Genomic DNA, 44,068 nt, shown 5'->3' with positions numbered 1-44,068 from the left:
CTTGGTGCTGGTGCTCGGTCCGGTCTCTGTCGCACTCGCGGTGCTGCCGACGGCTTTCGTCGCGTCCTGGATTGGCGGTTGGTTGTTCTTCGTCCAACATCAATTCGAGGACACGCACTGGGAGGAGTCGCCGGACTGGAGCCAACAACGCGCAGCCCTCAGTGGCAGCTCGTACTACGTGATGCCGAAGATGCTGCAGTGGTTCACCGGCAATATCGGTCTTCATCACATTCACCATCTGAACCCGCGGATCCCGAACTACCGGCTGCAGGCCTGCCTGAACGCGGAACCAGCGTTGAGTTCCCTATCGCGCCTGACGATCGGCGAAAGCCTTCAATGCGTTGGGCTGTCCTTGTGGGACCCCACGAGGCGAAAGCTCGTCGCCTTCTGAACGGGCAGTGGTACGACCGCCATCGAGTTCAAAGCCGAGCGCAGGAGATAAGTATGGGCGCTTTGGGCGATGCACCTTGCGTTCATCGGCGTCGTTGCGTCCGCGCTCCAGCCCTTGTCCAGCTACCATGTGGGGACGACTGGTTGCGTGGAAGCGTCCTGATGCAACGGACACATCAGAGCGATGTCCAACGCATCACCCGAGACCACCATGCGGTTCTTCTTCGCTATCCCAACCGGCGACACCGCGGTCGCCGACTCGGAGGGGGTGAGCTTACGTCGAGCGAGGAGGCTCAACACGAAGCCGTTCTCGCGGCGCGCGAGATGATGGCCGAACGGCTGCGGCGGGGGCAACCGTTGGGAGGCCACTGTCGTTTCGTCATCCGCGACGGCCGGGGCAGCGTTATTTCGGATCTGCAGTTCTGCGACGCCATCCCTATAGCGTGACAACCGCCCCGATGCTGTGTGATGACAACCATACTCTCCGGCCGGGGACCCAGCAGCTCCGCGAGATGACAGTGGATCTTGAACGGCTTCTCGCCGCGTTGTGGGAGGACGAGACTCCCGACGCGAGCGAGTTGTCGGAGGCCTTGCACAACGTCGCCAATATGGAGATGTCGGTCAACGGTCTGCAGCGACTGATGGACCGAAGAGACCAGTCGGCGGTCGCCTGATCCCATGACACCCCGCGGTGACCTGAGTTCGCTAGCGACGTTTGCGATCGCGTGCGGCCAAGCGTCGGGTCGTGGAGCACGCCCGTTATGTGCGCCCACTCACGAGCTTGTTTCGGATGTCGGCTTGGGTTTCCCGCACCAGGACCGCGACACCGCTATGGGCAGAGGATTCCGGCAGCGTCACATGCAACCGGCTACCATCGCCTTCCGTCGAGATCGTGACGACATGGTTCATATTCACCAGCGTCGGCTCGCCCTGCAGGGTCGTCAGTTCAAGCCACATCGCAGGCTCCTGTGCTCTACCTCTAGGATCGACGTCGCAGCACACGCGCTACGGCATCATCGCGAGTTGGACCAAGTCGTACTCGCGGCCGTTCCACCGCCGCCACATCTGCCCGCCATCGTCCCGGCTCATCCGTCCGTTGGTCAGATGCCGCGGCTCATCGAACGGGATACTCTCCCAGCGCCATCCCCGGCGCAGGGCGCGAAGTGAGCGTCGTACGGGGCGAAGAAGGCGCAGCAACGCAGATGCGATCATGGTCGGGCCTTGGGTTGGAGATGGTCGGGTGGCGCCGAACGGATCGGCACACACGTTGGCGAGGGGTGCGCGGGATGTGTCAATCCAAATCCCGCACGGCTTGGTCGCGGCTTTGCGCCTCGCCCGGCGCTTCGTAGAGGTTCCGCGGGTCAATACCGAACATGATGCCGATCACCCGGCGATGGCTGTTCGGCTTCCCGGTGTTGCGCCCTTCGATTGCGTCCTGACCAGCTTGGTCCGCATCGGCAGCGTGTTCGGGATGCTTCGCTTGCAGAGCCAAGGCGTCCTGCGCCGCGAGGCGCACGCCCGGATTGGGCATGGTCGGAACGGAGGATGCAGGTCGGGCACCCTCCCACGAAGAGCGGGGGATCAGCATGGCGGAACCTCGTGTGGGCTGTGTGGAAGGGAGGTCTGCTACGGGAGATCGTTCCCGGATGACCGGCTCATCGCTCCGAGCATCCGCACGGTTCACGCAGTCCAGCGTGATGGATCTGACGGGAGCAGCGCCTCGCACGAACGACGCCGAGACACCGAGATTGCCGGTTCCGAAGAAAGCAGGTCTGACGCCATGCGGAACAGCGCTACCCGAACCGCACGCGCGACGTTGAACGATGGTCAATGCGTGCTTCGCAGACGATGCGGAGTGGACCTCCCTTCGTCCTCGCGGGTGCGGGCCAGCGACGCCATCGCCTGCCAACGTTCCTCGGCATCGGCATACTTGCGCCGAACCTCCGCAAGAGATGCGCCGGCGGCCGCCAAACGGCACTCGGCCGCACGATCCAGATAGAACTGGCTGCTGATGGTCTTCATAGCGGTTTCCTTACGAAGGCATGGGAAGCAGGATGGCGTTGGCTTTGTCTTCCAGATCCATGCGAAGGCGGCGCAGACGCTTCTCGGCCAGCGTTGCGATGGCATCGCGCATCTCGAGGCTGTGAAGGCCGGGGAAGCGCTCGACGACGATCCGAAGATGGGGAACCCTCGTCGATTTGAAGGAGAGGGGCATGGGACACTCGCTGGCAGGAGGATGGGGGAAGGACGATCGAGCCGGTTCCTCCGGCGCAGCCATGGCTGACCGGATCAAACGCTGGGCTCCGCCGCGGCAATCGGCTTAGAAGCGCTTGCCTTCCGTCCAGCGATGGACGTCGGCGTCCGCTTGGTCCTTTCGCAGCCCCAGCCGGTCGCGCACCATCGTCGCGAGCTGCTGCTCGTTGTGGATCGTGGTCACGTCGAACCGGGTCAGGAACGGCCAGCGCTCGCGGGCCTCGGTTGCATAGCTGCGCTTGCGAGCGACGGTCTCGTCGCTTTCGCCACCTTGATAGCCGAACATGGAACAGGGCTCCGCAGGGTGGAAGCGCCAGAGGCATGGGCCCCGCCGAACGTCCCGGCAGCCCGTCTTCTTCAACACCCTCAGAAGAGAGATAGACCTATTCCAGCCGATAGCAAACGATATTCCCAAAATGCGATCGCTATGGCTGGTCTTGACCTGACAAAATCGCATTCAACTCGGCGCCCTCCAAGCTGTGATCGCCCGTGTCAATCGTATACCCCAAGGAAGTTCTCGTCCCGGCCGTCTGAGAACGGACAAAATCGATCGCTTCGTTCAAGCTCGGAAACGATCGAAACTGCATCTTTCCTTCGTGCATCCCGCCGCGGTTGCCGGACGACCAGAACACGTCGGCGCGTTTGGAGGGATCCGGGTGGGTCTGAACAGCTTGCGTGCGATCGGTCGGGGGCATGTCGGGGTCCTCGCCCCGCGATCGAGGCTCGGGGGAGGGAAGCGCTGATGCGAGCGAACGTTCCGTGAGACTGACTACCCGCCGTCGGCCGCCATGTCCGCCAGAACCGCTACGACCTCCGGTCCGTTGCCGCTTCGCTTCAAGAACTCGTCGATCGGCATGCGCGTCCGCGTTCCACCCGATGCCTGGTTTGCCTGATGAACGACCGCAGTAACCCCGCCATCAGCCCGACGCTCGACGAACCAGTCATCGCCGTTGGGTGGGCGGTAGACGGTCTGTAGATCCGACATGATCGACCTCGTTCGTATGGAGCTTATCGGATACGGCTCTCGGCAGGCGAGCAGCGCGCGCGTCGGCTTCAAAGTTCGTCCAGCGTCTCGCGCAGATCGACCAACTCCTTCAGAACGCCGGCCGGCAGGTTGTGCCGGCGTGCCATCGCCTCCGTCTGCTGCAACCGCCACAGGATCTCCGTGCTGTTGGGCAGCGCCTCGATCAGCGAGGCGATGATGAGGCGCAGACCATCGATCCGGTCGCTGAGTTCCTGACGTTCTTCGTCATCCATCAAGCGCCTCCGATCCGCGGACAGACGTCAGCCCTTCTTCTTGGCCGATGCGGCCTCGCCGCCCTTCAGGGTCGGTGCGGCGGCGATCGTCTTCTCGGCGGCCTTCTTCGGCTTTCGAACCTCCTTCGAACCCTTGCGCTTCTCGCCCATCGGCCCAACCTCGCATGGCTCACCCGACACCCTTGCACGGGAAAGCCCCCATCAATTCGATCAAACCCTCGGTCGAGGCACTTCGAGGTGCGATAGCGGGAACCCTGCCATCGACGACGACAAGCCGGGGAGGTTGCGTGCCGAGGTGACATCCTCCGACGTCCGCTTTGGGGTGGTTGCTTACAACGTTCGAACGACTTAGATGGGTCGAGAGTGGCCGGGAGCGTGACTTCGCCGGCCGTTTTCATCTAAGTGGCTGGCGAGGCGTGACCATCCATCTTCCGGACAACCTGTCGTAAACTTTCTCGTCGTCAGTCAGGCCAAGGAAGGCGATGAACGCCAGGCCTTTGGCCCGCTTCACTGCCATCGCATCCTCGATCGCCTACGTTGTCTCGCAGTCCTTCGTCGACAGCACGACGGTGTCGACCCACATGCGGAGCAGGCGAAGGATCTCTGTCGCCGCCTTCGCTCGGATATCGGCTGCACGCCGAGTTTGACGAAGGCCGACGGTGTATTCCAACGCTGCCTGTCGAGCACGCTTTACATATCCGGCAAGGATCTGACGCTCGTCGTCGGTTAGATACGTCACGTCGGTCTCATCGAGATCCGGAGCCGCATCAGACCTCCACGACGAGCCGGGGATCGAAGGCCGCGTTCTCGTGCTTCACGACGCCCTGACCGAAGACCATCTTTGACCTGACGTATCCCATCCGATTGCAGATCGCCCGCGTATCGAAGCAAGTGTAATCGCGATGGCAATGCACGTGCCCACGGATACGGATCGCCGGTCGACCGTCGTGCAGCACGTCCTGAGGTTGCTCGCGTGCGCCGCGTCAAGACGCTTCCGGACCTCTCCGTGCTTGATTCCGGACGTAGGGCGCGTGGTGCGTCACGACGACCGTGGGCCCGTCAATCGGCGTCGTGAGGGTGTCGACGATCGCTGCCTTGTGCCTGGCGTCGATGCCAGCGAGGTGCTGGGAGGGTAAGCCGGGACCGCACCACCCCGACGCCCAACCGAGTGTATCTGAAACCGTTCATCGACGCCTGAGCCTTGATCTGGCCTTGTGCGTGCCGTCACGGCAGATCGCGTAGTCGGTCCATAGGGTGCCGCCGACGAAGCGGACACCGCCGATCTTGACCGCGTCGCCGTCAAGTACGTGGATGCCGTCGACCTGAGGGCGCTCGCGGGCGCGGGGGATCGCGCGGTCGAGGCTGGCAGTCGAAAAATTGCGGTTTCCGGCGACGACAACGATCGGTATGTCGAGGCGGCGACGCTGGTCTTCCAGCCAGTCCTAGCCCATCATCGACAAGCAGCCGGCGATGTCGCCGGCGACGACCAGGATGTTGGCCTTGACGTCGATCGGGGGCTGCCAGACGCCATATCGCCGATCGAGAGAAGTCGTCGTAGATGTCCGACATGATCCAGATTTTCTCGTGTGACCTCCTTTGTATTGGCGTTCCATGACGATCCCCATGGCGACCTGACCGAGAGACCGGTGCTCCGGTCCGGTTAGTTGGGATCAGATCGACACAGCCCGGTGGGCGAGTTCGGTGAGCGGAACGCCTTCCGTACGTTCGATGTGGTCGAGGCGCTCGACGACGTCGGCCGGGGGAGCAAGGATCACCTCGGCCTCGCACGAAGCATGGTCTCGTGAGCCTCGATTGTCGCCTCGATGGCCACACGGAGGCGGCGTAGCGAACCGGCACGCCAGGTCTTCTGGACGATGCGGATCTCGTCGGCAGCCAGATAGAGCATCCAGCCGTCGTCCAGTCCTCGCTCGTTGCGGAGGTCGTCCACGATCTGCTTCGCTAGACCGCCGACATGCTGCGATTCGGGATCGGGCATCTCGAGGATCCTGAAGCGGTCTCGGAGAGGGGGCCGGATAGTCGACACCTCGTTGGCCGCCGCAAGGAACGAGACCGCGCTCAGGTTGACCGTCCTCGCGATGCCGACTTCGAATTAGTCCGGCGAAGTGTGTCGCTCTAGTATCGGCAAAAGAGAGTGGAGTGAGGAGCCGTTCGACGTAGAACTGCCCGTCTTTTCGATCTCGTCGAGGACGACGACGGGGTTAGCAACCTTCGACTGGCGGATCAGTTCAAACGGAGCGGAGACCCGCTTCGTCGCCCACTGAACGGGCATCCCGCCGAACGAACCATCAGCGACGGACGCGCAGGGGAAGACGACGTTCGGCATCTCGACGTGGTGATCGAGAAGACTATTGAGAAGCGACGTCTTGCCCTGTTCTAGGCGACCCGTTGAGGAGCGTCGGACGAATGTACAGGGGCTACCGGTCCGCACGCCCCGCAGCAGCCTTGCGATCGGGTCGCTGGCGTACAGATACTCGTCCCCAAGCACCTTTGACCATCTTGAACATGTCGACGTGCGCCAGCCTCACGGGAGCCGGACATTGACGATCGGCTGGAGAGGCTCCCAGAGATCCTCCGATCCACCCGAAACGTGCGTCTTCTCCGAGGACATCGCGTCGTTCGGTACCACGACGAGGCTCGGCACATTCGGCACGTGGCGGCCCAACGAATGACGAACCGTGGAAGGTGCCTCGTCGGCGGCCTGCGCGGGATGGACCTGCACGACTGCCGGTTCGGTAGTCCTCCTCGCTACGATGACGGCAAGCTCAGTGCGTTCCGCGGTCGTCTCCTCGGCCATAAGGTGCTCCGCGGCAAATCCACCCTTGATATCCTCCGATGCCTGCGCTGCCTCTGACTCCCTTGAGGCGTCCAGAATCTCACGCCTGCGCTCCTCACCTTCGTAGTCGCGCGTCCGGGCGATCGTGATCAGGTTCCGCAACTAGTCTCTCCTGGACGCCTCGATGGACTCGGACGGATCTGGTTTACCCGACACCTGCCGCCAGTCCATGACCGCCATTACGACGTCGTGTCGCCTCCTTGCGCGCTCCCAGCGCGTCGCGACACCGTCGGTTGAGATCGTGAACTCGACGCCGGCATGCCAACGCCAGTCCGAATACCGGAACATGGCGTAGGAATGGCTCCTGAGGCCTACGGCGAACGCCGCCCAGACGTCAGGCTTCTTATGGTCACTCTCGTAGAGCCGGCAGGCAGTATCGGTGTCGCCGTGGATGGCGAGCGAGTCGTCGAGCCACTTTCTCTCGTGAGGATGCATGACGGTGTGCAGGATTCGGAGACTCGCTAGGGTCGGCAGGCCGGTGCGGGCGATTAGCAAATGGATCTGAACGCCTTGGATAGATCGTGGACGCCCCGCAGGCTGTCGGACCATAGGCTGGAAATCGATCGTGATCGTGCCGTCCGTCGGCGGGCCGCCGCGCATCAAGATGTCAAGTAAGGCGTACTTGCGTCCGGCGAAGACCCGGCCGAGTTCGTCTTCATGGATCTGCGTCTGCAAGGTCAGGACGCCCTACAGGGTCTCGTCGGCGGTGATCGCGCGGGTCTCCGTATTCGATCGCGAGTCAGCATCGCCGTCTTAGCCTTTTCCGATCCGGTTCGGTGGCGGTTCGCGATGGGTGCTGCGGAGAAGCCATGCTGGTTGAAGTCTGTCCAGCAGGTGGCGCTTTCCGGGACGGTGAACGCCGATCCGAAGCATTCAACGGACCTACGTCTGTCCCCGATCGTGTACCCAAGACAGTCTCGAACGACCGACCGGATCAGTGGGAAACCACAAGGGCAGCGATTAGAATCGGCTGTCTTGGTGAGCGCGGTGGGACTCGAACCCACGACCACATGATTAAAAGTCACGTGCTCTACCAACTGAGCTACGCGCTCGCACGCGTGGAATGCGATGAACCATCCACCCGGCGCCGCGAGACTTAGTCACAGGGGCGCATGCGGTCAACCGTACGGAGCACCCCAACGTTTGCGTCGTGGTAGAACAGGGGGATATGACGCATCTCGGTACTGCGAATGAACGGGAATAGGCCCCCATGATCATGGATGTGAGTTATAGCGTTGCGGTCTTGGCCGGGGCGCTATCGTTCCTGTCGCCTTGCGTTCTCCCGCTGGTACCCCCCTATCTCTGCTACATGACCGGGGTCTCGAGCGAGACGCTGCAGTCGCGGGAAGCGATGACGCGAGGCGCTCAATATCGCCTGATCGCAGCCGCTCTCGTCTTCGTGCTTGGTTTTTCGACCGTCTTCGTCCTTTTGGGCGTTGGCGCGAGTTCGGTCGGGCTTCTCCTGAGGCAGAATCTGACTTGGCTCGGAATGCTGGCTGGGCTTGCCATCATCGCGATGGGATTGAATTTTCTCGGCGTCTTCCGCCTTGGCTTCCTGTCGCGGGAGGCGCGTCTTCAAGGGGGTAGCCCTCGCAGCTACAGCGGAGCCTATGTCATGGGATTGGCCTTCGCATTCGGATGGACGCCCTGTATCGGACCTGTATTAGGTACGATCTTGGGACTAGCCGGTGCGCGCCAGACGGCGCAGGAAGGCGCTGTGATGTTGGCCTTCTACTCGGCTGGGCTCGGCATCCCTTTCATCCTGACAGCAGCCTTCTCGGCCTTCATTCTGACCCAGATGGCCCGAATGCGCACTCACATGCGTCGCGTCGAGCAGGCAACCGGTGTCCTTTTGATCGTCACCGGTGTCCTGTTTCTGACCGGCGGCATGCAGTCGATCTCCTTCTGGCTTCTCGAAACGTTTCCTGCGCTGCAAACGATCGGCTAAACGGTCGGGCGAGGGGCTTTTCATGCCCGTACCAAGCCGAGGCCCGATTTCACGATGACCCGACGTAGTCTTTCGATCGTTCTGGCGGCCGGCGAGGGAAGCCGAATGCGATCGAGCAAGGCCAAGGTCCTACACGAGGTCGCGGGGCTGCCGCTGGTTCTCCATGCGGTTTCCGCAGCGCGCAGGGCCGGGTCCGAGCGGATTGCGGTCGTGGTCGGTCGTGACGCCGAGCCCGTCTCCAAGCTTGTCGAAGCGTCCGGTGCCGGCATATCCTGCTTCGTACAGGCGGAGCGGTTGGGAACGGCCCATGCCGTGCTTAGTGCGCGCGATGCGATCCGCGAAGGCTGGGACGACGTCCTCGTTCTCTTCGGGGACACGCCGCTTGTCAGGGCCGACACGCTCGACCGCGCTCGGCGGCACCTGGCGGACGGCGCCGCAATCTGCGTTGTCGGTTTTCAGACGTCCCAACCGACCGGTTATGGTCGGCTCGTCATGTCCGGCGACGAACTCGTCGCGATCCGCGAGGAGAAGGATGCGTCGGATGCCGAGCGGCGTATCGAGCTCTGCAATGCCGGTGTCATGGCGATCGCCGGGGAGCATGCGCTGGCCCTCTTGGAGGCTGTCGGCAATCGTAACGCGAAGGGCGAGTACTATCTCACGGACATCGTCGCGCTCGCGCGGGAGCGCGGATTGTCCGTTCGCGTCAGCGAAGCGCCCTTCGATGACGTGCTCGGCGTGAACACGCGCGTTGAGCTCGCGGCGGTCGAGGCGGTCTTTCAGGCAAGGCGCAGGACGGAACTGATGCTCGCCGGCGTCACACTTGTCGCGCCGGAGACCGTATTTGTCTCCTACGACACGCAGATCGCGCCGGACGTCGTCATCGAACCCCACGTCGTGATGGGCCCTGGCGTCCGGATAGCGGCCGGAAGCGTGATCCATGCTTTCAGCCATCTCGAAGGCGCGAATGTCGGGGAAGGGGCCTCGATTGGGCCCTACGCCCGGCTGCGGCCCGGCACGACGGTCGGCGCGAATGCGAAAGTCGGCAACTTCGTCGAAACCAAAAGTGCCGATATCGGTGCCGGGGCAAAGGTCAGCCACCTGACCTATCTTGGCGATGCCGAGATTGGCGAGCGAACGAACATCGGCGCCGGAACCATCACCTGCAACTACGATGGCTACAACAAGTACCGGACGGTGATAGGGGCCGACGCCTTCGTCGGCTCGAACTCCTCGCTGGTCGCGCCCGTCCGTATTGGGGACGGCGCCTATGTCGGGTCCGGCAGCGTTGTGACGGCGGACGTTCCCGGCGGCGCCCTAGCGCTCGGCCGCGCCCGCCAAGTGAACAAGGACGATCGGGGGCGGATCATCAACGAACGCAATGCCGCGCGAAAGGCCGAAAGCCGCAAGTGAGGGAGGGGGCGGGCGAACCGTAACCTTTTTCGACCAATCTACCCTTCGAGCGAGAAGCTGGAGCGAAGTTCATGTGCGGCATCATCGGCATCATCAGCCACGAATCCGTGGCGGGTCGTCTTGTCGACGCGTTGAAGCGGCTCGAGTACCGGGGCTACGATTCGGCTGGCGTCGCGACGCTCACGGCGGAAGGCGAGCTAGAACGCAGGCGCGCGGAAGGAAAGCTGCGCAATCTAGAAGCGCGCCTTGTCGAAGAGCCTCTCGGCGGCACGATCGGTATCGGCCATACGCGCTGGGCCACACACGGGGTGCCCAACGAGACGAACGCCCATCCGCACGCCACGGCCCGGCTCGCGGTCGTTCACAACGGCATCATCGAGAACTTCCGCGAATTGAAGGGCGAACTCGAGGCCGACGGCTACCGCTTCAGCAGCGAGACGGACAGCGAAGTCGTGGCGGCGCTCGTCACGCGGGAGATGGACCGCGGCGCCAGCGAGCGCGAGGCGGTATCCCGTTCGCTCCGTCAACTGGAAGGGGCCTACTCGCTGGCGTTTCTCTTCAAGGGCGCGAGCGATCTTTTGATCGGCGCACGCCGAGGCAGCCCGCTGGCGCTCGGCGAGGGCGAGGGCGAGATGTTCCTCGGCTCCGATGCGATCGCTCTCTCGCCCTTTACGGACGCGGTCCGCTATCTCGAGGACGGGGACTGGATCGTGGTTCGCCACAACGGCCACGAAATCTTCGATGCCGAGGACAGGCCTGTCGAGCGTCCCTTGCGCCGCTCAACCGGCAAGGCCTTCTATGTCGACAAGGGCAACCATCGGCATTTCATGCAGAAGGAGATCTACGAGCAGCCGGAGGTGCTGGGTCACACGCTCGGCGCCTTCGTCGACATGACAACGGGACGCACGCGTATCCCAGGCGGCCAAGCCTTCAGCTTCTCGTCGGTCCGCCGCATCGCCTTGTCCGCCTGCGGTACGGGATATTATGCGGCGCTGGTCGGACGATACTATTTCGAGCGCTATGCGCGGATTGCCTGCGATCTCGATGTCGCGTCCGAGTTTCGCTACCGAGAAAGTCCGCTTGATGATGTAGATCTCGCGCTCTTCGTCTCCCAGTCGGGCGAGACGGCGGATACGCTGGCCTCGCTTCGCCATGCACGCGACGCTGGCATCCGTACCGCCGTCGTCGTCAACGTGCCGGAGTCGACGATGGCGCGCGAGGCCGATCTCGTGTTTCCGACGCTGGCCGGGCCGGAGATCGGAGTCGCCTCGACGAAGGCTTTCACATGCCAGCTGACGGCGTTGGCGGCCCTGGCGGTGCGGGCCGGCGTCGATCGTGGCGTCATCTCGGGCGATGGTGAGCTGGAGCTGACGGGCGCATTGGCAGAGTTGCCCCGCCTCGTGAACGAGGCACTTCATCGTGAGCACGCGATCGAGAGTCTGGCCCGCGACATGGCGACCCATCGCCATGCGCTCTTCCTCGGACGCGGCTTCTCGTTCCCGCTGGCCATGGAGGGCGCGCTCAAGCTGAAGGAAATCAGCTATATCCATGCCGAGGGCTACGCCGCCGGCGAACTCAAGCACGGACCCATCGCGCTGATCGACGACACCATGCCTGTCGTCGTGATCGCACCTCACGACCGCGTTTTCGAGAAGACCGTTTCGAACATGCAGGAGGTGGCCGCGCGCGGGGGCAAGATCATTCTCGTCACGGACGAGACGGGCGCGAGGGCCGAGGCGATCCGGAACGCACAGGTTCTTACCCTGCCGGACATGCCGGAGATCCTGACGCCGATCGTCTACTCGGTTCCCCTTCAGCTGCTCGCCTATCATACGGCGGTGCAGATGGGCACGGATGTCGACCAGCCGCGAAACCTGGCGAAGTCCGTGACCGTGGAATAGCGCTTAGCCGGCGCGCAGCAGGCGGACGGCATCGTCCTTCCCGAAGAGATACATGAGGATCCGTACCGCCTCGCCGCGCGGCGAGACGAGTTCGGGGTCCTGGTGTAGCAGGAAGCGGGCGTCGTTGCGTGCGATCTCGAGAAGGTCGGCATGCTCGTCGAGGCGGGCGATGCGGAAGCTCTGCAGGCCCGACTGGCGCGTGCCCAGAAGATCCCCCTCGCCACGAAGCTTCAGGTCTTCCTCGGCGATACGGAACCCGTCCTCGCTCTCCCGCATCACGCCGATCCGTGCCTTGGCCGTCTCGCCGAGCGGCGCCTTGTAGAGAAGAACGCAGGACGACGCCTTGCTGCCGCGTCCAACGCGGCCGCGCAGCTGGTGGAGCTGGGAGAGGCCGAAGCGTTCGGCATGCTCAATGACGATGATCGACGCGTCCGGCACGTCGACACCGACCTCGATGACGGTCGTTGCGACGACGACCCGCGTGGCGCCGGACTTGAAGTCCGCCATTGCACGGTCCTTCTCATCGCCCGACATGCGGCCGTGCACGAGCCCGACCCGGTCGCCGAAGAATTGGCGCAGGACGTCAGCTCGTTCTTCCGCGGAGGTGAGCTCGCTCTTGTCGGACTCCTCGACCAGGGGGCAGACCCAGTAGACCTTATCGCCCTCGTCGATCGCGCGTCCGATGCGCCCCACGATCTCGTCGAGCCGGTCGAGCGGGACGGCGACCGTCGTGATCGGCTTGCGACCGGCGGGCTTCCCGTGAAGGCGGGAGACATCCATGTCACCGAATGCGGCGAGGACGAGCGTTCGCGGGATCGGAGTCGCGGTCATGACCAGAAGGTCCGGCGCGCGGCCCTTGCGGGTCAACGTGAGGCGCTGGTGGACGCCGAAGCGATGCTGCTCGTCCACGACCACGAGGCCGAGGTCATGATAGGCGACGTCGTCCTGGAAGAGCGCGTGCGTCCCGACGACGACGTCGATTTCACCGCTGGCGATCGCCTCCAGCTTGGTCGAGCGCGTCCGGCCGTTGTCGCGGCCCGTGAGGAGCGCAATGGAAAGGCCCGCAGCCTCGCACCAGCGCGTCAGGCCGGCGAAATGCTGGCGGGCGAGAATTTCCGTCGGGGCGAGAAGGACGGACTGGGCGTCCGACTCCTTGGCTGCCGACATGGCAAGAAGCGCAACCACCGTCTTGCCCGCTCCGACGTCTCCCTGCAGCAGGCGAAGCATCCGGTCGGGCTTCGCCATGTCCGCGTGGATCTCGAGGAGCGCTTCACGCTGGCCGTCGGTCAGCTGGAACGGCAAGGCAGCCTCCGCCTTTGCACGGATGGAGCCATCGCCGCCTAGCGCGCGCCCGCGCTGGCGGCGCATGCGCTGGCGCGACAGGGCGAGTGCCATCTGGCTGGCCAGGAACTCGTCGTAGGCGAGCCGCCGATAGTGCCGGTTCTGCGGCGCAAGGTCCGCCGGGTCCTCGGGATGATGAAGCGCCTCGATCGATGCGGCAAAGCCTGCAAAGGCCTCGCGTCCCACGACGCCAGGTTCGATCCATTCGGGAAGCACCGGCAACTGCGGCAGGGCATTGGCGATCGCCTTGCGCAGGACCTTGCCTGTCAGGCCCGCCGTCATCGCATAGACGGGCTCGACGAGCGGCAGGCTCGCGGCTTTTTCCGCGTCACCGACGAAGTCCGGATGGATCATCGAGGCGCGACCGTTGAACCATTCCACGCGGCCCGAGACGAGCAGCGTCGCGCCGACTGGCAGGAGGCTTTCCAGCCACTGCGGCTTCGCACGGAAGTAGGTGAGCGCGATCTCGCCCGTCGCATCGTGCGCCAGCACGCGCGCGGGTTGGTTGCGGGCTTCGCGCGAAGGCATCACATGCCGGTCGATCCGCAGCTCCAGCGTCACGAGCGTGCCTGCTGGAGCCGACATGATCTCCTCACGGCGTCGGCGGTCGATCAGTCCGGTCGGGAGATGGAACAGAAGGTCTCGCACGCGCGCTTCGCTCGCGCCCGGCGCGGCGACGAGTCCGTCGAGGAGCTTGGCCACCTTCGGTCCGATGCCAGGCAGCACCGAGACGGGGGCGAACAGGGGATCGAGGAGGGATGGTCGCATGAGCGTTGTTTATCGGCCGAGTAGGAGGCGGCCAAGGCTGACACTGCAGGAACCGCCGACTATATGCAGGACTTGGCTCTGCGCCGCCGCCCGGCGGCATCAAGAAACGGATCGTCGGACATGACGGGAATGACGCGCTCGTCGGAAGGCTTGGACCTTCGGCGCCGCAAGGCGCTCTACCATGCCTGGCATCGGGGTACGCGCGAGATGGACTTGGTCCTCGGGCGTTTTGCCGATGCGGAGATCCATAACTTGGATGACGGCGACCTGAGCGTGTTCGAGTTGCTCATGGAGGCGCAGGACCGCGACCTCTTCTCGTGGATGACCGGGTCGGTCGAGACGCCGGCAAACTACGACACACCGGTCTTCCGCCGAATCCGTAGCTTCTACGAATTGCAGGACAAGACGAACGCATGAGCACGACGGCAGTCCTCCAGAAGGCGCTGAAGAAGGGCGGCGGTCTGCGGATCGGCAACGTTCTGGACGGCTACGAGGCGTTCCTGCTGGCCGAGATCGCGCGACACCGCGGGCAGGGCGGTCCGATCGTCTTCGTCCTTCGGGACGGCAACCGCATGGCGGAGCTCGAGGACGCGCTGCGCTTCGTCGCGCCCGACCTTCCGGTCCTGACGCTGCCCGCGTGGGACTGCCTGCCCTACGACCGCGTCGGCCCCTCTTCGGAGGCGGCCGCGCGGCGTCTATCCGCCATGTCTGCGATCGGCGCGCTGCGACGCGAGCCGCACCGCGCCCTGATCCTGACCAGTGCCAACGCGCTTCTCCAGCGCATGCCGCCGCTCCGTGTTCTCGAGGAGGAGACGATTGCGGCGAAGGCAGGCGGCCGCATCTCGATGGATCATATCGTGCGCGTACTTCAGCGCGGCGGTTTCGAGCGCACGACGACCGTCCGTGAGCGCGGCGAGTTCGCCGTGCGAGGCGGCATCCTCGATCTCTTCGCGCCAGGCGACGAGGAGCCGGTCCGCCTCGACTTCTTCGGCGACACGCTGGAGTCCATCCGCGCCTTCGACCCTTCGACCCAGCGCACCAGCGGTCAGCGCAAAAGCTTCGAGCTCGCGCCGGTCTCGGAGGTAACGCTGAAGGACGAGACGATCTCGCGCTTCCGCTCGAACTACGTGAGGCGCTTCGGTGCACCCTCGCGTGACGATGCGCTCTACACCTCGATAAGCGATGGCCGGCGCTTCTCCGGCATGGAGCACTGGCTGCCGCTCTTCTACGAGAGCGTCGACACGTTGTTCGACTATGTCGCGGGATTCCCGCTGGTGCTCGATCACCTCGTGGTGGAGTCGGTCGCCGAGCGACGTAAGCTCGTGCTGGACTACTACGACGCCCGTCGGCGCGGAGTGGCAGAGGGCAGTGCCGAGGCCGTGCCCTACAATCCGCTGCCGCCGCAGGAACTCTACCTGACGGACGAGGAGTTGAACGAGCGGCTGGCTGCGGCCGAGCCGATCCGGCTCTCCTCCTACGCCGTGACCGACGCCGGCTTCCAGACCGACGTCGTGAACCTCGACATCCAACGCGGGCGCAACTTCGCCAGCGAGCGGCAGGCCGGCGACGTGAACGTCTTCGGTGCGGCGGTCGATCATATCTCGAACCTGCGTGCCGGCGGCAAGCAGGTGATCCTTGCCGCCTGGTCCGAGGGGTCGCGGGAACGGCTGACGCAGGTCGTGGAAGAGCACGGCCTCGGCAACATCAAAGCCGTCGATACGCTGAAACAGGCGCTGGAGGTCGGCCGCAACATCGTCGCGACCGCCGTGCTCGGAATAGAGGCCGGCTTCGAGACGGACCGGATCGCGGTCGTCGGCGAGCAGGATATCCTGGGAGACCGTCTTGTCCGCCGTGGCCGGCGCAAGAAGCGCGGTTCCGATTTCATCTCCGAGGTGACCGGCCTCGACGAGGGCGACATCGTCGTCCACGTCGATCACGGTATCGCGCGCTTCGTCGGCCTTCGTTCGATCGAGGCGGCGGGCGCGCCCCACGACTGCCTGGAGCTGTCCTATGCGGGCGGTGACCGGCTCTTTCTGCCGGTCGAGAACATCGAGCTCTTGTCGCGCTACGGCGGCGAGGGCTCGGAGGCTGTGCTCGACAAGCTGGGAGGCGGCGCCTGGCAGGCCCGAAAGGCCAAGCTCAAGAAGCGCCTGCTCGACATGGCCGGCGGCCTCATCCGCATCGCCGCCGAGCGCCAGATGCGCGGCGCGCCGAAGCTTGTCCCGCCAGAGGGTCTTTGGGGCGAGTTCCAGGCGCGCTTTCCCTACGAGGAGACGGAAGACCAGCTCAACGCCATCGAGGCGGTGGCCGACGACCTTTCGGCCGGCAAACCGATGGATCGCCTCGTCTGCGGCGACGTCGGATTCGGCAAGACGGAAGTCGCCCTGCGCGCGGCGTTCATCGCGGCGATGAACGGCCTGCAGGTCGCGGTCGTCGTGCCGACGACGCTTCTGGCACGCCAGCACTTCAAGACCTTCACGGAACGCTTCCATGGCCTTCCGCTGAACGTCGTCCAGGCTTCGCGCCTCGTGACGGCGAAGGAGTTGAACGAGAACAAGAAGGGGCTGACGAACGGCACCGTCGACATCGTCGTCGGCACGCACGCGCTGCTCGGCAAGGGCGTCGAATTCAAGAACCTTGGTCTCCTCATCATCGACGAGGAGCAGCACTTCGGCGTCAAGCACAAGGAGCGGCTGAAGGAGCTGAAGTCGGATGTCCACGTCCTGACGCTGTCGGCGACGCCCATCCCACGCACACTCCAATTGGCCCTGACGGGCGTGCGCGAACTGTCGCTCATCACGACGCCCCCCGTGGACCGCATGGCGGTCCGCACCTTCGTCGCTCCGTTCGACCCGCTCGTCGTGCGCGAGACGCTGCTGCGCGAGCGCTACCGCGGCGGCCAGAGTTTCTACGTGGCTCCGCGACTGTCGGATCTGGCGGGCATCCGCGAGTTCCTCGAGGAGCAGGTACCCGAGGTCAAGGTCGCGCTCGCCCACGGCCAGATGCCGGCGGGTGAGCTCGACGACATCATGAACGCCTTCTACGAGGGCCAATACGACGTTCTGCTCTCGACGACGATCGTGGAGTCGGGCCTCGACATCCCGTCCGCCAACACGATGATCGTCCACCGGGCCGACATGTTCGGCTTGGCCCAGCTCTACCAGCTCCGTGGCCGTGTCGGTCGCTCGAAGCAGCGCGCCTACGCGCTCATGACGATTCCCGCCAACAAGACACCGACCGCCGGCGCGGATCGCCGCCTGAAGGTTCTGCAGTCGTTGGATACGCTCGGCGCAGGCTTCCAACTCGCGAGCCACGACCTCGACCAGCGCGGCGCGGGCAATCTTTTGGGTGACGAACAGAGCGGCCACGTCAAGGAAGTCGGCTTCGAGCTCTATCAGCAGATGCTGGAGGAGGCCGTCGCCGAGATGAAGGGCGTCGAGCCGGAGAGCGATGGATCGTGGTCGCCGCAGATCACTCTCGGCACGGCCGTCATGATCCCGGAAAGCTACGTCCCCGACCTGCAGCTTCGCATGACGCTCTACCGGCGCCTCGCCGATCTTGGCGATGCGCGAGAGATCGACGCCTTCGGCGCCGAGCTGATCGACCGCTTCGGCGCGCTTCCGACCGAGGTCGAGCACCTTCTGAAGGTCGTCTTCATCAAGGCGCTCTGCCGACGCGCGAACATCGAAAAGCTCGATGCCGGGCCGAAGGGGCTCGTCGTCAACTTCCGCGACAAGACCTTCGTGAATCCGGGCGCCCTCGTGCGCTACATCGGCGAACAGGGCGTCATGGCGAAGATCCGGCCGGACCAGTCGATCGTCTTCATCCGCGACTGGGCCAAACCCGAGCAACGGCTGAACGGGGCGGCGACCATCGCGACCCAGCTCGCGCGCTTCGCCGACGAGGGGCTCAAGAAGGCGGCCTGACGGTTAGCATTCGGTCCTTGGCGCGTTCGTCCCAGAAGGCCGGGAGGTAGAAACCGGTCAGCGGGGTCGTGTCCGGGTGCTGGATGAAGCGCCAGCGCGCCATCCACTGCTCGCCGATGTAGTAGAGCGGGATGACATAGTGACCGGAGATCAGGACCCGATCGTAGGCGCGCACGGCGGCAAGGTAATCCTCGCGCGTGCGCGCCGAGGTCATCGCCGCGATCATGGCATCCACCGCCGGATCGGCGACGCCGGCGTAATTGAACGATCCGGGCCGCTCGCGCGCCGATGATCCCCAGCGGTTCACCTGTTCCGTGCCAGGCGACAGCGTTCCGCTGAAGGCTCCGATGAGCATGTCATAGTCGAAGCTCTGTTTCCGCTTCTGGTACTGCGCGTCGTCCACCTGACGTACGCGCGCTTCGACGCCGATGCGCGCCAGGCTTCGGGCGTAGCCCAACGCGATGCGGCTTTCGTTGGACGTCGCGACCATGATCTCGAACGATAGGGGCTGGCCGGAGGAATCAGCCATGCGTCCGTCCGCAAAGCGGTAGCCGGCCGCCTCAAGCTCATCGATCGCGGATCGCAGCGCCGTCCGGTCGCTTCCGGAGCCGTCTGTGCTCGGCGCGCGCCACGTGCCGGCCAGAACGCCCGGCCCAATGCTCGCGGCGAAGGGCTTTAGAAGCGCTTCCTCGCGCGCGTCGGCCGGCCGCCCGACGCTGGAGAGCTCCGAATTGTCGAAGAAGCTCTCAAGGCGCTGATACTCGCCGTAGAAGAGATTCCGGTTGACCCACTCGAAATCGAACAGACGGGATAAAGCTTCACGAACCCGCGCGTCCGCGAAGACGGGCCGACGCGTGTTGAAGAAGAAGGCGTTGAGATTTGCCGGTCGGCCTGTCTGGAACACCTCCTTGACGACATCGCCGTTGGTGACGGCTGGAAAGTCGTAGGCGGTGCGCCAATGGCGCGGGTTCGGCTGATTGTAGAAGTAGACGTAGGTGATGCCTTTCTTGAACGCCTCGAACTGGGCGTTCTGGTCGCGGAAATATTCCACGACGATCTCGTCGTAATTATCGAGCCCGCGCTTCGTCGGTAGATCCCGGCCCCAGTAGTCTGGATTCCGGCGGTACACGATCCGTTGTCCCGGCTCGACACGTTCGACCAGATAGGGTCCGGAGCCGACCGGCTTGTCCAGCGTCGTCTTGGCGATCGTCGTCGCGTCGAAGGCGCCCTGCGGTATGACGGGAAGGGATGCGAGAAGAAGCGGCAACTCGCGGTCGGCCTTTTCGTTGAAGGTGAAGCGGACGCCAAGATCGCCATGCTTCTCGACGCGCGCCACCTTCGACAGCCAGTTGGAGTATTGCGGCCGCACAGAGCCCTGCGCCTTCAGGAGGTCGACGGTCGCGATCACGTCCTCCGGTCGCACGGGACGCCCATCGGAGAAGCGCGCGGCCGGATCGAGCTGAAACTCGACGAAGCTGCGCTCGTCATCGGTCTCCACCGACTTCGCGAGAAGCCCGTAGAAGGTGAACGCCTCGTCAGCCGAGCGCTGCATGAGCGGCTCGTAGACGAGGTTGCCGAACTCGGGATCCGCGAACAGGCCACGCGCCGCGGTCAGGGCTCCTTGCACGCTGACGGGGTTCAGATTGTCGAACGAGCCGAAGACGCCGTAGACCATCCGTCCCCCCTTGGGCGCGGCCGGATCCGCATAGGGGAAGTTTGCGAAATCGGGTGCAAGCGCGGGTTCGCCCTGCATCGCTATGCCGTGCCGGAACTCGGCTTGTGCGGGAATGGTGAGGGCAAGCGCCGACACGCCGAAAGCCGCGCCGGAAAGCGCGCGTCGCAAGCTGGGCGCAAGGCTCGGAACCAACATTTCGAGGGATGTCTCCGGTTATTTCCGGCCGAAAACTATCGAATCGTCAGCCGCTTGCCTACCTGCGGCGCGGTCGAGTCCAGCTTCGCGCAGGTCTTCAAACGGCCTCATTTGCAGAAGACCCGACAGGCGGTTATGCAGCCCCGAACCGGCGGACCGAACCGCGCTCCAGAAAAGGACGACCATCCCGTGACAACCCGTTTCAACATTGCCGGCCGTGTGGCGATCGTGGCCGGACTGGCTGCGGCCGCCGGAGCGGCCATGTCGGGCGCGGCCGCCGCCCAGCAGCAGGTGCCGGCGGAGTGGTTCAAGGTCTGCTCTCCGCAGGGCGACAACAACATCTGCAACACGCAGTACACGATGATCGCCGACACCCGTCAGCTCATCACCGCCGTGAACCTCATCAACGTGACGGGGAAGGTCAACCAGAAGGTGCTGCAGGCCGTCGTCCCGACGGGCCGCGTCATCCCGGCCGGCGTCCAGCTGCAGGTCGACGAGAACAAGCCCCAAGCGCTGAACTACTCGGTCTGCTTCCCGGACCGCTGCATCGCCGAGGTCGAGCTGTCGGACGCGATCGTCGCCGCGATGAAGAAGGGCAAGACGCTGAAGGTCACGTCGGTCAACTTCCAGCGCCAGCCCAACCCGATCACCGTCACCCTCACCGGTTTCAAGCAGGCCTATGACGGCCCGGCGCGTGCCGAGCCCGAGATCGCCCAGCGCCAGCAGCAGCTCAACGACGCGCTGCAGAGCCAGGCCGAAGCCCGACGTCAGAAGTTCGAGGACGCGCAGAACAAGGCCAAGCAGACCTCGGCGCAGTAAGCTTCGACTGCCGCAAGCGACCGATCGAAACGGCGGCCTTCGGGCCGCCGTTCTCGTTCCGACGGGTCAGTTCCGCCGCGTTTCCTTCAACCGATAGACCCCCTCGAAGGGCCCGTCGAACAGCTCGGCGATCTGCGGATGCCTTACGGCCCCGCCTTCCGAGTCGGGAACGAGGTTCTGTTCCGAGACATAGGCCACATACTCGCTCTCGGCGTTCTCGGCGAAGAGGTGGTAGAAGGGTTGGTCCTTGCGTGGGCGCACCTCGGCGGGAATGGACTGGTACCATTCTTCCGTGTTGTCGAATTCCGGGTCGACATCGAAAATGACGCCCCGGAACGGGAAGAACCGGTGCCGGACAATCTGGCCGATGAAGAACCGGGCGGTCTGCGTCGTGTTCGTGCTCATGTCGAGGAGTTAGCGCCCGCCACCCTCGCGCGGCAAGTCCAACCCGCAATCCCCGAACCCTCAGTCACCGCCATACAAAGATCGATCACACCGACGCCGTGTCGTGTCGGTGGCCGCGCAGGGACGAGCCGGGACTCATACCTTCCCGCATCATCAGACGGCGCAGAAACGACGAGCGGCCGACGAGCCCGAGCGCAACGGACCGGGCTGCCTGGACGGGCAGGAGGTCGGTCAGGAGGGAGCGGTTCAACCAGTCGACACCGGTGCTGCGTGTGGCGACGTCGATCCGGCGCTGCGCTTCGTAGTCGGCCAACATCGACGCACCACCTGGGTCGTCGCGGTGGCGACCGAGTGCGGCGACGAGGGCGGCGGCGTCTCGCAAGCCCAGATTCAATCCCTGTGCTCCGATCGGCGGCGATACGTGCGCCGCTTCTCCAACAAGCGCGACGCGTCCAGCCGTCATGCGGCTGGCGATCGCCCCCTGCAACGGGAAGGCCTGCCAACCGTCCTCAATCTCGACCGCACCCAGGATCGAGTGCATCCGCTCCTCGACCAGGCGGGACAGGTCGGAACGCGATCGACCCTGAATGCGCAAAGCCTCCTCAGGAGACTCGACCCAGACAAGCGAAGAGCGTCGGCCGGGCAATGGAACCGTGGTGAAGGGGCCGGTCCGGGTATGGAACTCCGTGGAAACCCCGTCGTGGCTCTTGTCGTGCGCGAAGTTGAGCACGATCGCGGTTTGCGGGTAGCGCCATTCGCGGATAGAAATTCCCGCATGTTTCCGGACGATGGAACGACGACCGTCGGCTCCGATAACGAGGCGGGTCCTGACGGTCGCGTTCGCGAGCCGCAGGATCGCGTGGTCCGACGTCGTCTCTAAACCTTCCGCCGCTTCGGAGCGAACCTCCAGACGCAAGCCGACCTCGTCCGCCGCCTTGCGTAGCGCGGCACCCAGATCCGCGTTGAGAACATTGTATCCGAACGCTGGCAGATCGATCTCGGACGCGCGAAACTCGACGCTCTGCGCGCGCAGAAGGCGTCCGGTATCGTCGACGATGCGCATGGCCTCCAGCGGTTGCGCCTGTTCCAGTGACTCGAGAGCGATACCAAGACCCCGAAGGTACGAGACCGAATCGCCAATAATGGCCGTGGAGCGTCCGTCCGATGGAGCGGGGGGCGCAAGCAGCAGCGTCTCCAACCCGAGCCTCGCGCAGCCGAGTGCTGTCGCGTAGCCCGCCAAGCCACCGCCGACGACCACGATGTCGCGTCTCGTTTCCATCGCAGGATCCCTTCTCGTCCCGGCATTCGCTGCGAATGCGCAACTCTCCGTGGCCAACGGAGATACGGGCTCCCTTGGAGATGACAATAGGAGCCCGCCTGCGATACTGACGGCGATGGATTCGTCTCACCGAGCAGCCGACGTGCCAACTCAATCACAGAAATGGCGGGCCTTCTCGGTTCATCTCCTAACCGCCAGCGGGGCGTTCTGGGCCTTCATGTCCATCATCGCCGCGGCAAACGGCCACTGGGTCGACATGTTCGCATGGCTGGGCCTGGCCCTCTTCGTCGACGGGATCGACGGCCCGCTGGCGCGCCGCTACGACGTGAAGGGCGTTCTGCCCAACTGGTCGGGCGACACGCTCGACAACATCATCGACTACTCGACCTACGTCCTGATCCCGGCCTTCGCGCTTTATCAGTCCGGCATCATCGGACGGCCGCTCAGCTTCGTCGCCGCCGCGCTGATCGTCATCACCAGCGCCGTCTACTACGCCGACACGCGCATGAAGACGAAGGACAACTCCTTCCGGGGCTTCCCTGTGACCTGGAATATGGTCGTCTTCACCTTCTTCGCGACGCGGCCGAACGAACTCACGGCCTTTCTCTTCGTCGTCTTCTGCTCGCTCGCGACCTTCTTGCCGATCAAGTTCGTGCATCCGGTCCGTTTCGTCAGGCTGCGGCCCATCAACCTCGCCGTCTTCGCCGCCTGGGCGATCCTCGGCATCTGGGCCATGGCGACGTCGTTCAATGCGCCGGCCTTCGTGCGCGTGGCGATCATGCTGACGGGTGTCTATCTGTTCGCCGTCGCTGGTGTCCTCCAGCTCGTGGACCACCTCAAGGCGCACCGTGGCTCTCCGCATCCTTGAGGTGGCGGACGGCATGAGCCTGTCACCCGGCTTGCTGACGCGAGACCGTGGCCGGCGCAGCCGTGAGTTGCAGTGGCTTCGCGCGGTGGCCGCGCTCAGCGTGGTGGTCTATCACGCCGGCGTTTATCTCGAGCGATTCACGGGAGATAGCCGCTTCGCCGCGGTCTTCGACGGACGGCTCGGCTTCCTCGGCGTCGCCATCTTCTTCGCGCTGTCGGGATATCTGATGGCCGAGATCCTGCCGAGAACCGACGCCGCGACCTTCCTCGTGCATCGTTTGGTGCGCATCTACCCGATCTTCCTCATCATCTTCGGCGCGCTGTATTTCGCGCGGCGCAAATGGCTCGATTTCGATGTCCTCGCCCTCAGCCTCGTGCCCATCGGCGAGGGGCGGATCTATTATCTCGGGGTCGAATGGACCCTGCTTTTCGAGATCACCTTCTATGTCCTGCTCTATGGCCTCGCCCTACTAGGGCTGCGGCACCGCCTTCCACTGGTCGCAGGGGGCTGGCTTCTGGTGTCCGCCGGCGGGACGTGGGCGTTTCCCGCCGCTCAGACCATTCTGACGCCGACGATCGATCTGATGCCGATCATGGCGGTCAACGCCGCATTCGCCGGGGGGCTACTTATCCCCTCGCTTCGGGCAAGAGGCGTCTTCAACCCGGTCGTTGCGGCCGTCGCCGTCATCGTCACGTTCGGTTTTGGAATGGGGGGATTTGGGGTCGATCGCTGGGTTGCGGCCTTCGCGGCTGTCGTCCTCGTCGGTCTCTGCGTCTCACGATCGAAAGGTGAGGCGACGGGACAGGCCGCAGGACTGCGGATACTCGACCGGTACGGCGACTGGAGCTACGCGCTCTACCTTTGTCACGTTCCCCTGATCATCGGTCTGCTGATCGGTCGCCCACCGCTTCCAACGCCGCTTCTCTGGGTGGCGGCGATCGTCGTGCCACTCCTCATCGCAATCCCCTTTGGCATAATTGACGTTTGGCTCTACCGCCGCCTGCGCCGCGTGATCGACGGACTGAACCCATCGGTGCTTCGTTCCATCGCCGCACTCTATGCAATGTTCTTCATTGCCATTGCGACGTGGGCCGCGACGGCGGGACCGTCCACAACCCTTGGGCCGGACATGCGCCCTTCCGCGACTCCCGCCGGTAATGCGATGCCCGGTCGCTGAACGGGTCGTACTCAGTGCCCGGCTCTGTCGTGGCCGAATGCTTTTCGGTAGTCTGAGCCTATCTGCGAACCATCAATGGTGGAATGGGACTGAGTTCGGACCATGCGCCCCGATATTTCGCGTTGTCGAAGGGAGTATTTCGGACGAGTCCCGTGCAAACCACTGATTCGGTGCTGCCTGTAGTGCCGGTTGGAGCGCTGGTCCTTAACCCTGATGCGAACGCCGAGCGGCAGCGGGACCGTCGATGAGAAAAGTTCGGATCGCCATCCTGCTACCCATGATCGTTGCGTCCGGTTGGGCGCGGGCCGACGATGGCGTGGAAGCCGGCCTTTCGATGGCGGCACCCGGCTGGATCGCAACGCTTGGATTGAGCGCCGAGGTTGCGACCGGCGGTGGCAAGTCGATCTTGCCTACGACGATCGATATCCGACGCGCCGACGAGCCCGCAGGGTTCGGCGCGCCGGACGATGCCTCGGGACTCTCGCTGTTGGAAAGCGGCCCCATGACGTTCGGTCCCGCAATCGATTTCCGCTACGCGGATGGCCGCTTCGCTCTGGACGCTGGTGCCTTTGCCGAATACTGGGCCGTCGAAGATCGCTTGCGCCTGCGCATCGAGGCGCTCCACGATCTACGCGGCGGCGGCGGCCACGTCACCTTCGGAAGCGACGCCGTATTTCCCATTCGCTCGGCGACCGCGTCGATCGGTCCGCGCCTGACCCTCGGCGATCGGGATTATTTTCGCACCACGGCCGATACGAGAGAGCGAAACCCGGTCAGCGATCGCTTCTATGCGGAAGCCACCGCCGTTCTGAAGGTTCCCGTCAACGATACGCTGTCCATAACAGCCTACGACGAATTACAGGTTCCGCTCGCGGGGAATGGCGCCCGAAACGGTGCCGTCCAGAACACCCTCGGGCTGGAATTCGACGTTTCCTTTCGCCTGTCTGGCCTTCGCTGATCCACGTCAGGCGGCGACGGTCTTCGACACGACGACGCCATGCTTCTTGATACGGTGCCAGAGGCTGCGCTCGTTGATACCCAGAAGCCGAGCCGCCTCGACTTGCACGCCGTTCGTCTCGCGCAGCGCCGCGAGGATGCGACCGCGCTCGAAAGCGTCGACCGCCGCATCGAGGTCGATCGGAAACACCGGTCGGGTCTCTTCGAGGGTGGCAGCCGGCCGGTCGGCGACATAGGGGGGCAAGTCCTCGACCTCTATGGTCGCGCCTTTCGAGGTGATGAGCGACCGTTCGACGCAGTTCTGCAACTCGCGGATGTTGCCGGGCCAGCCGTAGTCCGTCAGGTGCTCGGTCGCCGCCGGGCTGAAGCCGACGCCCCTGCGCCCGACCTGAAGTCCGATCTCCGCCGTGAAGCGCTGAAGGAGAAGCGGGATGTCGCCGCGCCGGTCACGCAAGGGCGGAAGCGCGATCGGGAACACCGCGAGCCGATAGAAGAGATCTTCCCGAAAACGCCCGTCCGCGACCATCGCCTTGAGATCGCGGTTGGTAGCCGCAACGATGCGGACGTCGACATTGCGTGTCTGAGGAGAGCCGACCGGCTCGAACTGGCGCTCCTGCAGGACGCGAAGGATCTTGGCTTGGAGAGAGAGCGGCATGTCGCCGATCTCGTCTAGAAATAAGGTCCCGCCGTCGGCCTGCGCGAAGCGCCCGACGCGGTTGGCGGTCGCGCCCGTGAACGCACCTTTCACATGCCCGAAAAACTCGCTCTCCAGAAGCTGCTCAGGTATCGCGGCCGCGTTCACGGCCACGAAGGGCTTGCGCTGCCGCGGCCCGTTGAAGTGGATCGCCCGCGCAACGACCTCCTTGCCGGTCCCGCTCTCGCCCGTCACGAGAACCGTGGTGCGTGAAGAGGCGACTTCGGTGACGAGCTTCATCACCTCCTGCATCGCGGGCGAATTGCCGACCATGCCATCGATGCTGTAGCGGCCGACGAGTTCGCGGCGTAGCCGGTCGTTGTCGCGAAGCGCATCGTGGAGGTTGAGAGCGTTGCCGACGGTCGCCTCCAGCTCATCCAGCTCGATCGGCTTGCCAATGTAATCGAAGGCGCCCCCCTTGATCAGTTGCACCGCCTCGCGCAGCGTCGTGAAGGCGGTCATCACCACGACCGGCAGGATAGGGTGAGCACGGCGGATTTCGGCCAGGAGCTCTCGCCCCGACACGCCGGGCATCCTCAGATCGGTGAGAACGAGGTCCACCGGCTCACGCTCCAAGGCTACGAGCGCCGACGCACCGCTGGAAGCCTGAACGATTCCATAGCCGAGACTTTCCAGCATGCCTCCCAGAACGTCGAGCAGCCGCTCCTCGTCGTCGACGATCAGAATCGTGTGTGTCATGGCCCTCAGGTTGATGTGAGTGCAGCTTCGGCTAGTGGCAGGGTTATCTCGAAGACCGCTCCCCCTCGTTCGCCGTTGCGCGCCTCGATCCAGCCGCCATGACTCTCAACGATCGCGAAGACGGTCGCAAGACCGAGGCCGGTTCCCTGTTCCTTCGTCGTGACGAAGGGGTCGAAGATGCGCTCCAGAAGTTCCGGTGGGATGCCCGGACCTTCGTCCGCAAAGAGAAAGGACACCGAACCGGGTTCCGCCAGCCGGGTGACGTCGATGCGGATGCGCCCGGCGTCGCGGCTATCCATGGCCTGCAGAGCGTTGATGACGAGGTTCAGGAACGCCTGGACGATCTGATCGAGATCGACGCGCAGAAGAGCACTTTCCGCCCTATTTTCGACGATCAGCGCGATGCCCTGACCGTCCGCTGCCGTCTGGCAGGAGGCCATCGTATGACGCATCAGCTCATCGGAGGTCACCAAGCTCGTGCGCTGTACGGGCCGCGCGAAGACCAGGAAGTCGCGGATCAGCCGGTCGATGCGTCGCACCTCATCTGCGACGTATCCAAGGCGTCGCCGGTCAGCCTCGACGCTCGACCCTCGCTGAACGAGTTCGGCGGTCGTCTTGATGATACCGAGCGGGTTGCGAACCTCATGTGCGAAGCCCGCCGCTATCTCTCCGAGCGTCGCGAAGCGTTCCTTGCGTCTGAGCCGCCCTTGGAGACGGCGATAGTCCTGCAGTTGCTCCGACATGGCGTTGAATGCGATCGCGAGATGGTCGAGTTCATCCTCGCCCGAGACGGCGATGCGCTGCGTGAAGTCACCCGCCGCGACCGCACCGACGCCGGCCGACAGCTGCGCGACGCGTCTCGTCACGAAGGCCGACAAGACGATGCCGGCGAGCATGGCGAGAACCATGCCCGTGGCAAAGACCAGAAGGAGCAGCCGGTGCGATCCGAGGATCGGAAGGCTTCCGAGATCGAGGTCGAGCGAGCAGGCAATCACGCCGTTCAGCTGGTCGCCATTCTCGATCGGCAGGTAAACTCCGATCGCCGAGCCGTCAGAGCGTCCCGGGGTGTCGAGATAGTCGCCCGGCGCGAGTTGCTCGAGCCGAGACTGGACTTCCGTAGACAGGCGATTTCCGGCGGGCGCACCCGATGACGAGTAAACCGGGGTCAACGATCCATCGATACGATAGAAGAGCGTGAGGTCGAGCGAACCGATCGTATCGATATCCTCGATGAACGACGCATCGAGAAAGGTGCCGAGAAAGACGTCGACAGGTCCGGTCGACGTATCGATACGTTGGTCGCGCCCGGTGACGAGAAGCGTGCGGCCGTCTCCACGGAAAAGATACACAGCCTGGCTGCCTTCAAACGGAAGGCGTTTGAGCTCCTCGACGCTTTCGTTCGAGTAGAGGAGCCGCCCGTCCGGCTCACGCAGTGTCAGGAGGTCGAAACCGAATGGCTCCGAATCCTCCCTCCATCCCCCAAGCGAACGCGCGGTACGCACACGGGAAGCGATATGATCGACGCGGCGACGGATTTCGGGGGTCTCCAGCGCACGACCTGCCTCCGTTCCGCCGCGCGCGACGCCGGCCAGGAAGAAGCGGCCGATCTGCGTCAGCCAGGATTCGACGTTTTCTTGGTAAGTCGCCGACACGACGGAAGCCGCGATCTGCGACGTGATGAGCATTGGAACGACGCAGACCATGGCGAGGATCGCCACGAGCTTCCATCGGATCGAACGGCGCCACCAGCCGAACGGTCTCCTCATTCGCTCTCGTCGCCCATGAGAAACAAACCACCAAGAATGAGGCCGATGCCGCACAGGCGCCAGCCATCCACGACCTCGCCGAAGAAAAGCACGGAAGCCGAGACGATCGCGAGCGTCACGATCGAGCTCATGGGGAATCCCCGGGACAAGGGCACCCGGTCGAGGATCATCATCCAGGCGGCAAACGACAGGAGATAACCGACCGCGCCGACCAGCACGAGCGGCTCTCCGACTGCGGCGACGACGAAGGCTCGGCCGAAAGGAAGCCCGGACAGCGCCGCGCCGCCTGCCTTCATGGCTGCCTGCGCGAGCGTCTCGAAGATGACGAGGCCGCTCCAGGCGGCGAACGTCCGCGGGCGCAATCGAGGTTTCGAGGAAACCTGAACGGAACTCATCCTGCCTCTCTCGCGTCGACAAGATCGGCAATCGCGGGATCGAAGCGGTCGAGGCGCACAAACCGAGCGATTTGAAGAAGGAGCGCGTTGGCGGCACGGTTTCGATGCCGGAAATACTGCTCGTTCGGCGACAGTCGGCAGCCAAGCCGCAGCTTCGGCCCGTAGAACGCCTGTCCGCTTTGATATACGGGAACCCGGTTCTCGATGCACCAGGCCACGTTCACCATCCAACTGTTGAAGTAGAAATTGAGATCCCGTGCGACGGCGTAGTCCATGCCGATATATTTGTCGATGAGCCGTGTCGGCGTCTCGATGACGAAGTTGAAGCCGAACAGTCTCTCGTCGTGATAGTAGAGGACCATGGAGGCATTGGGCGCGAGCCGCGAGAGCATGGCGGGAAAATAGTCGCGCGGCAGGTACTCGAACTGGAGTTCGCTGCTTTCGACGGTCTGGCAGTACAACGCGTAGATCGTGTCGGCGACGTCGTCGATACTGCGCCGGCGCTCGACACGGACGCCGCTAAACGCCTTGGACTTGCGTTTCAGGTCCTTGCGCGTGTTGCGACCAAGGCTCGCGAGATAGTCCGCGACGCTGGCAAAGGGTAGATCGAGACTGGCCGTCGGCAGACCCGGGAGCAAGGCGAAGCCGCTTTCGCTCGCGATCGGCTCCCAAAGCGCGCGATCTGCCTCGGCCGCATCCTTTACGGCGAACAAGCCGTATCCAAGCCCTTCCGCCTCTGTGCGGGCAGCCGCAACGAGGCGGCGCAGTGCCTCCAGCCGGTCCGGTGCGCGCGCGGCTATGCCGACCTGACAGATCTCGGCAACCGGGGAGCCGAGCGCGAAGAGGCTCACCTCCATCAAACGTGGGATGAAGCGGTAGAAGCGGTCGGTGACGCGACGTAGAGGTCCCTGAAGGGTGGTGTCCAGTCGGTAGCGCGTGCCGAAGGCGGGCACGATGGCGAGCGGTCCCGCCTCATCCGACAGAACAGCGTAGAACCACATGAAGCCGGGCGGACCGGCCTCTTCGCAAGCCAGGAAAAAGTCGAAGTTCTCCGCCTCGTTCGGGAAACAGCTTTCCCATGCCGCACGCCCTACCGTTTCGACGGTCGTGTGAAGAGCGAATTGCTTGTTCATGTTGGTGAGCTCTCCCGAAGGAGGGTCTCCGACGCGACGGCGCTCGGAGCCCCGTGCCGCCGCATGAAGTCCACCGACAGGTCGGCGACCCTTCCTCGTTCCCGGTCCACAGTGATCATGTGGTAGCTGTCATGAAGGAGATGGGTTTCGACCGGACCGCCACTGCGACGCGCTATGAAGCGGGCATTGCGCGGACTGCTGACGTCGTCCTCGTTGGCTTGGAGGACGAGGCTCGGTGTTCGGATCTCGCCAAGACGGCGTTTGACGGTGCGGATCAGCTTCAGGAGTTCATGAAGACTCGCCCCCGGCGTGTCGAGCAGCCCCGCCTCATCGCTGTGCCCCTTCGTCATGGCGGCGACGATCTTCGCGCGCAGCCGATCGTCCTTGAGGCCGAAGGGATAGCTTTCCCGAAACGTGCAGAAGCGGCTGAAGCCCAACGCGAGGGCAGGGGAGAGTAGGACGTGCGAGCGCGGTATGCTCCACCCGTCGTAGAAAAGGGTCGGAGAGTAGAGAAGCGTTCCGTCGACGCGATCGCCTAACTTGGCAGCAACCATCAGGGACAAGAGCGCGCCCATCGACAGTCCTCCGACGAAGACGCGCTCGTGAAGCCCCGCCAGTCGCTCCGCCGCCCCACAGGCTGCATCCGCCCAATCCGTCCAGCGTGTCGCGACCAGATCCGCCTGCGTACCGCAATGGCCGGGAAGACGCAGTCCTTCCACGGTGAACCCGGCCTGCGAGATGCGTTTCCCAACGATCTTCATCTCCGCAGGCGTTCCGCCGAGGCCATGAATCAGCAGGACAGCCGCATCGCCGCCGCGAAAACGGAAGCCCTCGCCGGATGGCACGGACGTTTGAAATGGGGCGTTCATGCATTGGCTCCGACTAGGGCCGCGCCGGCAGCGATCATGACGGTGGCGATCCACCGGCGGGGCGGAATCATCTCGCCGAGAAGGAAGCGGCTCGCGAGCACGACGCCGACATAGGAGAGGGTAGCGATCGGAAAGGCTTCCGAAAGGTCGAGACGCGAAAGAACAAAGAGCCAGGCGGTGAACTCGGCGCCATAAACGAGAACGCCGCACAGAATGGCGGGCGAGCCGAGGACACGGCACATAAGGCTGTCCTCAATAGCCTCGTGCGAGCCATCCAGGCCCCGCTTGAAAAGAAGCTGTCCGACGACGTCGAGCATGACTGTGACGCACAGGACTGGCAGGGCCGCGTTCACAACAAGGCCTCGAAGGCATCAAGCAGGATACGGTTCGTCTCGGCATTGCGCAGGAGACCTGCTTCCAGACAGGCTTCGGACGGACGACTTGGCTGGTCGACGAGGCATTCGGCGATCTTCATCGGGTTGTGATGGCGCAGCGGGGCATACTCTCCGCAAATGTCGGCGCCGACGATCCGTCGCGCATCGGCGACGATGCGTAGGGCCTCGGTCAGACGCTCGAGCGGCATGAGACCTTGATCCCAGTTCGTTAGAGCTTCGGCAGGGGCAAGCACGTCCTTATCGACGGTTATCCAGACGCGCGCGGTCGGGATCCGCTCGACGACGCCTTGCATGAAGGCCGCAAAGTCCTCGTCCGCGACGTTGCGCCATGACAGAAGGCCCCCACGGCAATCGTGACCCTCGCCGCAGGTGACCGGGAAACGGGTTGTCGTAGGCGCTCGTCGCCAGGCAAAAACCTGATGTCGCCCCTCAGACAGGGCGCCGAGATTGGCGCGTTTGCGATCCGGCCGGTCGAGGTCGTCGGAACAGGGACCAATCGTCACGACGCGACGGACATGCTCCATCTCCAAGGCCATGTTGACCCAGGCTCCGCAATGACGGGAGGGGAAGCAGCGGCACCAGTCGGGATGATTGTCGAAGTGAACGACCGTAAGGGGCCCAGGCGCGCGCGCGAGAAGGGCCGCCGTAACGTGATGGAAGTCGCCGGAGCCGACCATGGTCAAACGGGGCATCTGACCAGCGGCATCCGCTTCGCCGAGCGCTTCCATCAGTCGGTCCCAACTGTCTGTGTTCGACCAGAGCCTCAGACGCGGCCCAAGGGCGGCAAGGTCCAGCTGCGCCGCGCGCCCGTCGTGGAGACGCTCGCGTATGGGTGACTGGCGCGTAAGGCTTCCGTCGAGGTCGAGGACGCGAATAGGGGATGCGATCATGCCGCCTCCCGCCCTCGCAGGTGGATGAGCGCGCCCGGCAGCATGGCCGCGAGGTCTGCAAACGTCTCGAAGCGAAGGTACGGTCGCTTCTCGCGCTCGCAATGGTCTGCCAACGCGCCTTTGGCGAAGACGAGATCGACGGCCGAGCTGGCGCAGAAGTCCGAGCGTCCGTCGCCGATCATGATGACCGGAGTGCCCGTCCGCTGCCTGGCCGCGGCGGCGCATTTGCAGGTACCGGCCACGGAAGCGCAGTCTGTGCGAGCGTGGGGGTGCTCGAGCCGGAAGCGCCGCTCACCCTCCCTCACGAGCCGGTTTGCCAAGACTGGTACGTCACCGGCACCGACGTTGCTGAGGATCGAGCGGATGGCATAGTCGATCCCGTCGCTGACCACCGCCAGACGTGCGCCGAGACTGCGCGCAAGACCCAGAAAGGTTGGAAAACCCGGATCGATCCCCACGTCCGCGAGCGACGTTTCCAACTCGGCGAGCGAACAGCGGAGAAGTTCGATCTGACGGGCCATGCACTCGCGCGACCCTATCTCACCACCCTCCCAACGCGCCTCCCAATCGCGCCAGCCGGGTGCCGCGAAGCGTTCCAGAAGGAAGTCCGTCACGTCGCGGGTCGTAATCGTGCCGTCGAAGTCGCAGAGAATGTCGAATGCCATGGACCGGCCCTTGCTGTGGGCGTCTCGCGCCCTCGGCATACTCCGCTGCAAGCACCATGCCAGATCGACACGATGGGTGCCGAGCCGGTCCCACCGGCTAACCCATGATGATCCGGGTCGTGAACCCCCTCCAAACTTTGGAGATCGGGCCACCGCAAACGCGGGTCGTGAAGCCTAGATCCCGCGTAAGCCCCGGGGGTGACATGTGAATCCATGCGATCCTCCAAATTATGGAGGTATCCACGCATCCTGTGGCTGCGTCTGCGGCGGTCAGGAGCGACTCCGGCTTCAAGCCTCGTCGAGGCAGGCCTTTCCACGATCTGGCACGAGGGTTGCAAAGCGCTCTGGCAGACCATCCGCGCCGTATCGGCCGATGGCGATCGGCCGGGACTTACCCGGTCCCTGTCGGAGATATGCGATGAACGTCGCCCTGAAGATGCAGCGCGAGACCGTCATGAGCGCGAGCCTGTTCGCGAAGGCCCAGGACGTGATCCCGGGCGGCGTCAACTCCACCGCACGCGCAACGTGGTCCGGCTGGGAGCCCTATCCGCTTTTCGTCTCGAGCGGCTACGGCTCGCATGTCGTCGATGCGGACGGCAACGACTATGTCGACTACCTGCTTGGGCTCGGACCGATGCTGCTGGGGCACCGCCCGCCGCGCGTCACGCGAGCGGTCGTCAACCAGATCGAGAATGTCGGTACGGTATTTGCGCTACCGGCCGCAGCGGAAGCCGAACTCGCGAGCAAGATCATCGCGGCCGTGCCGAGCGTGGAGCAGGTGCGTCTCTCGAACACCGGCACCGAAGCCGTGCTCTACGCGACTCGCCTCGCTCGGGCCTTCACCGGTCGTCGGCGTATCGTTCGCTTTGAGGGCATGTACCATGGGTTCTCGGACGCCGTTTACTGGAGCAAGCATCCGAAGATCGCCGATGCCGGCCCGGATGGAAGCCCGATCCCCGTTCCCCAGGGCCCCGGCTTGCCCAAAGGCGTGGAGGAGAACCTTCTGATCCTGCCCTGGAACGACATCGAGGCCTTGCGCAACGCCATCCGCGTTCATGGCCACGAGATCGCGGCGGTCCTGACCGAACCCATGATGTGCAACACCGGCTGCATTCTACCCGGACCCGGCTATCTCGAGGCCATGCGCGACATGACCGCGGCCGCCGGCATCCTGCTCATCTTCGATGAGGTGATCACGGGTTTCCGTCTGAGTCTGGCCGGCGCGCAAGGCGTCTTTGGGATTACGCCCGACCTGTCGGTCTTCGCCAAGGGGTTGGGCGGCGGTTTCCCGGTAGCGGCCATAGGTGGAAGGCGCGACATCATGAGCCTTGTATCGGACGGCACGGTCTCGCTTGCGGGAACCTATACGGCCAACGGCATAGCGGTGGCCGCCGCGAATGCGACGCTCGACGAACTCGCCGTCCCCGGTGCCTACGATCGGCTTTACGCCATCTCGGATCGGCTGCGCTTGGGTCTTGAGGAGATTTTCGCCCGCGAGAAGCTTCCGGCCCATGTCGTCGGTCTCGGGCCGGTGCTTCAGGTATGGTTCTCAAAAACGCAGATCCGCAATTACCGCGACGCCGAGCGACACGCCGACCAAGACATGTTTCGACGCTGGTGGCTGGGAATGATCGAGCGAGGAATCCTCTTCCATCCCGGCGCCTACGAGAATCTCTTCCTGTCTTTCGCACACACCGAAACGGACGTCGACCTGACGTTGGCGGCTGCAGCGGATGTCGTGCGCCATCTCGGATGACGTCGCGCCGATCGTACATCGTCGCGCCCGAGCGATGAATCAACGCCACCGAGATCGGCATATCGGAACCCGGATCACGCAGGCGGATTCACATCCGTCTGCATACGGATGCCTTCTGATTGCCGGTCCTAGGAACAATGGAGCGCGCTCTTCGGGTGAACCGAGGGCGACAATCGCCGGTAAACATCCGGCACATTGTATGGAGAAATCGATGTTCAAGGTCACATCAACGATCCTCGTCGCCATCATCACGATGGCTTCGGCCCCTTCCTACGCGGCCGGCTGCCTGAAAGGCGCAGCTGTTGGCGGCGTCGGGGGTCACTTCATCGGTAAGGGACACGCAGTCGCTGGTGCGGCGGTCGGATGTGTCGTGGGTCGCCATCGCGCCAAGGTCGAGGCTAAGAAGCAAGCCGAAGCCCAAGCCCAGACCACGACGCAACCGGCGACCGGCAAGTAGCCAGTCACCTCGCTTTCGCGGGTCGCGCGGAAAGGGCGGAGTTGTATCCCGCCCTTCCTGCCGAGGAACTATTTCTGTCGGCCATGCGCGCCGAAATGGCATGGAGAACAGGTCAATCGCGGTCCGTTCTGAGCGCACACGCCGCTTTCGAGTTAGGGGGCGAAGTGCGAAATGATCGCCCTCAGGAAACGAGACGATGGCTGGACCGGGAGCCAGTAGGGTTGAGTCGATTGACGCTCCGGCCCTACGAGCGGTAAAGCGCGATGGTACTCGCTCGTTCATCGGCAACCGAACAGCCGCTCGCTTCTCGTCGGACGCGGCGGATTCGACTGTGCTGAAGACGACGAGTCGGGATGGGTGGCCGAGTGGTTTAAGGCAGCGGTCTTGAAATTCGTTTGCGAGCGTTCCACATCGTCCGCCACCATCCGCTAACGTGCTACGTTTGCTGGTTTCTCGCGTTGCGCTTTCCGGTTTCGTCCTGCCTATTCCTTTACCGTGCTACCGCGTTGGGTAGCAAAATGGTAGCAGCGCGTTCACATCCTGTTCCTTAGCTATGAACCTCGCTCGTATCCGCCGCAGCAGCCGTTATGAGGCTGATCCTGACTCATCGCTTCCGATGGACTAGCAGTGTTCCATGCCGCAGGTGAGCAAGGAGAGCATGAGGTGGGACTGCGGTCAGATCTTGCGTTTGGAACAAATCAGGAACATCTTTCGGCTGTGCCTTCGATGCCATGGCCGTGCGGAATGCGTCGAACGAACTGCGGAAACCTTGCCGACATGGCAGTGGCAGCTGCAAAAACGCACTACGTTCCGCGAGATTGGAATTTGGTACTGTTATCGTGACTCAGGAATCGGCGAAGCCAGAGGATCGTATCAAAGCGGCCGTGATCGACCGTTTGGTCGACGCTTGCCATGTTGATGCGGACTCGGTTCTCATCTCCGAAATGACAGTTGCCGACTGGTCGCGTCGGGCTGATGTCGTTCTCGCGAACGGCCACTTGTGGGGCTTCGAGGTAAAATCAGAAGCCGATAACCTGACACGCCTCCCTGGCCAGATCGACACGTTCCGGAGGCACTTTGAGAAGCTGGTGGTCGTGAGTGCCAAACGCTTCGAGGCAGCGGTTGGCAGCATGATCCCGCCAGGGGTTGGACTTTGGATCGAGGACAACGGCGAGATCAAGCAGAAGGTGGCGCCTCGGTGTTTCAAACTCACGAAACAGGCGTACCTTTCCCTCATGACTGCTACTGAGATCGCAAGTCTCCTATCGTGCAACGGCTTGAAGGTTAAGAAGGGGACGACCCGTCTGCAGCTCGTCGAGTCGGCAGAGAAGCTTCCTCTAACGGACCTGGCTGGATCCGCGCGGGCAGCGATCAAACGACGTTATCGCGGCAGACATGCAGAGTTCATAGGCATTCGCGATACGATTGGCACCCTAGCGGCAATGCCTCGCCTGAAGCGCCCCCGATCGCTGGTCATTGCAACGGGTTCGGAGCGTCCGGTGCAAACCTTGACCGATGAGGCGTGCGACGAGGTCTCATCGGATCACCCTCAGTTCATGTGGGCGCCTGGTGGGCCGGTGTTGCGGCGTAAGACTTCCTAGAACAATTCCTCAATGCCCTCCGCGATGCTCGCGGCTAAATTAGCTTGACGCTCTATGTGCATATTCACGCGGACCGCAATCCAATTTGCTGGCGATCCGAAACCAGGCTCAACGACGCCGGTACGTGCAGTTCGCGCGATCAATGCTGCACCCCAAACGTCATTTGCGAACGCTGGATCCCAATCCGCAGATGCTACGATCTGACGAGCGCACTCGGCATACCCGCCCGCATCCTCGCGTCGCCGGTGGTATAGCCAGGTGTATTCCAAACAGTAGTCAATACGCGGGACGAAGCGACTAATGACAGGCTCGAAGGGCTCAGGATAAATTGAGGCGTGATCGCCGTAGATCGCGACTTCATCGCCTCCAATTTGTGCGTGTAGTTCCCGCTCAATTATTTCGAGTGATCCCTGAAACTCACCGTAGACGGACACGGCTTTGGGGTAACTGGACGACGTGACACAGACCCGAACTGTTGGATCAGTCGTCCGCAACGCCGATATGATCCGCCTCGCTTCAGTTTCTTTCGGGTCCACAGCGCCGCGGATGTATCCGAGATCGAGAATGATCAGCAGATTGTTCACATCATCTACAGCCGAAAGAGCAGCTTGCATCGCCGCCAGATCCTGTGCCGGCTGGCGGGAGCGGATGACCACCGCGCCAAATTCGCGCTCAAGGAGTATGACTTGGCGGACGAAAGCTCGGCCTGGAACCCCCTCGCGTAGCAACGCGACCGGTGTCACACCGTTCGCTCGTTGCAGTAAATCCCGCCAATTGCCGTACGCATTCGCTGGATCGCACAACCGTTCCCAGTCAGAACAAGCTTGTCCAGGATACGTATTCAAATCCAAGAAGCATTGACCAACCCTCTGTGCGATTGCCTCTACAACGCGCTCTGATTGGTCCATCCGTCCATTTTTGCCGAGTGAGACTATTGGATGAATGGCGTCCTTAGTTTCCGGTCTCAATTCAGAGAAGCCGCGCAGCTCAGCTTGCCGTGACCGGATGGATGGGATGTAGCGCAACGCATCGAGAAGCTGGGGGCCTTGCAGGTTCATTCTTCACCTACTCCGTCGTCACCGATCGCGCCGACGTTGATAGCAGCGGCCTGAGCTGGGTTCCGCGGTCGCCGTCGTGGAGGGGGATTGGCCGCCCCCGTTGAACCCATTTGCAGTACCGTCAGAACTGATTGCGAAACATTCTCGGCAGTCGAACTCCAATGATCAGCCTGCCGTCTAGCGTTCGCAAGTTCAGTCTTAAGTACCTCAACGTCTTTTTTCAGTTCTGAAATGCGGTTCCTCTCACGGCTATTCGCAATGAGAAGGAAAATGCAGAGAGTCCATGCCGAACCCGCGGCAAGGCCGATAAGCGTCTTCACGTCGTCGAATATAAGTGCGCCAACGCCAACCACGGATCCCACGGCGGATCCGACGATCAGCAACGCGCCGATAAAAGACTGCTCCGAAAGATCGGGGGTTTTCAGCCAGATACTCCGCTGCCACGCTGATTCGCCTCTCAACAATAGCGCCTCAAAGAAATCTGGGCGAGTGAGTCGACAACCAGAGAGCGTCCTGAACGCTTCGCTTGAAGCCTTTATTCCAAACCGGCTGACAGACGATCTGCGTTGATGGGGTATGCTGAAAACGGAGGAGATCCCACCGACGCAGGGGTCGCAATTTGCTAGCCCACCGGTGACCTTACAATCCGTGACCCCATCCGATGGGGTGGTATTTCACCACCTCGCCTAGTGTGCTGAGTTTTCAGCATACCCCATTCCAGGGGGTGCAGATTCTGCACCCCACCCCGGCGAAGGGCATAGCGATCCGCGACCCCCTTCAAGGGTCTGCTCAGAAGTGAGCATACGTCGCCGGCGAAGGGGGTAACGTCTGGTTAGACCCTTCGGGGTCTCCGCAGATGTGGGATACCCCTACACCTCGCCGCCACGGACGCTCGGCCGGATCACGATCGCCGGGTTGCGGCTCGACCCACCCTTCTCGAGCGGGACCTCGCGGAACATGAAGCGGATGTCTGCCTCGCCGTCGAAGCGGGTCGAGGCGACCGCCGCCACGGCTGCGTAGACGCCGCGCGGCGCCTGCTTCGAGCGCGCCGGCAGCCCGTCCTTCGGATCCAGTTTGCGAGCATACGGCAGGTCCGATGCGATGACGTACTCACGGGCGTCGGGAATGTCGCCGGTCGACGAGAGCCGCAGCTCGGCACCGTCGGCGAAGACCGTGTGGCTGTCCTGGTAGGCGCCGGACAGCCGCGGCGACTCCTCTTCGAGCGCCTGCAGGATCCAGCGCACGGCCTGCGTCTCGACGTTCCAGACGGCGACGATCTTGCCGTCCGGCCGCACCGAGCCGAGCGGCGCACCGGCACGCCCGTCGACGCTGACACGGGGCTTTGCAATCAGCCGGCCGAGCGCCTGACTGTTCTCGATCGTCGTCACCTCGATCTGCTCGCGGGCAAAGTCCGCGAGCATCTTCGAGCGAGCCTTCGGGCTGGCGAACTCGTCGACGAGGAGCGCGATCTCGCGAGAGAACGCGTCGCCCGTCACTGCAGCGTTGCCGGGCCCGCGACGTCGTTGGCGGGCGACAGCGGCGGGCGCTTCGCTTCGGGCTCGATCTCGAAGCGGTAGTGGCTCCCGCTGCGCTCGCCTCGCGGCTTGCCCGCGATGTCCGCCAGGATCTCGAACAGCTGACGCATGGCGTCGTACTGTGACGGGTCGAGCGCGACGGCCGGCGGACAGTCCTCCGGGAAGACGAGCGCCATGGACGCCAACGGCACGGTGTTCACGATCGCGTCGTCGATGATCTGGCGGCCGAGCATCATGCCAGCACGCCAGTCCTCAAGGATGTGGGTGAACAGGTCCTGCACGCCCTTGCGGTACCGTTCCTTGGCGAGCGTCGCCCAGGCAAAGCGGTTGCCGGCCGTGAACTGCACCGGCAGCTTGTCGCGGACATGCGCCTCGATCAGCTTGCCCCGCTCGCGGAACAAGGTCAGCTGCGTCATCAGATCGCCGACCCAGATCAGGTTCGCCGTACAGAGCCGGACGAGCTCGTCGCTGGTCGTCTCGAACAGATCCTGGCCGAACTGCTCGGCCGTGACGATCAGCGTCGCCGTGTAGGTGTTGAGCGGTTGGACCTCGGCTCCGACTGGCGTCTCCGTCGGCGCGGGATTCTGTCGTGCAAGCGTCTTTGCCCGAGCGGCGCGCTTCGGCGCGGCTCGTGCGGTCTTGGCGGTGCGGGTTTGCGGCTTCTGGCGGCTGGTCATCAGGCGGCCCTTCCATGCTGTGCGGCCCAGGCTCGGCGGGCACGGCGGTTGAGGTGTGCGGGGGGGTCGTCCGGCGCGGGATCGCGCACGGGCGGATCGTGGTCCGGCGCATCGAGGCCGACTTCGCGGGCGATGCGCTGGAAGGACTCGTGGAGAAGCGCGTACATGCGCTCGTCCCAGCGCGTGGCGGGCGGCTCGTTCGGGAAGATCAGGGCGTGCGAGGCGGCGGGGATGAACTTGTCGAGCACCATCTGGAAGACGTCGTGCTCGCGATCGGCCAGCTCCATCCACTCCGTGACGGTCGCCCGCACGTTGGCTTCCGCTGCCGCCCGATAGGCCTCCTTGACGAGCGACCGCGGCAACCGCTCGCGGCGCGCCGTCTCGGTCAGCCCGTGGGCCCTCTCGCGAAGGTGCCCGAAGAAGCCGACGAGGTCGCCGACGTCCTCGGGCTTGGCTGCGAGATGCCGCTGCCAATCCGCATCCGCCTCGGCCAAGAGCCGATGTCCGAGCTTGACCGCTTCCGACGTCATGCCGCCGTCCTCAGCGCGTCGGCTACGCGCCGGTTGCGCTCCGCGATGCGGGCGCGCAGGACGTCCTTCGGCGACAATGCTTCCGGCTCGGTCATTGCGACGCCGACCTGATCGGCCCAACGATGCAGAACGCGCTGCGAGATGCCGTCTGCGGTGATCTCGGTTACCTCCACATGGCCACCGACGACGCTGACGCGCCCGTTCTCCTCATGCCCGTCCAGCTCGTCGATCTGCCGGCGCTGCGCCATCATGATTGGGACGCCGTGCATCTTCGGATCGAAGGTCTCGCAGAACTGCGGATCGGACACGAAGAGGCCGAGCTTGGGCAGTGCCTCGAACGCCTCGTTGTCCTCAAGGTAGGGGCACAGGACGTAGCCCTCGATCTCCGTCAGCTCGCCGGCCTTCCAGTCGCCGCCGGCCCGGGTCGTGAAGACGAGGTGGCGCGGACGTTCGTCCTTCGCCGACCAACCCATCATATGCAGCTCGAAGTCGGGGAAGCCCGCGTTCGCCAGGAACTCGGCCGCGCCCAGCGCCCAGCCGCCGAGGAACTCTTCGCCGCGCCCGGCGACGTCGTCGATGTCGCGGAACCCGATGCTCATGTGGTGCGCCAGGCTCGGCGCGATCGCCGAACAGCCACGCGCGGCGATCGCCATATGCAGGTTCGGGATCGAGACCGTCTTGCTGCCGAACCCGAGCGGCACGCCGGCCGCGGAGTAGAAGGCGCCATCGGTCATCAGGACGCCGCGGTCACGCCGCAAGAACGCATTGATCGCTGTCACGACCGTTTCCTTTCTGTGCCTGGTACGCGGCAAAGCGACGGCGCATGTCCGCACGTGTCGCGGGGCCGCGTTTGCCGAGAGGGGACGAGATGATGCCGACGGCGGCGCCGACGCCCATGCCGATCGGACCGGCGGCCGATCCAAGGCCGAGCGCACCGCCGAACTGCGAGGCGAGCTCGGCACCACCCATGAGACCGGACAGGCCGCCCGAGAAGACGTTGCCGGACTGGTAGCCGGCGCCCGCGATGCCGAGCAGGCCGGTCAGCGCGCCAAAGCCGGCCTGACCGCGTGTCATCTGCGGCAGGCTGCCGGCGCCCGCGTCGTCGAAGCGTCCGCCGCCGTAGCCTTCCGGTCCGGCGCGACGGGAATAGTCCATCATGCCCTGGCTGACGCCGCCGGCAATCAGGCGCTGGTCCTGCGACTTGCTGCCCAGGCCCATGCCGACCGACTCGACGCCGGGGAAGTATCCGCGCTGCTTGGCCGTCAGGCCGTTCGCCCATGACCCGCCCTGCATGCGGTTGGCGCCGCCGAGGTCGAAGTGCATGGAGTCGAGCGCGCCGTACTTACCCTTCGGCCCCTGAAAGTAGCCGCCGAACGTGAACAGCTTGTCGAGCGCCGGAAACAGCTCCTGCTGGACCCCCTTCGCGACCTGCGCCAGCTTCTCGTAGACACGGAAGTCGGCCGCGCTCTGGTAGTTGTTCAGGGCCCGCCCGCTGGCGTCGTAGATTTGGACGTCAGCTGCCATGCCTTTGGGGTGGAACCCTTTGTTCCCGGGCCGGGAGGCGACGCCCGAGATGGCCTCCACGCGGTAGCCGGGGAAGCGCTGAGCCGCAGTCTCAAGGATCGTCATCAGACGCGTGTCGACGCCGGAGTTGAAGCGCTTGGCGTAGGTCATCACTTGACCGCTGACGGCGGCTGCCGCCTGACCGAAGTCCGTCGGGCGAGCGGTCGGCGTCGGAACGTAGCCGGTCGCGCCGCCTGCGTTCGTGTTCGCCGCAATGCGCGGAGGCGTGGTGCCGATCTGGCCGAGCAGTCCAGCCAGACCGCCGCCCTTGGCGTCACCGCTTTTGCCGTCGAACAGGTTGCCGAACAGACGATCGAAGCCGGCGCTGGCCAACTGCTGCCCGAGACCCGCAAAGGCCTTCGCGATGGAGTCGATCGCGCCTTCGCCCTCGCCGATGGACGAGATCAGGTCGCCGAACGCCTTTTTACCGGCATCGCGCATGTCGTAGAGGCGATCGTTCGCCTCGTGCAGGCGGTTGTTCAGCCGCAGCTGCGCCGCATCCGCCTTACCTTGTGCGCTCTCGAACTCGACGCCGATCGATCGAAGCTGATCGGCGATCCGCTGATCTTCCGGCGATCGCGTTGCCTGCTGACGGTCAAAGAGCAGGTCGCGCTCGAAGTTCAGGCGCTGCGTCGCCTCGGTCAGGCGCCCGATCTGCTCGGCCTGCTGGCGCATGCTGTCGGTGAGCGTGACCGTCGCGTCATCGAAGCCCGCTGCGCGCGCCGCATCCTTCGCTTGGGCGAGCAGCTCGAACTCGGCGCGTAGGCGCGCGACCTCGCCGACCGACTTGCCGACCACGTCGTACTCGAATTGCGCCTGCTCGATCTGGCGCTGCGTCGCGCGTGCCTGTTCGGTCGCGGCCTGGCTCGCCTGCTGGCGCGCCTGCGCCATCGTCAGCGCGCTTGCCTCGGCAGATCGTGCGGCGGCATAGGACTGATCATAGCCCTGGCCGATTGCGTCGTTGAACGCACGCTGACCGGCGGTGGCCGCCTTCTGCGCTGCGGTGATGTCACCGACCGCCTTCAGGTCGAGCGCATAGCCGGCGCGGCGCGTCTCCTCACTGCGGGTCGCCTCCTTCGAGATCAAGGCGAGCGCAGCTTCCTTCTCTGCCTGCAGGGCGGCAAGACCGATCGTATCGGTCGTGGCGCGCTTGTAGGCGGCAATCCGCTGGTCATACGTCTGTGCGGTGTCGGCGAGCTGCCGCTCGACCGGCGACAGGTCGAAGTTCCTGAGTGCGTTCTGCGCGGCCTTCGCCGCATCCGTGTAGGCCTCGAGGCCCTCGCGCTGACCGCGCAGCTGATCGCGGAAGCCGTCCATTGCTGCGGGATCGAGCTTGCCTAGCGTTCCGGTGACGCCGCCGAAGCGGTCGCGCAGATCGAAGGGGTTCGCCTCGTTCGGGTTGGACGTGACCCTGCCGCCCTTGCCGCCGAGCTTCGCCGCAGCGTCCGCCACAGCATTGATCTGCCGCTCGAGGTCCTGGGCGCGCTCGCTGGCGATGCGAATCTGATCGGCGAATTGCGCTGCGAAGGTCGGCGATGCGGGATCGAGCCGAATGCGCAGCATCTCAGCGGCGAACTCCTTCGCCGTGATCCGCCCCTTACGCAGATCCGTGTAGAGATCCCGGATCTCGCGATGAGCGTCGGACATACCGCCCGAGCGGGCCCGTAGGATGTTCTCGGTTAGTCCTGGAGCGCTGTTCAGGTCGCGGACGGCGGCCTGATAGTCCTGGCGCAACTCGCGGGCACGGGCCTGCGTATCGAGAAGGGCAGCGGACGGGTTGCCGGCGGCAAGGCCCTGCGCTCGCTCGTAGTGCTCGCGGGCGGCGTTACCGGCGCCCTTCCATCCCGCTTCGAGGCGCTTGAGCGCCCCCTCGAATGACTTGACGCTCTCCTCGGCCGACCGGGCTTCGGGGCCCTTTGTCATGTACCAGAGCGCGCCGACAGCGGCGGTGACGCCCGCCAC

At 64.2% G+C, this 44,068-nt stretch carries 45 protein-coding genes and 1 tRNA gene; 16 read left to right on the top strand and 30 right to left on the bottom strand.

Features of this window, described 5'->3' with window-relative positions:
• The 3 genes from AUL35_RS19205 to AUL35_RS19195 form a co-directional block, all read left to right on the top strand.
• The coding region (locus tag AUL35_RS19205) for a fatty acid desaturase (RefSeq protein ID WP_192847124.1) at positions 1-391 on the top strand (391 nt) is incomplete at its 5' end.
• The gene (locus AUL35_RS23210) at positions 337-837 is read left to right on the top strand and encodes a hypothetical protein (RefSeq protein WP_374754504.1); all 501 of its coding nucleotides are present in this window, start codon (positions 337-339) and stop codon (positions 835-837) included. The genes AUL35_RS19205 and AUL35_RS23210, both read left to right, overlap by 55 nt.
• A 65-nt stretch (positions 838-902) precedes the next feature.
• Positions 903-1,064 carry a hypothetical protein gene (locus AUL35_RS19195; protein ID WP_156418088.1) on the top strand — a complete coding sequence of 54 codons (162 nt, stop codon included), beginning with the start codon at positions 903-905 and terminating at the stop codon, positions 1,062-1,064.
• Between the two features lie 85 nt (positions 1,065-1,149).
• Here AUL35_RS19195 and AUL35_RS19190 read toward each other — a convergent pair whose 3' ends face one another.
• The 8 genes from AUL35_RS19190 to AUL35_RS23100 all read right to left on the bottom strand — a co-directional run bounded on the left by AUL35_RS19190 (position 1,150) and on the right by AUL35_RS23100 (position 4,050).
• Positions 1,150-1,347 (bottom strand): hypothetical protein, encoded by a 198-nt coding sequence (locus AUL35_RS19190; RefSeq protein WP_062017844.1) that lies wholly within the window; start codon positions 1,345-1,347, stop codon positions 1,150-1,152.
• Positions 1,348-1,681: 334 nt separating this feature from the next.
• Positions 1,682-1,978 carry a hypothetical protein gene (locus AUL35_RS19185; protein WP_156418087.1) on the bottom strand — a complete coding sequence of 99 codons (297 nt, stop codon included), beginning with the start codon at positions 1,976-1,978 and terminating at the stop codon, positions 1,682-1,684.
• 239 nt (positions 1,979-2,217) lie between these two features.
• Positions 2,218-2,412, bottom strand: a complete 195-nt coding sequence (locus AUL35_RS19180) for a hypothetical protein (protein ID WP_062017840.1) — start codon at positions 2,410-2,412, stop codon at positions 2,218-2,220.
• Between the two features lie 10 nt (positions 2,413-2,422).
• Positions 2,423-2,605: a hypothetical protein gene (locus AUL35_RS19175; protein ID WP_062017838.1), complete on the bottom strand. Its 183-nt coding sequence runs from the start codon at positions 2,603-2,605 to the stop codon at positions 2,423-2,425.
• A gap of 105 nt (positions 2,606-2,710) precedes the next feature.
• The gene (locus AUL35_RS19170) at positions 2,711-2,929 is read right to left on the bottom strand and encodes a hypothetical protein (protein ID WP_062017836.1); all 219 of its coding nucleotides are present in this window, start codon (positions 2,927-2,929) and stop codon (positions 2,711-2,713) included.
• Between the two features lie 139 nt (positions 2,930-3,068).
• Positions 3,069-3,338, bottom strand: coding sequence for a hypothetical protein (locus tag AUL35_RS22285; protein ID WP_156418086.1), 270 nt, complete (start codon positions 3,336-3,338; stop codon positions 3,069-3,071).
• Between the two features lie 358 nt (positions 3,339-3,696).
• Positions 3,697-3,900, bottom strand: coding sequence for a hypothetical protein (locus AUL35_RS19165; protein ID WP_062017834.1), 204 nt, complete (start codon positions 3,898-3,900; stop codon positions 3,697-3,699).
• 27 nt (positions 3,901-3,927) lie between these two features.
• Positions 3,928-4,050: a hypothetical protein gene (locus AUL35_RS23100; protein ID WP_280137359.1), complete on the bottom strand. Its 123-nt coding sequence runs from the start codon at positions 4,048-4,050 to the stop codon at positions 3,928-3,930.
• Positions 4,051-5,207: 1,157 nt separating this feature from the next.
• Here AUL35_RS23100 and AUL35_RS22280 point away from each other — a divergent pair.
• On the top strand, positions 5,208-5,471 hold the full coding sequence (locus tag AUL35_RS22280) for a hypothetical protein (RefSeq protein ID WP_156418085.1): 264 nt from the start codon (positions 5,208-5,210) through the stop codon (positions 5,469-5,471).
• A 200-nt stretch (positions 5,472-5,671) separates the two neighbouring features.
• On the opposite strand, the gene AUL35_RS19160 is transcribed toward AUL35_RS22280, so the two are convergent.
• The 4 genes from AUL35_RS19160 to AUL35_RS19140 all read right to left on the bottom strand — a co-directional run bounded on the left by AUL35_RS19160 (position 5,672) and on the right by AUL35_RS19140 (position 7,806).
• Entirely contained in the window at positions 5,672-5,896 is a 225-nt protein-coding gene (locus AUL35_RS19160; protein ID WP_062017832.1) for a hypothetical protein, read from the bottom strand.
• A gap of 546 nt (positions 5,897-6,442) precedes the next feature.
• Positions 6,443-6,856 carry a hypothetical protein gene (locus AUL35_RS19150; protein WP_062017828.1) on the bottom strand — a complete coding sequence of 138 codons (414 nt, stop codon included), beginning with the start codon at positions 6,854-6,856 and terminating at the stop codon, positions 6,443-6,445.
• Complete coding sequence (locus AUL35_RS19145) at positions 6,857-7,429, bottom strand: hypothetical protein (protein WP_062017826.1); 573 nt, start codon at positions 7,427-7,429, stop codon at positions 6,857-6,859.
• A 301-nt stretch (positions 7,430-7,730) separates the two neighbouring features.
• Positions 7,731-7,806 (bottom strand) — tRNA-Lys (locus AUL35_RS19140).
• 158 nt (positions 7,807-7,964) lie between these two features.
• Between AUL35_RS19140 and AUL35_RS19135 the strand changes: the two genes are divergently transcribed.
• The 3 genes from AUL35_RS19135 (at position 7,965) to glmS (ending at position 12,013) form a co-directional block, all read left to right on the top strand.
• A complete protein-coding gene (locus tag AUL35_RS19135) occupies positions 7,965-8,702 on the top strand; it encodes a cytochrome c biogenesis CcdA family protein (RefSeq protein WP_062017825.1) in 738 nt (245 codons plus the stop codon).
• Positions 8,703-8,756: 54 nt separating this feature from the next.
• A complete protein-coding gene (glmU, locus tag AUL35_RS19130) occupies positions 8,757-10,112 on the top strand; it encodes a bifunctional UDP-N-acetylglucosamine diphosphorylase/glucosamine-1-phosphate N-acetyltransferase GlmU (RefSeq protein ID WP_062017823.1) in 1,356 nt (451 codons plus the stop codon).
• Between the two features lie 71 nt (positions 10,113-10,183).
• Positions 10,184-12,013, top strand: a complete 1,830-nt coding sequence (gene glmS, locus AUL35_RS19125) for a glutamine--fructose-6-phosphate transaminase (isomerizing) (protein ID WP_062017821.1) — start codon at positions 10,184-10,186, stop codon at positions 12,011-12,013.
• A 3-nt stretch (positions 12,014-12,016) separates the two neighbouring features.
• Here the strand turns inward: glmS and recG are convergent, their stop codons facing one another.
• Complete coding sequence (recG, locus tag AUL35_RS19120; protein WP_062017819.1) at positions 12,017-14,122, bottom strand: ATP-dependent DNA helicase RecG; 2,106 nt, start codon at positions 14,120-14,122, stop codon at positions 12,017-12,019.
• A 120-nt stretch (positions 14,123-14,242) separates the two neighbouring features.
• Here recG and AUL35_RS19115 point away from each other — a divergent pair, with 120 nt between their 5' ends.
• Both AUL35_RS19115 and mfd read left to right on the top strand, forming a co-directional pair.
• Positions 14,243-14,539: a succinate dehydrogenase assembly factor 2 gene (locus AUL35_RS19115; RefSeq protein ID WP_062017817.1), complete on the top strand. Its 297-nt coding sequence runs from the start codon at positions 14,243-14,245 to the stop codon at positions 14,537-14,539.
• The gene (gene mfd / locus AUL35_RS19110; protein ID WP_062017815.1) at positions 14,536-18,048 is read left to right on the top strand and encodes a transcription-repair coupling factor; all 3,513 of its coding nucleotides are present in this window, start codon (positions 14,536-14,538) and stop codon (positions 18,046-18,048) included. The genes AUL35_RS19115 and mfd overlap by 4 nt, the downstream gene beginning before the upstream one ends.
• Here the strand turns inward: mfd and AUL35_RS19105 are convergent.
• Positions 18,032-19,918: an extracellular solute-binding protein gene (locus AUL35_RS19105; RefSeq protein WP_062017813.1), complete on the bottom strand. Its 1,887-nt coding sequence runs from the start codon at positions 19,916-19,918 to the stop codon at positions 18,032-18,034. The two genes, mfd and AUL35_RS19105, sit on opposite strands and share 17 nt — an antisense overlap.
• Before the next feature lie 261 nt (positions 19,919-20,179).
• Here AUL35_RS19105 and AUL35_RS19100 point away from each other — a divergent pair, with 261 nt between their 5' ends.
• Positions 20,180-20,737 carry an invasion associated locus B family protein gene (locus AUL35_RS19100; protein WP_156418089.1) on the top strand — a complete coding sequence of 186 codons (558 nt, stop codon included), beginning with the start codon at positions 20,180-20,182 and terminating at the stop codon, positions 20,735-20,737.
• A gap of 66 nt (positions 20,738-20,803) precedes the next feature.
• Here the strand turns inward: AUL35_RS19100 and hspQ are convergent, their stop codons facing one another.
• Both hspQ and AUL35_RS19090 read right to left on the bottom strand, forming a co-directional pair.
• Positions 20,804-21,142, bottom strand: coding sequence for a heat shock protein HspQ (hspQ, locus tag AUL35_RS19095; RefSeq protein WP_062017811.1), 339 nt, complete (start codon positions 21,140-21,142; stop codon positions 20,804-20,806).
• Between the two features lie 85 nt (positions 21,143-21,227).
• Entirely contained in the window at positions 21,228-22,421 is a 1,194-nt protein-coding gene (locus AUL35_RS19090; RefSeq protein WP_082666465.1) for a UbiH/UbiF family hydroxylase, read from the bottom strand.
• Between the two features lie 115 nt (positions 22,422-22,536).
• Between AUL35_RS19090 and pcsA the strand changes: the two genes are divergently transcribed.
• The 3 genes from pcsA (at position 22,537) to AUL35_RS19075 (ending at position 25,424) form a co-directional block, all read left to right on the top strand.
• Positions 22,537-23,289 (top strand): phosphatidylcholine synthase, encoded by a 753-nt coding sequence (pcsA, locus tag AUL35_RS19085; RefSeq protein WP_062017809.1) that lies wholly within the window; start codon positions 22,537-22,539, stop codon positions 23,287-23,289.
• Entirely contained in the window at positions 23,270-24,466 is a 1,197-nt protein-coding gene (locus AUL35_RS19080) for an acyltransferase (RefSeq protein ID WP_082666464.1), read from the top strand. The genes pcsA and AUL35_RS19080 overlap by 20 nt, the downstream gene beginning before the upstream one ends.
• Positions 24,467-24,710: 244 nt before the next feature.
• Positions 24,711-25,424, top strand: a complete 714-nt coding sequence (locus AUL35_RS19075) for a MipA/OmpV family protein (RefSeq protein ID WP_156418084.1) — start codon at positions 24,711-24,713, stop codon at positions 25,422-25,424.
• A gap of 6 nt (positions 25,425-25,430) precedes the next feature.
• Here the strand turns inward: AUL35_RS19075 and AUL35_RS19070 are convergent, their stop codons facing one another.
• From AUL35_RS19070 to AUL35_RS19035, 8 genes are all read right to left on the bottom strand, one after another.
• A complete protein-coding gene (locus AUL35_RS19070) occupies positions 25,431-26,816 on the bottom strand; it encodes a sigma-54 dependent transcriptional regulator (RefSeq protein WP_062017803.1) in 1,386 nt (461 codons plus the stop codon).
• A gap of 5 nt (positions 26,817-26,821) precedes the next feature.
• Positions 26,822-28,582 carry an ATP-binding protein gene (locus AUL35_RS19065; RefSeq protein ID WP_062017801.1) on the bottom strand — a complete coding sequence of 587 codons (1,761 nt, stop codon included), beginning with the start codon at positions 28,580-28,582 and terminating at the stop codon, positions 26,822-26,824.
• The gene (locus AUL35_RS19060; protein WP_062017799.1) at positions 28,579-28,944 is read right to left on the bottom strand and encodes an EamA family transporter; all 366 of its coding nucleotides are present in this window, start codon (positions 28,942-28,944) and stop codon (positions 28,579-28,581) included. Before AUL35_RS19060 ends, AUL35_RS19065 begins: the two co-directional genes overlap by 4 nt.
• 29 nt (positions 28,945-28,973) lie before the next feature.
• A complete protein-coding gene (locus AUL35_RS19055; protein ID WP_062017797.1) occupies positions 28,974-30,110 on the bottom strand; it encodes a GNAT family N-acetyltransferase in 1,137 nt (378 codons plus the stop codon).
• Positions 30,107-31,033: a carboxylesterase gene (locus AUL35_RS19050; RefSeq protein ID WP_156418083.1), complete on the bottom strand. Its 927-nt coding sequence runs from the start codon at positions 31,031-31,033 to the stop codon at positions 30,107-30,109. The genes AUL35_RS19055 and AUL35_RS19050 overlap by 4 nt, the downstream gene beginning before the upstream one ends.
• Entirely contained in the window at positions 30,976-31,221 is a 246-nt protein-coding gene (locus tag AUL35_RS19045) for an EamA family transporter (protein ID WP_192847123.1), read from the bottom strand. The genes AUL35_RS19050 and AUL35_RS19045 overlap by 58 nt, the downstream gene beginning before the upstream one ends.
• Positions 31,222-31,328: 107 nt before the next feature.
• Positions 31,329-32,264, bottom strand: coding sequence for an arginase (locus AUL35_RS19040; RefSeq protein WP_202814287.1), 936 nt, complete (start codon positions 32,262-32,264; stop codon positions 31,329-31,331).
• Positions 32,261-32,929 carry an MtnX-like HAD-IB family phosphatase gene (locus AUL35_RS19035; RefSeq protein ID WP_192847122.1) on the bottom strand — a complete coding sequence of 223 codons (669 nt, stop codon included), beginning with the start codon at positions 32,927-32,929 and terminating at the stop codon, positions 32,261-32,263. The genes AUL35_RS19040 and AUL35_RS19035 overlap by 4 nt, the downstream gene beginning before the upstream one ends.
• A gap of 418 nt (positions 32,930-33,347) precedes the next feature.
• Here AUL35_RS19035 and AUL35_RS19030 point away from each other — a divergent pair, with 418 nt between their 5' ends.
• From AUL35_RS19030 to AUL35_RS19020, 3 genes are all read left to right on the top strand, one after another.
• Positions 33,348-34,685, top strand: coding sequence for an aspartate aminotransferase family protein (locus AUL35_RS19030; protein WP_062017788.1), 1,338 nt, complete (start codon positions 33,348-33,350; stop codon positions 34,683-34,685).
• A gap of 211 nt (positions 34,686-34,896) precedes the next feature.
• Positions 34,897-35,142 (top strand): hypothetical protein, encoded by a 246-nt coding sequence (locus tag AUL35_RS19025; RefSeq protein ID WP_062017786.1) that lies wholly within the window; start codon positions 34,897-34,899, stop codon positions 35,140-35,142.
• Positions 35,143-35,981: 839 nt separating this feature from the next.
• Complete coding sequence (locus AUL35_RS19020; RefSeq protein WP_192847121.1) at positions 35,982-36,743, top strand: sce7726 family protein; 762 nt, start codon at positions 35,982-35,984, stop codon at positions 36,741-36,743.
• Here the strand turns inward: AUL35_RS19020 and AUL35_RS21730 are convergent.
• From AUL35_RS21730 to AUL35_RS18995, 6 genes are all read right to left on the bottom strand, one after another.
• Positions 36,740-37,801: a beta family protein gene (locus AUL35_RS21730; protein WP_082666463.1), complete on the bottom strand. Its 1,062-nt coding sequence runs from the start codon at positions 37,799-37,801 to the stop codon at positions 36,740-36,742. The genes AUL35_RS19020 and AUL35_RS21730 overlap by 4 nt on opposite strands.
• A gap of 869 nt (positions 37,802-38,670) precedes the next feature.
• The gene (locus tag AUL35_RS19015) at positions 38,671-39,297 is read right to left on the bottom strand and encodes a hypothetical protein (protein WP_062017782.1); all 627 of its coding nucleotides are present in this window, start codon (positions 39,295-39,297) and stop codon (positions 38,671-38,673) included.
• On the bottom strand, positions 39,294-40,013 hold the full coding sequence (locus AUL35_RS19010; protein WP_062017780.1) for a hypothetical protein: 720 nt from the start codon (positions 40,011-40,013) through the stop codon (positions 39,294-39,296). The genes AUL35_RS19015 and AUL35_RS19010 overlap by 4 nt, the downstream gene beginning before the upstream one ends.
• Positions 40,013-40,543 carry a hypothetical protein gene (locus AUL35_RS19005; protein ID WP_062017778.1) on the bottom strand — a complete coding sequence of 177 codons (531 nt, stop codon included), beginning with the start codon at positions 40,541-40,543 and terminating at the stop codon, positions 40,013-40,015. Before AUL35_RS19005 ends, AUL35_RS19010 begins: the two co-directional genes overlap by 1 nt.
• Positions 40,540-41,322 carry a hypothetical protein gene (locus AUL35_RS19000; RefSeq protein WP_156418081.1) on the bottom strand — a complete coding sequence of 261 codons (783 nt, stop codon included), beginning with the start codon at positions 41,320-41,322 and terminating at the stop codon, positions 40,540-40,542. Before AUL35_RS19000 ends, AUL35_RS19005 begins: the two co-directional genes overlap by 4 nt.
• Positions 41,291-43,840 carry a hypothetical protein gene (locus AUL35_RS18995; protein ID WP_156418080.1) on the bottom strand — a complete coding sequence of 850 codons (2,550 nt, stop codon included), beginning with the start codon at positions 43,838-43,840 and terminating at the stop codon, positions 41,291-41,293. Before AUL35_RS18995 ends, AUL35_RS19000 begins: the two co-directional genes overlap by 32 nt.
• Positions 43,841-44,068 lie beyond the last annotated feature (228 nt).

Source organism: Aureimonas sp. AU4, from assembly GCF_001463765.1.
In the GTDB taxonomy this organism is placed as follows: domain Bacteria; phylum Pseudomonadota; class Alphaproteobacteria; order Rhizobiales; family Rhizobiaceae; genus Aureimonas.
This window is presented reverse-complemented; position numbering and strand designations above follow the sequence as displayed.

Bases quoted from the DNA above. Each gene is read 5' to 3' on its own strand.
- AUL35_RS19195 (WP_156418088.1), top strand. From the start codon at position 903: ATGACAGTGGATCTTGAACGGCTTCTCGCCGCGTTGTGGGAGGACGAG.
- AUL35_RS19135 (WP_062017825.1), top strand. From the start codon at position 7,965: ATGATCATGGATGTGAGTTATAGCGTTGCGGTCTTGGCCGGGGCGCTA.
- AUL35_RS19165 (WP_062017834.1), bottom strand. From the start codon at position 3,900: ATGGATGACGAAGAACGTCAGGAACTCAGCGACCGGATCGATGGTCTG.
- AUL35_RS19040 (WP_202814287.1), bottom strand. From the start codon at position 32,264: ATGATCGCATCCCCTATTCGCGTCCTCGACCTCGACGGAAGCCTTACG.
- AUL35_RS19065 (WP_062017801.1), bottom strand. From the start codon at position 28,582: ATGAGGAGACCGTTCGGCTGGTGGCGCCGTTCGATCCGATGGAAGCTC.
- pcsA (WP_062017809.1), top strand. From the start codon at position 22,537: ATGGATTCGTCTCACCGAGCAGCCGACGTGCCAACTCAATCACAGAAA.
- glmU (WP_062017823.1), top strand. From the start codon at position 8,757: ATGACCCGACGTAGTCTTTCGATCGTTCTGGCGGCCGGCGAGGGAAGC.
- hspQ (WP_062017811.1), bottom strand. From the start codon at position 21,142: ATGAGCACGAACACGACGCAGACCGCCCGGTTCTTCATCGGCCAGATT.
- recG (WP_062017819.1), bottom strand. From the start codon at position 14,122: ATGCGACCATCCCTCCTCGATCCCCTGTTCGCCCCCGTCTCGGTGCTG.
- AUL35_RS19070 (WP_062017803.1), bottom strand. From the start codon at position 26,816: ATGACACACACGATTCTGATCGTCGACGACGAGGAGCGGCTGCTCGAC.
- AUL35_RS19005 (WP_062017778.1), bottom strand. From the start codon at position 40,543: ATGACGTCGGAAGCGGTCAAGCTCGGACATCGGCTCTTGGCCGAGGCG.
- mfd (WP_062017815.1), top strand. From the start codon at position 14,536: ATGAGCACGACGGCAGTCCTCCAGAAGGCGCTGAAGAAGGGCGGCGGT.
- AUL35_RS19045 (WP_192847123.1), bottom strand. From the start codon at position 31,221: ATGTGCCGTGTCCTCGGCTCGCCCGCCATTCTGTGCGGCGTTCTCGTT.
- glmS (WP_062017821.1), top strand. From the start codon at position 10,184: ATGTGCGGCATCATCGGCATCATCAGCCACGAATCCGTGGCGGGTCGT.
- AUL35_RS23210 (WP_374754504.1), top strand. From the start codon at position 337: ATGCGTTGGGCTGTCCTTGTGGGACCCCACGAGGCGAAAGCTCGTCGC.
- AUL35_RS22285 (WP_156418086.1), bottom strand. From the start codon at position 3,338: ATGCCCCCGACCGATCGCACGCAAGCTGTTCAGACCCACCCGGATCCC.
- AUL35_RS19190 (WP_062017844.1), bottom strand. From the start codon at position 1,347: ATGTGGCTTGAACTGACGACCCTGCAGGGCGAGCCGACGCTGGTGAAT.
- AUL35_RS19035 (WP_192847122.1), bottom strand. From the start codon at position 32,929: ATGGCATTCGACATTCTCTGCGACTTCGACGGCACGATTACGACCCGC.
- AUL35_RS19010 (WP_062017780.1), bottom strand. From the start codon at position 40,013: ATGACCAGCCGCCAGAAGCCGCAAACCCGCACCGCCAAGACCGCACGA.
- AUL35_RS23100 (WP_280137359.1), bottom strand. From the start codon at position 4,050: ATGGGCGAGAAGCGCAAGGGTTCGAAGGAGGTTCGAAAGCCGAAGAAG.
- AUL35_RS19025 (WP_062017786.1), top strand. From the start codon at position 34,897: ATGTTCAAGGTCACATCAACGATCCTCGTCGCCATCATCACGATGGCT.
- AUL35_RS19175 (WP_062017838.1), bottom strand. From the start codon at position 2,605: ATGCCCCTCTCCTTCAAATCGACGAGGGTTCCCCATCTTCGGATCGTC.
- AUL35_RS19170 (WP_062017836.1), bottom strand. From the start codon at position 2,929: ATGTTCGGCTATCAAGGTGGCGAAAGCGACGAGACCGTCGCTCGCAAG.
- AUL35_RS19075 (WP_156418084.1), top strand. From the start codon at position 24,711: ATGAGAAAAGTTCGGATCGCCATCCTGCTACCCATGATCGTTGCGTCC.
- AUL35_RS19105 (WP_062017813.1), bottom strand. From the start codon at position 19,918: ATGTTGGTTCCGAGCCTTGCGCCCAGCTTGCGACGCGCGCTTTCCGGC.
- AUL35_RS19180 (WP_062017840.1), bottom strand. From the start codon at position 2,412: ATGAAGACCATCAGCAGCCAGTTCTATCTGGATCGTGCGGCCGAGTGC.
- AUL35_RS21730 (WP_082666463.1), bottom strand. From the start codon at position 37,801: ATGAACCTGCAAGGCCCCCAGCTTCTCGATGCGTTGCGCTACATCCCA.
- AUL35_RS19160 (WP_062017832.1), bottom strand. From the start codon at position 5,896: ATGCCCGATCCCGAATCGCAGCATGTCGGCGGTCTAGCGAAGCAGATC.
- AUL35_RS19055 (WP_062017797.1), bottom strand. From the start codon at position 30,110: ATGAACAAGCAATTCGCTCTTCACACGACCGTCGAAACGGTAGGGCGT.
- AUL35_RS19115 (WP_062017817.1), top strand. From the start codon at position 14,243: ATGACGGGAATGACGCGCTCGTCGGAAGGCTTGGACCTTCGGCGCCGC.
- AUL35_RS19090 (WP_082666465.1), bottom strand. From the start codon at position 22,421: ATGGAAACGAGACGCGACATCGTGGTCGTCGGCGGTGGCTTGGCGGGC.
- AUL35_RS19185 (WP_156418087.1), bottom strand. From the start codon at position 1,978: ATGCTGATCCCCCGCTCTTCGTGGGAGGGTGCCCGACCTGCATCCTCC.
- AUL35_RS19030 (WP_062017788.1), top strand. From the start codon at position 33,348: ATGAACGTCGCCCTGAAGATGCAGCGCGAGACCGTCATGAGCGCGAGC.
- AUL35_RS19100 (WP_156418089.1), top strand. From the start codon at position 20,180: ATGTCGGGCGCGGCCGCCGCCCAGCAGCAGGTGCCGGCGGAGTGGTTC.